The sequence below is a fragment of the Algibacter sp. genome (assembly GCF_029245835.1).
GTDB lineage: Bacteria > Bacteroidota > Bacteroidia > Flavobacteriales > Flavobacteriaceae > Algibacter_B.
On the sequence record NZ_JAQWOO010000080.1, the window covers coordinates 1 to 57671 of the forward strand.

The window sequence follows — 57671 nt, forward strand, 5'->3', positions numbered from 1 at the left end:
GAAATCATACAAATTTTATCAGCATCATTACTTGATAAAACACCTGTAAATGAATTACTTATGAAATCAGATTACAATAATGTCAAAGAACTAAATACTAATCAACTGGTTTTCAACTTGTTTTAAGTGGACACTAGTGACATATTTTATTTGTTCAACTAAATCGCCTTCTAAAGCATATTTTTTTAAAATAGTATTGATTCTATTAAGTGATGTTTTGGTTTCTAATTCTAAATTAAGAATAGCCAAAGACCCATTTGGAACAGGCACACGAATAGCATTAGAAGTTAATTTACCTTCCAAACTTGGTAGAGCTTTTGCAACAGCGCTTCCAGCCCCAGTTTCTGTTATTACCATATTGAGTGCAGCTGCTCTACCACGACGGTATTTTTTATGAAAATTATCAACTAAATTTTGGTCGTTTGTATATGCGTGAATCGTTTCTAAATGGCCGCTTTTAACACCAAAAGAATCTTCAATGGCTTTTAAAACTGGCGTAATAGCATTAGTTGTACAAGATGCCGCAGAAAATATGTTGACTTCATCTGGATTATGTTCTCTGTGGTTTACGCCATATACAATGTTTGGTACTTCAATTCCTGGTGCGGTTAATAAAACCTTTTCTACGCCTTTAGATTTTAAATGTTTACTCAACGTTTCTTTAGCTCTAAAAGCACCTGTATTATCTATCACTAATGCATTATTAATGCCGAATTTAGTATAATCAATATCCTCAGGTGTATTTGCCGTAATAATTTTTACCGTTGTACCATTAATGATCAGAGCGCTTTTTTTAGCATCAATTGAAACGGTTCCTGAAAAATCACCATGAACAGAATCGTTTCGTAACAATGAAGCTCTTTTTTCAAGTATCTGGGCGTCAATAACGCCTCTTGTAACAATAGCTCTTAAACGTAGTTGGCTACCTTTTCCAGTTCTAGTCATAAGCTCTCTAGCGACTAATCTACCAATTCTACCAAAACCATAAAGCACAACATCTTTTGGTTTAATACTTCCATTTTTACGAGCATCTTTTAACTTAGAGGCTACAAATGCTTTGGCATTGTTGTGTTTATTATCTTCTAAATGATATTCGTAAGTAAGTTTCCCAATATCTAATTTTGCTGGAGGAACATTCAGAGCTTTAATAGCTTGAGCAATTTCTACAGAATCAAAAATTGAAATTGGTTTTTGAACAAATTGGGCAGCATATTCATGTAAGCTTAAAATCTGACTTACATTTCTATCAATTAATTGGTTTCTAAAGAGTACCAATTCAATCGATTTGTCATACCATAAATCACTTACAGCTTTAATAAATTCTACCGTTGCTTTTCTACGATCTGCTTGAAAGGCTAGTTCTTTTTCATAAGTGTTGTTAGAACCCATGGCTTAATAGTTTAGTTTGAGGTGTGTTTGTACTAAATGATAATTAAATTTATTTAGTATTATTATAGTAAAAACACCATATTTCAAACGTTTTCGTAAGCTATTATAATAAAAAAATAACCCTTCGAAAATTTAAACATTCGAAGGGTTAATTAATTCGTTAAACGAACTATTTTATCTAAAATTATAACGCTCTTTTTCGCCGTTAGAATTTATAAGCTCTATTCTTAAAGCATCAGAATCAGTGTTTTTAATGGCATTTTGAACATCATCAACAGATTTTACTTTCACATCATTTACAGATGTAATAATGCAGCCTTCTTCAATGCCATTTCTTTTCCAATAATCAGCATACTGAGAATTTAAATCCGTTATTTTTACACCATATGGCGTTTTAAACTTCTTCAAATCAGCAGATTTAGCATTCTTAATTCTACCTACTAAAGGCATCATAAATGTATCATTTTTAGCAAGTTTTACAGGTATCGTTTTAATATCTCCATCTCTTGACACTTTTAAGCTTACCACATCATCAGGTCGTTTAGCACTTAAATACCCAGTTAAATCAGAAAATTTAGAAACTTTAATATTATCTATTTCTTTTATTATATCCCCTTTTTGTACACCTCCAATATCAGCCCCAGAATCTTCAACCACACTATCAATATAAACACCTTCAGTATCTGCAACACCAATTTTTTCAGCCATCATACTATTTAAAGCGCCCCCTTGAATGCCTAAAATACCATTTTGTACATTGCCATATTCCATAATATCTTCAATCACCTTTCTGGCAATATTACTAGGTACCGCAAAAGAATAGCCAACATAAGAGCCTGTTTGAGAGGAAATAGCTGTATTTATACCAACCAACTCACCATTAGTATTCACTAAAGCACCCCCAGAATTACCCGGATTTACCGCAGCATCTGTTTGAATAAAAGACTGTCTGCTTGTACCAGATAAATCCCTAGATTTTGCGCTAATTATTCCCGCAGTAACCGTAGATGTTAAATTAAAAGGATTCCCAACAGCTAAAACCCACTCGCCAATTTTGGCATTATCAGAGTCTGCAAAAGTTACAAACGGTAATTCCTCATCAGCTTCAATTTTTAGTAAGGCAATATCCGTTTTCGAATCTGCACCAATCAATTCCGCAGTGTATGTTTTATTATTATTTAAAGTAACCGATAATTCATGCGCATTTTTAATCACATGATTATTAGTAACTATATACCCATTAGCATTAATAATTACACCAGAACCCGTACCCATTTGTGCCCGTTGTGAAGGTCTTCCAGAAAACAAATCTTGTAGCGTAAATTGTCCCGAACTTAGCGTTACATTTTTTACGTGTACAACAGCATTAACCGTGTTTTCAGCAGCAACAGTAAAATCTATTTTATCCTCCGCACTAAATAAGGTATTCATATTAGTGGTAGGTAAAAATGTGGCGTTTGTATTTTCTGCCGAAACCAAAATAGGTTGCTCTTCTTCCAAATAAAGTTTGTAGGTGCCTAATGTAAAAATGCCACCTAACGCAGAAACCAATACTAGTGTTAAAATCTTCTTCATAATTTTCAGTTTAAGTTTTATTAACGATTAAAAATAATTATTTATTGAATCAAAAATTCAACTTTAACGACGATTTAACAACCCTACTCTCAATAATTATTTGGGCGTTACCACAAGTGTCGGGCTATCCGTTACAAGTCCTCGGTCGTACCTCCCTGTGGGCTTTTCACTGCTATCCCTAACGCGCTTCCTATTCAAATTTATTCAAAAACAACAAGCTTTTAGTGTACCAGCCAAAATTCTCACTAAGCATCAAAAAATTTAAATCACTTCTTTATCTTTGCAACATATTATGCAACAAACCTTTTATAAATACCAAGGCACAGGAAACGATTTTGTGATGATTGATAATCGTCAACAAATATTCGACAAAAATGATACCAAACGTATCGCGTTTTTATGCGACAGACGTTTTGGCATAGGAGCAGATGGACTCATATTATTAGAGAATCATCCAGAGTACGATTTTAAAATGGTATACTACAATGCAGATGGAAATGAAAGTTCTATGTGCGGAAACGGCGGGCGTTGTTTAGTGGCATTTGCAAAACAATTAGGCGTTATAAAAGATAAAGCCATTTTCGAGGCCATTGATGGTTTGCATCATGCAACCATAGCTAATGGTACCGTTAAGCTTCAAATGCAAGATGTTGATGTTGTCGAAGCCTATAAAAATCACATATTTTTAAATACAGGTTCTCCGCATCACGTACAATTTGAAAATGATATTGAAGATTTCGATATAAAAGCTAAAGGGGCCAATATTCGTTACGGTGCGCCTTATAATGAAGCAGGTACTAACGTCAACTTTGTTAAGAAACAAACCGACGAAGCGTTTAGAGTAAGAACCTACGAACGTGGCGTAGAAGACGAAACCTTATCTTGTGGAACAGGCGTTACCGCCGTTGCTATTGCCATGTATTATATGGGGGAAACCGAAAAAAATCATGTAACCCTTAATGTGGAAGGTGGAAAATTAGAGGTGTGTTTTAATGTTGAAAATAACATCTATAAAAATGTGTGGCTTATTGGTCCTGCAACATTTGTTTATAAAGGGTCTATATGATAACTTTAAAAGGCGAAAACATATATTTACGTGCTTTAGAGCCTGAAGATTTAGAGTTTATACATGCCATTGAAAACGATGAGTCCATCTGGGAAATTAGTAATACCAACACCCCATATTCTAAGTTTTTAATCAAACAGTATTTAGACCATGCGCATAAAGATATTTTTGAAGTCAAGCAATTGCGTTTGGTTATTTCAGATTATGATAATGTAGCTTTGGGTATGATTGATTTATTCGATTTTGATTTTAAACATAGAAGGGCAGGAGTTGGTGTTTTAGTTAAAGAACCTCATGATAGATTAAAAGGTTACGGTCGTGAAGCCTTAAAATTACTAATTGATTATAGTTTTACGCAATTAGATCTACATCAATTATATTGCAATATTTCTGAAGAAAATGATGCGAGTGTAAAATTGTTTTCTAATCAGGGATTTAAAAAAATTGGACTTAAAAAAGATTGGAACTATGTAAACGGTTCTTTCAAAAACGAATATTTATTTCAGCTTATTAAAAATTAAATGTATATAAAAAAGATTCTTTTAGCAATTTTAGTCATTGGCCTTATTGTGGCTGCTTTTTTTGCAAATTTTGTTTATAAGGCGATGTTGAAACCCAATACAGCTTTTAATAATGAAATAGCTTATTTGTATATTCCATCAAATGCAAGTTATGAGGTGGTTCGTAATCAATTAGAACCTTTATTGGAAGATATTGAATCTTTTGATGATTTAGCGGAACAAAAAAAATACACAACCAACATAAAAGCAGGTCGTTTTGAAATTAAAAACGGAATGACTAACAATGATATTATAAATTCTATAAGAAGTAGAAACCTACCAATTATATTGTCTTTTAATAACCAAGAAACTTTAGAGAAGCTTGCAGGACGTGTTGCTAGCCAAATTGAAGCAGACAGTATTTCGCTTTTAAAAGCTATGAAAGACAACTCTTTTTTAGCTAAAAATAATTTTAAAGCAGAAACCGCTTTAGGGATGTATTTGCCTAATAGTTATGAGTTTTTCTGGAATACTTCAGCTGAAACCTTCCGTAAAAGAATGCTTAAAGAATATTCTCGTTTTTGGACAGAAACTAGAATAAAAAAAGCGCATGCTATTGGTTTATCTCAAGATCAGGTTATTACACTGGCTTCTATAGTTTATGAAGAATCAAAACAAGCTTCAGAGCAACCAAGAATTGCAGGTGTTTATTTAAATCGATTAAGAATAGGCATGCCACTGCAAGCTGATCCTACTTTAAAATTTGCAGCATACCAACTTCCAAAGTATAAGAATACGGTTATAAAACGTGTTTTAAATGTTCATAAAGAAATAGAATCACCTTATAATACATATAAAAATAGAGGTTTGCCACCAGGATTAATTGCTATGCCAGATATCTCAGCAATAAATGCAGTATTAAATCATGAAAACCACAAATACTTATATTTTGCTGCCGATGCTAAAAATTTTGGCTTCCATAAATTTGCAAAAAATTTAGCGCAGCATAATGTAAATGCTAGAGAATACCATAGGTATTTGTCATCTCAAGGGATAAATAAATAGTGCGTTTTTCGGTAATAAAACATATTATTCTTTTTATTTTATTACCAATAGTTTCTTTTTCACAATCTAAACTAGATACCTTTTTAACTCCTAGTGATACGCTAAATAAAACTAGGCGTAATGCTGTAATTCTTGCAGAGGCTTCTTTAGGAGCTTTAACCCTTATTGGACTTAATCAACTTTGGTATGCTGATTTTGAGCGCTCAAAATTCCAGACCATTAATGATAATAGTGAGTGGTTACAAATGGACAAGTTAGGTCATGTTTTTACATCTTATCAACTCGGGAAACATGGGGCTCAATTATTAAACTGGAGTGGGGTTAGTGAGCGCGACCAATTATTATATGGAGCAACATTAGGATTTACGTTTTTATCAGCTGTGGAAATGTTAGATGGGTATTCTTCAGAATGGGGGTTTTCATGGGGAGATATTTTAGCTAATGGCGCAGGAACAAGTCTCTATGTTGGTCAAGAATTACTTTGGAAAGAACAACGAATTGCCTTAAAATACTCTTTTCATCAAACAAAATATGCAAATCGACGTCCAGATAAGCTTGGAGAAACCTACTTAGAGCAAATCTTGAAAGACTACAATGGGCAAACCTATTGGCTTAGTGCTAATTTACATGCATTTTTTAAAGAGAGTAAAATTCCTAAATGGTTAAATGTGGCTGTAGGCTATGGAGGAGAAGGGATGCTCTCTGGAACAAAAGATGTTGACAATGAGCTGTTAACAACTAATCAGCGTTACAGGCAGTATTATTTAAGTTTTGATTTAAATTTGAATGCGATTAGGACAAATTCAAAATTGTTAAGGTCTATTTTTGATGTTTTTAATATGATAAAAATACCGCTTCCCACCATAGAATTCAATAAAAAAAGAGCTGTATTTTATCTATTCTACAATTAAAAATAGCACATAAACGATTAATTTTGAAGTTATTTAAAAAAAGTTTAATTTTGCGCCCTCAAATTTCAAGGTGTATTTATTAAAAATAATATACTGAAAAAATTTAAAATTATGATAAGGAATATTGCAAGTTACACGTCATTGACGCTTACAATATTAGTTCTATTGTATGTATCGTTTCAATCTAATGAAACTATTGGTTTAAGTAAGTATTCTACAGAAGGCTTAAACTTAAATTACACAGTAAGCATTGATGCTATTGTGAATGAAAATCAATCTCTATTAACTGATTCTGATTTTGAGTTTTCTCCTTATTTAGGGAAATCATTTGTTGGTTTTAAAGAAGCTTTGGCTTTTAAAGAGTCTGGTGGCGATTATGCATCAGTAAATACGTATGGGTATTTAGGTAAATATCAATTTGGTTCTGAAACTTTAAAACTTATTGGGATAAATAATCCTGAAAAGTTTTTAACGAATCCTAAATTACAAGAAAAAGCATTTATTGCAAATGCAGCTCGTAACAAATGGATTTTAAGACGCGATATAAAGAATTTTGTTGGAAAACGAATCAACGGAATCATAATAACAGAATCTGGAATACTAGCGGCTGCGCACCTTGCAGGTCCTGGAAGTGTGAAAAAATACTTAAGAAGTTACGGTCTAGATAATTTTGCTGATGGATACGGTACTACAGTACATTATTATATGAAGCGTTTTTCAGGGTACGATACATCTTTTGTTAAACCTAATCAGAGAGCAAAAGCTATTTAGGTTTTTAGTTAGCTTTTATGAATAATAAATATGGTAGGTCTCTTGTGGAGGTCTACCTTATTTTTTTTCCATTGATTTGCAGATTGTGTTTTTATAAACTCAGTACTTAAAGTTATATCACAAGCCACACAGACATTGGTATTGTTTTCTAAAACTGCAGATAAAACCTCTAGAATCTTATTATTTCTATAAGGTGTTTCAATAAATATTTGAGACTGATTATATTCAAATGATAATCGTTCTAGTCTTTTAATTTCATTCTTACGTGCATCTTTATCAATAGGCAGGTAGCCATTAAACGTAAAGCTTTGGCCATTCATACCAGAGCTCATCATAGCCATTAAAATAGAAGACGGGCCAACCAAAGGAACAACTTTTATGTTTTTTTGATGTGCTAATTTTACTATATCAGCACCAGGATCAGCAACACCAGGGCAGCCAGCTTCAGATAATAAGCCAACATTAGTGCCGTTTAAACAAGGGTTTAAAAACGACGGTAAATCAGATTCCTCTGTAAACTTGTTTAAATGAAACATTTTTAGCGAAGGCTGTGATTTGTCTGGGCTAATTTTTTTTATAAACCGTCTTGCTGTTTTGTCATTTTCAACAATAAAGGTGTCAATATTATCAATGGCATCTTTAACTGTAATCGGTAAAACCTCTAAGGGTTCGTTGTCACCTAGAGTTGTTGGTATAAGATATAATTTGCCAATTTGATTATTCATTTAGTCTACAATACGTTTTTAGCAATATTATCACAAGCTTCATCTAGCATTTGATATACATTTTCAAAACCATTATCCCCTCCATAATACGGGTCTGGAACTTCATAGTTTTTTCCTGGGTGGACTTCATTCAAAATTAATTTTACTTTAGCAATATCTTCGGCATTTCTTGCTAGCTTAACCACATTTTGAAAATTAGATTCGTCCATAACATATATGAAATCAAAAAGGTCGAAATCTGAAATATCAAATTGACGTCCTCTTAAGTTTGAAATATCCAATCCGTATTTTCTTGCCACTGCAATAGAGCGTTTATCAGGCGTACTATTTACATGATAGTTAGCGGTTCCTGCAGAATCTACTATGAAATCTTTTGAAAGTTTTGATTGCAATATACCCTCAGCTAGAGGAGAACGACAAATGTTTCCTAGGCAAACCATCAAAATTTTAGTCATGATGCGGTTATTTAAACAGAAAGTTTTTTCGTGATGTCTTCAACATATTTTCTGAATTGTTTGTCAGTTGAAGATAAGTTATCTACTGTTTTGCAGGCATGTAAAACAGTGGCATGGTCGCGTTTTCCAATTTGAGACCCAATACTTGCTAAAGACGCTTTAGTTAATTTTTTAGCAAAAAACATGGCTAATTGACGTGCTTGAACAATATGGCGCTTTCTAGTTTTTGATTGTAAAGTATCAACATCCATTTGAAAGTAATCAGATACTATTTTTTGGATATAATCTATAGAAACTTCGCGTTTGGTGTTTTTTACAAATTTTTCAACTATAATACGTGCTAAATCAAGAGTGATTTCTTTTTTATTGAATGATGATTGTGCAATTAATGAAATGTTTTCACCTTCAAGTTCTCTAACATTAGATTTAATGTTTTTAGCAACATATTCAATAATATCTTCAGGCATTTCAACACCATCACGATATAATTTGTTTTTTAATATAGAAACACGAGTTTCGAAATCAGGATTTTGTAATTCTGCAGATAACCCCCATTTAAAGCGTGATAATAAACGTTGCTCGATATCTTGCATATCAACAGGTGCCTTGTCGCTAGTTAAAATAACTTGCTTCCCATTTTGATGTAAATGATTGAATATATGGAAAAATACATCTTGTGTTCCCGTTTTTCCTGATAAGAACTGTACATCATCAATAATCAGAACATCGATGATTTGATAAAAATGAATAAAATCATTTCTATTATTCTTTTTTACAGCATCAATATATTGTTGTGTGAACTTTTCAGCAGAAATATATAAAACTGTTTTTTCTGGATATTTATCTTTAATATCAACACCAATAGCATGTGCCAAGTGTGTTTTTCCTAAACCAACACCCCCAAATATTAGTAATGGATTGAAGGATGTGCCACCTGGTTTATTCGCCACTGCTAATCCAGCACTACGCGCCAATCTATTAGAATCGCCTTCTAAGAAATTTTCAAAACTATAATTTGGATTAAGCTGAGATTCAATTTTTACATTTCTAATACCAGGAATTACAAACGGATTACGTAATTCTGGGCTTTTATTATTTAAAGGAGCATCAACATCTTGAGATTTTAATGCACCTCTATTGGAGCTAGGAATTTTTTCAGTAAAAGGCTGCTTGTTGCCATAGGTGTTTTCCATTTTAATAATGTAAACAAGTTTGGCAGTTTCTCCTAGTTCTTTAGTAAGTGAAACTTTAAGGATTTTGACATAATGCTCTTCAAGCCATTCGTAAAAGAATTTACTAGGTACTTGAATGCTTAAAGCTTTATCAGTAAGTTTAACTGCTTTTATTGGTTCAAACCAAGTTTTGTATGCTTGCGGTTGAATGTTATCCTTTATGAATTCCAAACAATTTCCCCATACCGATTCCACAGTTACACTCATGTTTATATTTTGTAGTATTTGTTGATTATATTATATATGAAAAATGACTTTTCATATCCCCCTTTTAATACGCGGCAAATATGTGAATAAAATTCTTAAAAAAAAAATGATTTACTATTGAATTTTAAGAAATATTTCCTCATGTTTAACACTTTTCGAAACTACAAAAAAATATTCAATAAAACTTATGAAAATCGATGAAATACAAATTAGAGTGAGATATGGTGAAACAGACCAAATGGGTGTAGTATATCACGGTAACTATGCATTATATCTTGAAATGGGCCGTATTGAGTGGTTGAGGAAATTAGGGGTTTCTTATAAATCTATGGAAGAAAATGGTATCATGTTACCAGTTGTTTCATTAGCTATAAACTATAAAAAATCAGCTGGTTATGATGATGTAATTAATGTAAAAACTGAACTAAAAAATAGACCCACAGCTAAGATTGAATTTGAATATGAAATAACTAATGAAACGGGTGAGATTTTGACTACTGCAAGTACGGTTTTGGTGTTTGTTGATACGAAAACAAACAAACCAATTAAAGCGCCTCAGTATATTTTGGACTTAATTGATAATTAATTTATAGTTTTTTTATTTCAACTTCATAAATATGGTTAAACATATTAAAAACTAGTTCAGCGTTATTTTTTCTTACAGCAATAGTTATCCTACAATCCATCTCTAGTTTTTGATGAATGATAGTAAGCTGGTTTTCTTTTATAACACGCATTACGGTATTCATGTTTTTGTAATCAAAAGAAATTAAATAGTCAATATTAATGGTTTTTTCAATAATATCAGATCCTTCAAGAACCATTTGTGCAGTTGTTCTATAGGCGTTTATTAAACCTCCAACACCTAATTTAACACCGCCAAAATAACGCACAATAACAATCAAAATATTGGTAACTTCAAAAGATTGAATTTGACCATAAATTGGCATTCCTGAACTATTGTTTGGTTCGCCATCATCATTAGCTCGATACGTTATAGTTTCAGTTCCTAATTGGTACGCATAGCACCAATGTCTGGCTTGGTGATGTTGCTTTTTTAGAAGTTCTAAATGAAATTTAGTGTCTTCCTCTGTTTTTACTGGAAATGCATAACCAAAAAACTTAGAATTTTTATCTTTAAATAAAACTTCTTCCGAAGGTTTTGTAATGGTTTTGTAAATATCGTTTTCCATTAAATTTAATCATTATAAAAACAATTCTTTTCTTGTAGTAAATAAGTTGATTACATCTTCTGTTTCAGGGTTAATATGCCATGTTTTAATGTTTAAAGCATTTGCAGCGTCAATATTATCTTTATTATCATCTATAAAAACACAGGCTTCAGCTTTGAGCTTATTTTCGTTTAAAACAAATTCAAAAATATCTTGATTCGGTTTTACCAACTGTATTTCGTGAGAAAGGTAGAAAGCATCAAAACAATTTTTAAACGCTTCATAAAACGGAACATGTTTTTTTATGTAATCAATATGGAGCACATTGGTATTGCTCAATAAAATCAATTTGTATTTTGAAGATTGTTGGAGTTCTTTTAAAAAATTCAATCGCCTTTGTGGAAAATCTTTTAACATGAAATTCCAAATATTGATAAGTTCTTCTTTTGATAATTTTGGGAAGTTATCAGAGTAGAACTCAAGAAATTCATCTGTAGAAATTAGCCCTTGTTCATAAAAGCTATTGAATCCTAACATTTCTTCTGAAAGCTCTTCAATTTGAAACATTTCTAAAGCATGCTTATGTGCTGCTTCAATATTTAGATTAATGAATACATTGCCAAAATCGAAAATGAGGGCTTTAATCATTCTTATATATTTTTAGAGTATCAGTAATTATGTTTATTTCAGACATTAGCCTGCCTTTAAGTTTGGGTGCTTTTACACCTTTTTCAAATTTAACTTGACCTTTAAAAACTCTAGCTTCATCCCAAAGATTTTCATCTATAAAGGTTTGAAGTGTTTTTGCGCCACCTTCAATAATCACCGAATTGATGCTTTTTTGGAATAGTAGATTGCATATCTGTTTCGCTATATGTTTTGAAAAATCGATATTGTTTTTCGAAATTAAAATACTTTCAGCTTCAGCATTAAAAACGGGATATTTTTTTGAGAGCTTTTCATTTTTATCTATAACTATTCTTATGGGATTATTACCAGCCCAATCTCTAGTTGTTAAACTTGGGTTGTCTTCAAGAACCGTGTTTGTTCCTACTAAAATAGCTTGCTCTTCTGTACGCCATTTATGAACGAATTGTCTGGAAAACGAGTTTGTAATCCAAACTGGTTTTTGTTCATTTTTATATTCTGGAGCAATAAAACCATCATTAGTTTCAGCCCATTTCAAAATAATATAAGGCCGTTTCTTATTATGAAATGTAAAAAAGCGTTTATGATGGTTTTTACATTCATTTTCTAAAACTCCAACAGTGACATGGCAGCCAGCATTTTTTAATTTTTCAATGCCTTTGCCGGCAACTTTTTCATGATCGTCAATGCAACCAATAACTACGTTTGGTATATTGTGTTTAATAATCAAATCACTGCAAGGTGGTGTTTTTCCGAAATGCGAACAGGGTTCTAAAGTAACATATAGCGTGGCCTCTTTTAATAAATTTTTATTTGAAACTGAGTTTATCGCATTTACTTCGGCATGATTTCCCCCGTAAGGATGAGTAAAACCTTCACCAATAATAGTATTATTGTGAATAATAACACTACCAACCATAGGATTTGGTCTCGTGTTGCCTAAACCATTTTTTGCAATTTCAAGGCAGCGTTTTATGTAAGTTTCATGAATATTCAATACTAAAATTTAATTTTTACGTCTTCGGTTTGGTCAATATTATAGTAATGAGAAAAGCCTAAAACTTTATATTTTATTTCACCTTTATATTGCACTTTTACTTTTTTACTAAATAAACTTCCTATTAAGCCACCAATACTTTTGTTGCTAAATATACTATCAGTTGGAATATTTGTTTTTAAAGGAATAGAAAATTCTTTTTTTGCCGGTACTTGGAAGCTTTCTGTGGAAACTGATGCCATTTCATTGTTATTTACAAAAACTTTTATCTCATCGGTTTGTAATTCACCACTAATGTCGTTGGGGTTTATAAAATGAGCATCAGCAGAAAAAGTGATATATTTAGAAGTCGATTCTAAAACCTTAATGTTTTCTATAGCAATAAATTGTGGTTTTTCATTTATAGAACAGCTCATGAATAAGCTGCAAATTGTTGATAAGATTATAAGTTTTTTCATTCTAGTTTTTTTCTATTTAACGTATCTTCACTACCTCAAAAGTACCAATTAAAGTGGTTAAAGATACTATAGTTATACGAGAAATTGAACCTCAGGATAATGTACAATTAGAACAAGTTATTCGAGCGTGCTTTTATGAGTTTAAAATACCTTTAGAAGGTACAGCATATTCAGATTCTGAAACTCCAAAAATGTATGAGTCTTATCAAAATACTAACGATATATATTATGTTATTGATTTAAATGGTGAAATTTTAGGCGGCGGCGGTGTAAAACCGTTAACAGATTTTGAAAATGAGATATGCGAAATTCAAAAAATGTATTTCTCTCCAAAAGTAAGAGGGAAAGGTTATGGTAAAGCATTGTTTGAAAAATGTATACAAACAGCCCAGAAATTGGGTTACAAACAGTGTTATGTAGAGTCTGCGCCACAACTTAAAGCTGCTATTCATATTTATGAAAGTTATGGTTTTAAGCATTTAAAAGGAGCGCTAGGGAATACAGGTCACTATTCTTGTGGTGTTTGGATGTTAAAGGATTTAAAAGATTGAATTTGTAAAATGAAACTAAAAGAAATTAAAAGCACATTTCATCAAGAATTGGATGTTATATACCCTTCGGAAGAGGTAAATAGTTTCTTTTACATGCTAATTGATCATTATTATAACATCCCAAGAATCACTTTAGTTATTGAGCCTGATTATACGATAGATGATACTGAATCTATTTTAAAAGCTTTAGAGCTATTACAACAACAAAAACCAATTCAATATATAATTGGAGAAACGGAATTTTTCGGTTTACCTTTTAAAGTCAACAAAAATGTTTTAATACCAAGACCAGAAACGGAAGAGTTGGTTGAACGCGTTATAAAACAGGCAGACCATAGTAAGCATATTAAAATTCTAGATATTGGTACTGGAAGTGGATGCATTGCTATTGCGTTAGCTAAAAATTTACCCAATGCTGAAGTTTATGCTTTGGATGTTTCTACAAAAGCGTTAAAAATAGCAAAATATAATGCCGAGTTTAATGCTGTTCATATTGAGTTTGTTGAAGCTGATATTTTAAAAATTAGGCATGTACAGGATTTAAAATTTGATATTATTGTATCCAATCCGCCCTACATACGCGAGCAAGAGAAAACGTTTATGAAACCTAATGTTTTAAATAACGAACCACATTTAGCGTTATTTGTACAAGATGAAAATCCTTTAATTTTTTATGAAGCCATAACCCACTTTGCAGTATCAAATTTGATAGAACAGGGCATGTTGTATTTTGAAATCAATGAATATTTAGGGAAGAATATGATTGAATTGCTAAATGATAATAATTTTAGAGATATAGAATTAAAACAAGATATCTTCAAAAAAGATAGAATGATAAAAGGGATAAAACGCTAATGCATATTATAGAAAAAAAAATACAAAACCTTCGAGACGAATTAAGAGCGCACAATTATAATTATTATGTACTTGATAATGCGACCATTTCAGATTATGATTTTGATGTTAAATTGAAAACACTTCAAGAATTAGAAGCTAAACATCCTGAGTTTTTTGATGCTAATTCGCCAACGCAACGCGTAGGAGGGACTATAACCAAGAATTTTGAAACTACTGTGCATGAGCATCGTATGTATTCTTTAGATAATTCCTATTCGAAAGACGATTTAGAAGATTGGGAAATGCGTATTAAAAAATTAGTCGATGGCGATATTCAATATACCTGTGAGTTAAAATACGATGGCGCATCAATAAGTTTAACCTACGAATATGGTAACTTAATAAAAGCAGTTACCCGAGGAGATGGGTTTCAAGGCGATAATGTAACCGCAAATATAAAAACCATTAAATCGGTACCCTTGCAATTAAAAGGCGATTATCCACCTAAATTTGATATCCGAGGTGAAATTGTTTTGCCGTTTGAAGGATTTAATAAAATGAATGAAGAACGCATTGAAATTGGAGAAGAACCTTATAGAAACCCAAGAAATACAGCGTCAGGAAGTTTAAAATTACAAGATAGTGCAGAGGTGGCTAAACGTCCTTTGGAGTGTTTACTTTATAACTTAACAGGTACTAATTTAGGTGTTAAAACACAATTTGAAAGTCTAGACAAAGCAAGACAATGGGGTTTTAAAGTGCCTGAGGCAGCTAAATTAGCACATTCTATAGATGAAGTTTTAGGATTTATTGAATATTGGGATGTGCATCGTCATAATTTACCATACGAGACTGACGGTGTCGTTGTTAAAGTAAATAATTTACAACAACAAGAAGAGTTAGGGTATACTGCTAAAGCGCCCCGATGGGCTATGGCTTATAAATTTAAAGCGGAGCAAGTTTCAACAAAACTAAATAGTATTACATACCAAGTAGGGCGCACTGGAGCTATAACACCTGTGGCGAATTTAGAACCTGTAGAATTAGCAGGAACTACTGTAAAAAGAGCTTCTTTACACAATGCCGACCAAATAAAGAAACTAGATATACGCGTAGGAGACGAAGTGTATGTTGAAAAAGGAGGTGAAATTATTCCAAAAATTCTTGGAGTAGATTTAAGTAAGCGTCCAGCAAATTCTGAACCTACAATTTATCTAACTCAATGTCCTGAATGTGAAACAGAACTAGTTAGACAAGAAGGTGAAGCACAACACTATTGCCCTAATTATAATGGTTGTAAACCTCAAATTATTGGTAGAATTCAGCATTTTATTTCTAGAAAAGCTATGGATATTGATGGATTAGGAGGAGAAACTGTAGCGCTGTTAGTAAATGAAGGCTTAATTACAAATTATTCAGATTTATATGAATTAACTAAAGCGCAAATCATTCCATTGGAACGTATGGCTGAAAAAAGTGCGGATAACTTGATTCAAGGTATTGAGCAGTCCAAAAATATTCCTTTTGAGCGTGTTATGTTTGCATTAGGAATTCGATATGTAGGAGAAACTGTTGCAAAAAAACTAGTTAAACATTACAAAAATATTGATGCGATAATTGCTGCATCACAAGAAGAATTGATTAATGTAGATGAAATCGGAATTAAAATAGCAGAAAGTGTGACTGCTTTTTTTGCTTCAGAAGAAAATATAGATACAATTAATAGATTGAAAGGTTTTGGTGTTCAGTTAGAAATGTCTGCCGAAGCACTCAGTGGGCAAACAGAATTGCTTAAAGGCGATATTGTTGTTGTTTCTGGAGTTTTTCATTCAGTTTCGAGAACTGAGCTTAAAAAAATTATTGAAGATAACGGAGGAAAGGTGAGTAGTTCTATTTCTTCAAAAACAAGCTATATAGTTGCAGGTGATAATATGGGGCCAAGTAAAAAAGAAAAGGCTGACAAACTTAGTATACCACTGATTTCAGAGAATGAATTCTTACAAAAAGTAGATTAATTTCAGTTTTTTATCGATTAAATGTAAGTTTTTAACGTTTAATTGTAAAATTTGTATATATTTGTACTTCAATAATAAATTACTAATATGTACAAGTCGAAAGTCTTGGTCGGATTTGTTTTAGTATGCTACGTTTTATTTGCTATTTTTGAATTTAGCGGTAATGAAACGTTGGCATATTATTTTCATTCTTTTATTGTGCCACTAATAACAGTTATTTATATATTTTTTGTTAAAAGGAAAAGCAAATTATTTTTATTGTTTTTGATATTCTATTCTTTATCTGATGTTTTGGGAGTAGTGCTTGATAATTTGTCTTATAATGACCCACAACAGCTTTACGATTTTCAATATTATTTTGGTAATGCATTATATATATTTGCGTATATATTTTTAATAATCAAAATTGGAAAATCACTTGATTTTAAATATGTTATTAAAAATTTCAAATTGCATTTTTTAGTTTTAACAATTTTAAATGCTTATTTATTATATGTTTTGCATGCTATAATTAACCCGAATCTGGTATTTGAAAGTGATTATTATTTAGAACTGGTTTATAATATAGTATTGCTTATATTATTATCTATGGCTTTGTTAAATTATTTTTATAATGATAATATCAAGTCGCTTTACTTGTTCTTAGGGGCTTTATGTATTGTGTTTTCTGAGGTATTAGATGTAGCATATATTTATATAACTCAAAGATGTATTTTAAACTTTTTAGCTACAACTTTAGCTCTTGGTGCCTTTTATTTCTTTTATCAACAATCAAAATTATTAAATGTTGTTAATAAAGAAAAAGAGTATTTTATTACAGAATAATGGTTATGTTTTATTTAAAAATGGAATGTCTTTTTTATGTAAAATAAGAATCACTACAGTTAGTGTAAATGTTAACAAAGCTGTAATAAAAAGTAAACCTCCATCATTTTTCACTTCAATTCCTAATTGTGTTAAGTGCATCATGATTGCTCCACCTATAACACCTAAAGTTAAAATAGCTCCCATCCAAACCGTTTTTGGGATAAGTAAAAGTATTCCAGCAATACCCTCTAAAATGCCAATAGCTATTCTTCCTATGGGTTCTAAGCCAATGGTTTCAAATATGTAAACACTATCGGGGTGTGCAGAAAATTTGAATCGTAAGGTCTGAATTAAAATAATGGCTACAATGAGCCGTAAAGTTAGAGGGGTATATTTTTTCATGTTAGGATTGTTTAGTTAAAAACTTAGACGTTATAACCTGAATTTCTTAACAATTCTTTTAAGTGTCTAAACAAAAATAGATGTTCCGTTTGCAGATTTGTTCTTGTTTGAATCAAAATAAAAATCGATTCTACCTAAATTAATACCATAGCATCCAACTTGATTAACTAGCATATTTTTGTCATCAATATTCTTAACTACGGTTGGTTTTGGAAGAAACGTATGGGTATGTCCTCCAATTATTAAATCGATGTCTTTAGTTGCTTTAGCCAAAGATAAATCGCTAATTTTATTTAATTCATTTTTGTAATGATAGCCTAAATGAGATAAACAAATTACTAAATCACAAGCTTCTTCTGTTTTTAAAACACGAACCATGTCTTGACTGATTTCAATAGGGTCTAAATATTTGGTTTCTTTAAACATGGCGGAGTCAACCAGTCCATCAAGCTCAATTCCTAAGCCAAAAACACCTATTTTAACACCAGCTATTCTAAACACTTTATAGGGTTTTGTGTGCGTATCTAAAACGGTATTTGAAAAATCATAATTAGCAGTTATAAATTGAAATTCTGCATGCGGAAGTTGTGCGTACAGACCATCAATGCCATTATCAAAATCATGGTTACCAATAGTTGCCGCATCATACTTTAATTTACTCATTAATTTAAACTCTAACTCACCACCATAGTAATTAAAATAGGGGGTTCCTTGGAAAATATCACCAGCATCTAATAATAGTGTATTTGGGGTTTCTTTTCTAATAGATTCAATTAAACTGGCGCGTCTTGAAACACCTCCTTGGTTGGGGTGTTTTTCGTTTTCTGGACCAAAAGCATCAATATGGCTATGTACATCATTTGTATGGAGAATGGTGATTTTAGTGAATTTTGAAGCGCTTTCAAAAGATTGTAACCCTAAACCTCCTAAGCTAACTAGAGCAGCTCCTGCAGTTGTTTGTTGAATAAAATCTCTACGCTTCATAATTTATTTTATTTGAATAAATCTGTTATCAATAACAGGTTTTATGGTGTCCATTTTATTGAATTTATCTATTAAAATAGTTCTGATTTTATAATTTAAATAATAAGCACTATCGTTTGGTTTAAAAAAACGCATATTGTCGCCACCGTTATAAAGATAATCGTTAGTGGCCACGAAATAAGTTTTACTATTTTTAATGTCTTCTCCTTTTATTTTTGCCTCAACAACCTCAAAATCTTTGTTTAAAATTAAATTTAATTTAGAGATTGGATGTGCTGTTTTCATTTTGCGTAAATAATCAATTAAGCTATTCATTTGAGTGCCTTTTAGCGCTATAATAACAACACTATTTTCAAATGGGATTAATTCAAAGGCTGTTTTTTTTGATATATTTCCTTTGTTTAAAGTCGATCTTATACCACCATGGTTTAGCAGTACCATATCAATGTCTTTTCCTGTTCTACTTTTAAATATTGGATTTGCTTCACTATAGACAGCATCTGCAATAAAATTGCCAATTGCGGTATTAAACTTGCCATCATTTTTTGAATAGGTTGCATATGAAAAGGCTAAAACACTGTCTAAATCTTTTTTAATATGATTCCTGTAGGGTTTAATAAAGGCTTCAATTTCAGAATTAACAGTAAGAGCATCAGTAATTTCAATTTGTACGCCTTCAATTTTTGAGAGTTGGAGTTTTTCTTCTTTACAATTTAGAAAAACAAAAAAATATAACAAAAAAAAGAAATGTGTAAACCTCATCTATAAAGCTAATTTTTGAATGTACTTTTGCTACCTTTGCGCAAAGTATAAAGATAAATGATTTTGCAGGGTTTAAGAGAAAAATCTAATAAAAAGTACTTAAACAAATTGTTAGCAGAACGCACAGTAAATGTTAATAATAACAGAGTTATAAGTTTAGGTGTTATCTTGAATATTGATGAAATTGATGATTTTGAAGCGTTTAGGAAACTTGCTGAATATATTAAGGTAAGGCCAAATAAATTAAAAATTATAGCGTATTCTCCAAGTAAAAAAAACGATTTAAATTCATGGGATGAATGTTATAATCCAAAAGATTTCGGTTGGAAAGGCATTATTAAAAACATTGAATTACAATCTTTTATAGATACTGAATTTGACGTATTAATCAGCTATTATGAAAAAGAAATTTTGGAGTTAAAATTGATTACAGCCCAATCTAAATCTAAATTTAAAATTGGAATTTTACAATCTGATGAGCGTTTAAATGATTTAATTATCAAAACTAATTTGAAACAATTTAACCTTTTTAAGGAGGAAGTTTTTAAATATCTAAACATTTTTAAAAAAATTAAGTAATAATGAATAGTAAGTTTGTAGGAACTGGAGTAGCTTTGGTTACACCATTTAATTCTGATTTGAGTATAGACCATAATGCATTAACTAACATTGTAAATTATAATGTTGAAAATGGTACAGATTACCTCGTTATTTGTGGAACAACAGGGGAGAGCGTAACACTTACTAAGCAAGAAAAAAAGGAAGTAATTGATACTATTTCTAGGGCTAATAATGGCAGATTACCATTAGTTCTAGGTATTGGTGGAAACAATACTATGGCTGTTATAGAAGAAATAAAAACTACCGATTTAAGTGGTATTGATGCCATTTTATCAGTTTCGCCATATTACAGTAAGCCAACTCAAGAAGGTATTTATCAGCATTTTAAGGCTATATCTGAAGCTTCGCCGATAGATATCATACTATATAATGTCCCTGGGCGTACTTCAAAAAATGTTGAGGCTGATACAACTTTAAGGTTAGCTAAAGATTTTGACAACATAGTAGCTATTAAAGAAGCTGGAAATAATATGGCTCAATATTTAGAGCTAATAAAAAATAAACCAGAAGATTTTTTAATACTATCTGGTGATGATGATTTAGCTCTAGCGGTTACCCTAGCTGGGGGATCGGGTGTTATTTCTGTGATTGGGCAAGCGTTTCCAAAAGAATTTTCTAATATGATTCGATTAGGGTTAAAGGGCGACGATAAGGCAGCTTACAAACTCCATAATAGACTTATAGATATTATAGGTTATATTTTTGAAGAAAATAATCCAGCAGGAATTAAAGCTGTTTTTGAAGCTTTAAATTTATGTCAAGATACGGTTAGATTACCTTTAGTTACAGCATCAATTAACTTAAAAGCAAAAATTACAGATTTTGTAAATGCCTTTTAGTTTGTTAAATATTACTTAAACCTTTTAATTGCTAGCATTATGCTACTATTTTAGCCTTAAAATAATATTTTTAAAATCCATATTAATAGCGTATTTTTGCGTGCTGTATTAAAAAATCTATGACTAAATTTTTTTACATACTAATTGCTTTTACTTTTTTAAGTAGTTGTAACGAATATCAAAAGGCTTTAAAGGCTGAAGGAGAAGATGCTATAGCTAAAAAATTTAAAATTGGAGAAGCCTTATACAACGAGGGTAAATTTGCTAAGGCTAATAAGCTTTTTGCTCAAATTGTTCCTAATTACAGAGGTAAACCACAAGCTGAAAAATTAATGTATTTATATTCAAATACATTTTACCAAATGCATGATTATTATGTAGCTGGTTATCAATTTGAGCGTTTTGCATCAAGCTATCCAAAGAGTGAGAAGTTAGAAGAAGCCTCATTTATTAGTGCAAAAAGTTATTACCAACTCTCTCCCGTATTTAGTAAAGACCAAACAGAAACAAAAGATGCTATTGAAAAACTTCAAGAATTTATTAATTTGTTTCCAGAATCAGAATATGTTTCGGAAGCAAATACATTAATTCAAGAACTAGATTTTAAGCTTGAAAAAAAGGCTTATGGAATAGCTAAACAATATAACCTAATATCAGATTATCCTGCCTCAGTAAGATCTTTTGATAATTTTATATTTGATTTCCCTGGCTCTAAATTGCGTGAAGACGCCTTGTTTTATAGATTAGATTCTGCATATAAATTAGCAATTAGAAGTGTAGAATATAAGAATACACTTCAAAACGGAATGGTATACTTAAAAAAAGAACGGTTAGAGACTGCAAAAGAATATTCTGAGGCATTCAAAAAGAGTTATGCCAATTCAAAATATATGGAAGATGTTAATGAAATGGCATCAGCTATAAACAATCAACTAAAAAGTTACAGCACAAAAAGTTAAATTATAATAAGAATGGATTTAAAAAAAACTAATGCTCCTGTTAATACGGTAACGTATGATAGAAATCAAATAGATGAGCCAACAGAGAATATCTATGAGTCAATTTCAATCATTTCAAGACGTGCAGATCAAATTAACACAGAGATTAAAAAAGAACTTATTGATAAGTTAGAAGAATTTGCTACTTACAATGATAGTCTAGAAGAAATTTTTGAAAATAAAGAGCAAATTGAGGTCTCAAAATTTTATGAAAAATTACCAAAACCTCATGCTTTAGCTGTTCAAGAATGGTTAACAGATAAAATTTATTTTAGAAATACAGACGAGGATTCTCAAGAATAATTTCTAAATTTAAACACCATTAAATAAACTCCAATGCCTTTTTTTAAATGGTATTGGAGTTTGTTTGGTTATTAAACAAAGGTTTTTATGAGTATACTAAACGGAAAAAATATTCTATTAGGCGTAACAGGTGGCATTGCTGCTTATAAAACAGCTTCGTTAGTTAGGTTATTTATAAAATCTGGAGCTCAAGTAAAAGTTGTTATGACGCCTTCTGCTAAAGATTTTGTAACTCCTTTAACATTATCAACGCTATCTAAGCATCCTGTGTATTCTTCTTTTACAAATGAAGAAGATGATAATGCCGTTTGGAATAATCATGTAGATTTAGGATTATGGGCAGATTTATTTGTAGTAGCACCAGCAACAGCTAATACCTTATCTAAAATGGCAAATGGTGTTTGCGATAACTTATTATTAGCTACTTATTTATCTGCTAAATGTCCTATTTATTTTGCGCCGACAATGGATTTGGATATGTATAAGCATCCTTCTACACTGCGTTCTTTTGAGAGACTGAATAACTTTGGTAATATTATGATTCCGGCTACTAGTGGAGAATTAGCAAGCGGTTTAGTAGGTGAGGGTAGAATGGCTGAACCTGAGGCTATATTAGCTTTTATACAACAAGATGTTTTAGGTAAACTTCCGCTGCGTGGAAAAAAAGTATTAATTACTGCGGGTCCCACTTACGAAGCTATTGATCCTGTTCGTTTTATTGGTAACCACTCTAGTGGTAAAATGGGATTTGAAATTGCTAAAGTAGCTGCTAATTTAGGGGCTCAGGTTATTTTAGTTACTGGTCCAACACATCAAAAAGTATCTCATGCTCTAATAAATGTTAAACCTGTTGTAAATGCTCAAAGCATGTATGATGAAGTATATAAACATTTTGAAACATCAAACATTGCTATTTTATCTGCGGCAGTGTCAGATTATAAACCAAAAGAAGTCGCGTCTCAGAAAATAAAAAAGAAGTCAGATACGTTAACTTTGGAGTTAGAGAAAACAAAAGATATTTTAGCGTCGTTAGGAGCTATTAAAAAGCAACAATATCTTGTTGGGTTTGCATTAGAAACTAATAATGAATTAGAAAATGCAAAAGGAAAATTAAAAAGAAAGAATTTAAATTTAATTGTCTTAAATTCGTTAAATGATAAAGGAGCAGGCTTTAAAACCGATACGAATAAAGTAACTTTTATTGATAATAAAGAACATATTACGGAATTTCAATTAAAATCGAAAACAGAAGTAGCTAAAGATTTATTAAACAAAATTATAAAAGAAATTGATGCGTAATCTTATAGTTGTATTAATAATTTGCCTAGGATTAAAGGGGTATTCACAAGAGCTGAATTGCAATGTTGTTGTAAATGCAGAACAAACGGGTAATGAAAATTTTCCTATATTCAAAACCCTTGAAAAACAGCTTACAGAGTTTATTAATAATACAAAATGGACTAAAAAAACGTTTAAAGATCAAGAGCGTATTAATTGTAATATGTTTATAAATATTATTAATTATAGTGGTGAAAATTTTCAAGCTACTTTACAAGTTCAGTCTTCTCGACCAATTTACGGTTCTTCTTTAAGTTCACCTATTTACAATTTCAACGATAAAGATTTCAATTTTAAATATCTTGAATTTCAGAATTTAATTTACAATGCCACACAATTTGAATCTAATTTAATTTCTGTTTTAGCATTTCATATAAATATGATTTTGGGCATTGATGCGGATTCTTTTGAAGCCAAAGGTGGCGATGAATATTATAAGCAAGCTCAAATAATTACTAATTATTCGCAGCAAGGAAATTTTAAAGGCTGGAAGTTAGAAGACGGATTGCAAAGTAAATTCACACTTATCGACAATGTGTTGTCGCCTACCTTTAAGGAATACAGAACTGTGCTATACAGCTACCACAGAAGTGGTTTGGATATTATGAGTAAAGATGTTAAAGCTGGTAAGGAAGAAATTGCAACTTCATTAATTACATTACAAGCCATGAATAGCCGTAGACCAAACTCTTTTTTACTTCGAACGTTTTTTGATGCTAAGGCTGAAGAAATTGAACAAATTTTTACAGATGGTCCAAATGTAAACATAGCTAGTTTAAAAGAAACATTACGAAGAATTGCACCCATGCATAATAGCAAATGGCAAAATATTAAGTTTTAAGTGGGTTGTTTTGCGGTTGCAGAAAATACATGTAGCATATTTTATTATGAAAATTATTTAAAGACATGTTAACTTCACTATCTATAAAAAACTACGCCTTAATTGATAATCTTCACGTCAATTTTAATAACGGACTTTCCATAATAACAGGAGAGACCGGTGCTGGTAAATCTATTTTATTAGGTGGTTTATCCTTAATTTTAGGGAAGCGTGCTGATTTGAGTAGCCTAAAAGACAACTCGAAAAAATGCATTATTGAAGCAATTTTTGATATTTCAAATTATAATTTAAAATCACTTTTTGATGCTGAAGATTTTGATTTTGAAACGCAAACTATTATAAGAAGAGAAATCTTGCCTTCTGGAAAGTCTAGAGCTTTTGTAAACGATTCGCCTGTTAATTTAACAAGTTTGCAATTACTTGGAGAGCGTTTAATAGATATCCATTCGCAACACCAAACCTTGCAACTTACTAGTAACGCTTTTCAATTTCAGGTCATTGATGCTTTGGCGAAAAATGAAGATTTACTTCAAAATTATAAAGTAGAATTAAAGGCTTATAAAACGCTTCAAAAAGACTATAAAGAACTTATAACTTTTCAAGCAGAAGCCATTAAGGAGCATGATTATAACGCTTTTTTATTAAACGAATTAGTAGAAGCTAATTTAGTAGAAGGTGAGGTTGAAACTTTAGAAGAAGAATACGAAACCCTTAATAATATTGAAGGTATTCAAGAAAAACTTGCTGAAGCTTATCAGCTTTTAAGTGATGAACAAATGGGTGTTATAACGTCGCTTACCTTATTAAAAAATACGTTACAAAAGCTATCTGGTATGTCTTCAAAGTACCAAGAATTATTCAATAGAGCTCATAGTAGCTTGATAGATATGGATGATTTATTTAGTGAAGTTGATCAATTACAAGATGGCTTAGATGCCGATCCAAAGAGGTTAGAAGTTGTAGATGCTAAGTTAAAAACGATTCATAGTTTGATGCAAAAACATGTAGCAGCTAATGTTTCAGAATTAATTACAATTAAAAATCAACTTGAAGACAAAGTTTTAGTTACCGAAAATTTAGACGAAACGATTAAAAAGAAACTAATAGAAATTGATTCAAAAAAAAGTGAATTAAATGTTATTTCTAAGACCATTCATAAAAATCGTTCTGAAGTTATTCCAGAGTTAAAAAAACAATTAGAAACTATTTTAGTAGATTTAGGAATGCCAAATGCGCAGTTTGAAATAAGCGTTTTAGAAAGTGATATGTTTTATGCTAACGGAAAAGATGATTTATCATTCCTGTTTTCAGCAAATAAAGGTGGAAGTTTTAATGAGTTGAAAAAAGCTGCATCAGGAGGTGAGCTTTCTCGAATTATGTTAGCTATAAAATCTGTTTTAACAAAATATATTCAATTACCAACTATTATGTTTGATGAGATTGATACTGGTGTTTCTGGAGAAATTTCGAATAAAATGGGCGATATTATGTTGCAAATGAGTAAAACCATGCAAGTATTTTCTATTACACACCTACCACAAATTGCAGCTAAAGGGCATTCACATTTTAAAGTTTTTAAAGAAGATGTTAATGAGATAACTCAAACCAATTTGATTAAATTAAATCATGATGATCGTATTGTAGAGATTGCTCAAATGCTTGGAGGTTCAGAAATGTCTTCATCAGCTATTGCGCATGCTAAAGAATTATTAAATTAACTTAATGTCCTATCCAAGACTTTAGGCGAATAAAATCAGAATTTTAATTATTATATTTGCACCCTAATCAACAAATAAGAATAAATAACTAACTAATATGTATAACTTACTAAAAGGAAAAAAAGGAATCATTTTCGGAGCATTAGATTCAAATTCAATTGCTTGGAAAACTGCTGAACGTGTGCATGAAGAAGGCGGACAATTTGTACTTACTAACGCGCCAGTAGCGATGAGAATGGGGCAAATTAATGAGTTAGCAGAAAAAACAGGTTCTCAAATTATTCCTGCTGATGCCACTTCTCTTGAAGATTTACAGAATTTAATTGATAAATCTCAAGAAATTCTTGGAGGAAAAATTGATTTTGTATTGCATTCCATTGGTATGTCTATAAATGTTAGAAAAGGAAAACATTATACAGATCAAAATTATGAATGGACTCAAAAAGGAACTGATGTTTCTGCTATGTCTTTTCATAAATTAATGCAGACTTTGTATAAATCTGATGCTATGAATGAGTGGGGAAGTATCGTCGCTTTAACCTATATGGCCGCACAACGTGTTTTTCCAGATTATAATGATATGGCTGATAATAAAGCCTATTTAGAAAGTATTGCACGTAGTTTTGGGTATTTCTTTGGTAGAGATAAAAAAGTTCGTGTAAATACCATTTCACAATCACCAACACCAACAACAGCAGGTAGTGGCGTTAAAGGTTTTGATGGTTTTATTGCTTACGCAGAAAAAATGTCGCCACTTGGTAATGCTACTGCTCTAGATTGTGCAAATTACACAGTGTCTTTATTTAGTGATTTAACAAAACGCGTAACATTACAAAACTTATTTCATGATGGCGGTTTTAGCAACATGGGTGTAAGTGATGCAGTAATGAGTACGTTTGTAGGAGAAGAATAGAACAACAATTTATATAATGTAAAGCGCCATCTTGAAAAGGGTGGCTTTTTTTATGGCGAGTTTTAAAAAAACCGCGCTATCCGTTACTAGTTTTGGCTCGATGCGCGCCTCGCCAAAAGCTAACCACTACTATCACTCTCGCAGGTGTCCGCAAATTACCTGTCCAATCGAAAAGCACTTGCTAGTTTGCTAATAAATGTAACAAGATTAATTACATTTGTAGTATGCAATTACAGTATTCATTTATAATTCCAGTCTATAATCGACCAAATGAAATTCAAGAACTTTTACAAAGTTTTGAAGCATTAGATGGTAATATCGACTATGAAATTGTAATAATTGAAGATGGTTCAACCAAAACATCAAAAGATGTAGTTGATGCGTTTAATAGCAAATTGAATATCTCTTATTTCTTCAAAGAAAATTCTGGACCAGGCGATTCAAGAAATTTTGGAATGCAACAGGCCAAAGGAAACTATTTTATCATTTTAGATTCTGATTGTATCCTTCCTGCATCCTATTTAATTGAAGTAGATAAAAGTTTAAAAACAGATTATGTAGATTGTTTTGGAGGTCCAGATGCGGCTCACCAGTCGTTTTCAAACCTTCAAAAAGCGATTAATTTCTCGATGACTTCTTTTATAACTACAGGAGGTATTAGAGGAAATAAAAAAAGTGTTGGTAAATTTCAGCCTAGAAGTTTCAATATGGGGCTTTCAAAAAAAGCATTTGAAGATTCAAAGGGATTTGGCTGTATCCATCCTGGTGAAGACCCAGACTTGTCAATCAGGTTATGGAAATTAGGCTATAAAACAAAACTAATTCCAGAAGCTTTTGTATATCATAAACGACGTATTTCTTGGGCTAATTTCTATAAACAAGTTAATAAGTTCGGAATGGTTCGTCCAATTTTAAATAAGTGGCACCCATCAACAAAAAAAATAACGTATTGGTTTCCAACCTTATTTTGTTTAGGTTTAATAATAGCTATTTTTCTATTTGTTTTTGGATTTAAATGGCTATTGATTTGTTATGGACTTTATTTTATAATTGCACTTTTTTTAGCATTATTTAGCACTAAAAATATTATGGCATCAATATTAGTAATACCCGCTATTTTGATTCAGTTTTTAGGTTATGGTTTCGGGTTTTTAAATTCTACTTTTGCGGTTTCTATATTGAATAAAAATCCAGAAACGCACTTCCCTAAATTATTCTTTAATCTGAAGTAATGAGAAAATTAAAAGCAGATATTATAGCATCATTTAAGAATAAAAGAATTAATGTATTCATTTTGTTTTTACTCTCTGCTTTTGTTATTTTAATATTTACTAAGCTTTCAAAATACTACACAAATACTTTGCCTTTTGAGATTGAAAAACTAAATGTGCCTCAAGAAAATGTTATATTAAATGATTCTGTAAAATTAAATATAACATTAAAAACCCATGGTTTTAATTGGTTGAAGTACTACATGTCTAAGCCAAAAATTAAAATAGATTTTAGTAAAGATGTTTATAAAAAAGAGGGCGTTTTTGTTTGGAATAAATCAAAATCCTATTTAAATAACACGCAATTTGAAAAACAGGTTGAGCTTTTAAGTATATCACCAGATCCAGTAACGTTTAGATATGGTGTAAATATGGTAAAAAAAGTACCGGTTGTATTGAATACAAAACTTAGTTTTAGTCCTGGTTTTGATATGTCTAATGATGTGTTTTCAGAACCAGATTCTATTATTGTTGTAGGTCCAAATATACTAGTTTCTCAAATTACTGCTCTTGAAGCTGAACCCATTATTTTAAATGATATAAGAGCAAATATATCAGAAACAGTAAAATTAAAATTACCAAAAAATGCTTCAGATTTAAAATTTTCTTCAAAACAAATTATATTAAAAGGACAAGTAGAAAAGTTTACTGAGGGCACTCTTAAAGTTCCTGTTTTTATAATAAACGCTCCAAAAAACACAAAACTAAAATACTTTCCAAAAGTTGTAAGTGTTTCGTATTATGTAAGTTTAACAAACTTCAATACGATTTCAGTCAAAGATTTTAAGGTGGTTTGTGATTTTAACAAAATTAATGAGAGTCAGTCATTTTTTGTGCCAGAGCTTATTAAATCCCCAGAAGCTGTAAAAAACGCAAAAATAAAGCAGCAACGCATTGAATTTATATTAACAAAATGATTATTGTAGGACTTACAGGAGGTATAGGAAGTGGTAAGACAACTGTAGCAAAGCAGTTTTCTGAATTAGGTATTCCTGTTTATATAGCTGATGAGGAAGCAAAAAAATTGATGCGAAGATCAAAAATCATTAAAAGAAAACTCATCAAATTATTTGGAAAAGAAGCTTATGTTAATGGTGAGTTAAACAAACCATTCTTAGCTAATCTTATCTTTAATGATAAAAGTTATTTGCAAAAAATGAATGCCATAGTACACCCTAAAGTAGCTAGGCATTTTGAAAAATGGGTGCTTAAACAACAAGCCCCTTACGTTATTAAAGAAGTTGCTATACTATTTGAAAATGGAGGGCAAAAAGCATGCGATTTTGTAATTACAGTAACAGCTCCAATAGAAACAAAAATAAAACGTTTACTTAAACGTGATCATACTTCAAAAGAAAAAATTGAAGCCATTATGAAAAATCAATGGACAGATGAAGAAAAAGTCAAGCATTCTCATTTCGTAATTGAAAATATACAACTTGAAAATACGAAACAACAAGTCTTAAAAATTCATGAGAAACTTCTTAATAAAACGTAGTATCTTAAATTTTAACATTTGTGTTAATGTAAGGTTAAAACATAAGATTGCTAAATGTTAAAATGTTAATTTTGAATAATGGGCAAAAAGTTATTTATTCTGTTAATAATACTCATGAGCTTGTCTCTAGTTGGTATTATTGCAATTCAAGCTTATTATATTAATGATTCGGTAAATAACGAAAAGGAACGTTTTAAATTTAATGTTGTAAAAGCATTAAATTATGTGTCTAATACCATTGAAGAAAACGAATCTGAAAAATATTTTTCTAAGTTTATTAATTTAGATAGTGATAAAAAATCAGATGAAGATGCTGTTTCTCAATTACTGATTTACCAAAAAAATAACAGCACAAAAGAAACGCTCATATATAGAAGTAATGTTTTAGAAGAAAACTATAAACTATCTTCTTCGCTCTTTGACATTGGTTTAGACAGCCTTGATATTAAAAATATTACAGCACAATCAACAGCTGAAATATATAATAACTCAGGAACAGACAATAAGGATATTAAAAGTCCTATTTCTAAGATTATTAGAAGCGGTACCATTGATGAAGCACAACGTTTAAGTTTTGATAAGAGTTTTAAAGAAATCTCTAAAAGAACACCAATTCATAAACGTGTCTCTGAAGCAGAGATTAAAAAATTATTAGTACAAAAACTCAGAAAAGATGGTATTGATATTGATTTCGATTTTGCAATTTACAGTAACGATTTAGCAACTAAAGTAAGTAGTGATAACTTTGAATATGATCCAAAATCCAACTTTAAAGTTCCTATATTTTATGATGAAAACAATCAAACACCATATAGGCTCTTAGTAAACTTTCCAGACGATAGAAAGTTTATTTTATCTGGAATTATAGGTATGATATTATTATCAATAATTTTTACATCTATTATCATATTAGCGTATTCAAGTGCTTTGTTTCAGTTGGTAAAGCAGCGTAAAATTTCAGAAATAAAAACAGATTTCATCAATAATATGACGCATGAGTTTAAAACACCAATTGCAACTATAAATCTAGCTTTAGATGCTATTCGGAATCCAAAAGTGATTGATGATAAAGAGAAGGTGTTGCGATACCTTAGAATGATAAAGGAAGAAAATAAACGTATGCATTCGCAAGTTGAAAATGTATTGAGAATATCTAAACTAGAAAAGAATGAGTTAAATATTAGTAAGGATAGAGTCGATTTACACGACTTACTAGAAGATGCATTAACGCATGTTGAGTTAATAGTTGAAGACAGACAAGGCTCTATGAAAACGTTTTTTAAAGCAGATAAAACCTCGGTTTTAGCAAACGAAACGCACTTTACCAATGTAGTAGTAAATATTCTGGATAATGCTATTAAATATTCTCCAGAAGCACCAAAAATTGAAGTATATACTGAAAATGTAGGTACTAATATTATATTAAAAATTAAAGATTATGGTAGCGGTATGAGTAAAGCAGCTGCCAAAAGAGTGTTCGAAAAGTTTTATAGAGAACACACAGGAAATATTCATAACGTAAAAGGCCATGGTTTAGGTTTGGCTTACGTTAAGAGAATTGTAGAAGACCATCAAGGTCATGTATCAGTAGAATCAGAAAAAGACAAAGGAAGCACTTTTATAATAAAGCTTCCACTAATATCATAAACTATGGAAGAACATAAAAAAAGAATATTATTAGTAGAAGACGATCCAAATTTCGGAACCGTTCTTAAAGATTATTTAATGATGAATGATTACGAAGTTACACATGCCAAAAATGGGATGGAAGGCTTTGAGAAATTCAAGAAAGACGATTTCGATTTATGTATTCTAGATGTTATGATGCCTTATAAAGATGGCTTTACTTTGGCAAAAGAAATCAGAGAAAAAAACACCGATGTTCCCATTATATTTCTAACTGCTAAAACGATGAAAGAAGACGTTTTAAGAGGGTATAAAGTAGGGGCAGACGATTACCTAAATAAACCTTTTGATAGCGAGGTGCTTTTAATGAAAATCAAAGCCATTATCCAAAGAAAGGCGACTGAAACCATTTCAGATAGTAAGCAATTCGAGTTTAAAATCGGTCGTTTCGATTTAAACTCAAAACTACGTTTTCTAAAGTTCGATGGACAAGATCCAGTAAAATTATCGCCAAAAGAAAATGAGTTATTGCGTTTATTAGCATTGCATGAAAACGATTTAATGCCACGAGAATTGGCATTAACCAAAATATGGCGCGACGATAACTATTTTACATCACGAAGTATGGATGTATACATCGCGAAACTACGTAAGTATATGAAATTAGACGATAAAGTAGAAATACTTAACATCCACGGTGAAGGTTTCAGATTGGTAGTAAACAGTTAGAAAATCTAATTTTATGATATTTAAAATCCAGCTTCGTGCTGGATTTTTTTATGTCACCAATATCAAAGACGTTTCATCAACCAATCCTTAAACTCATAGAAATTTTGAGGCGCAACACCATGTCCCACAGGAAACTCTGAATACTTGAACTTAATGTTTAGTCCGTCCAAAAAAGGTGGTGTAAGTCTCGCCCAATTAATAGGAATCACTTGGTCTGCGCTTCCGTGAGAGCAGTAAAAATCTAAACTAGAATAATCTCTAGTTTCAAAACCTTCAGGGTAAATATCTTTATTAATATAACCACTAAGCGCAACAATGTTTTTTACTTTTTCAGGATAGGTAAGTGCCACGGCATAACTTAAAATAGACCCTTGACTAAAACCTAAAAGCGACACATTGTTTTTGTTAACAGGGTAGGCGGCAACGGCTTCGTCAATAAATTTGGCAATTAAATCCCGAGATGCTTTTGCTTGTTCATTATCGCTCCACTTGCCTTTATCAGCATCAAAATTTATAGCGTACCAAGCATTTCCATAAGGTTGCATAGGGTATGGTGCTTTTAATGAAATGATAAAAAGTTCTTCTGGTAATTCAGAAGCAAAAGAAAATAAATCGTTTTCATCGCTACCATAACCATGCAACATAATGAGTAGCGGTGCATTTTCGGTTAAACTAGATTTACGAATAATATGTTGCAAAGAGAGGTTAGTATTTACCATTTATGAACCAAGGTTTGAAAATATTTTTTGGTAGAAGCTACCCACTAATGGAACTGCTTGTGTTTTTCTTCCAATAGCATTTGTAAAACCATAAATGAAAAGAACAGCAAAAAACAGATAAAATGCCGAAGTAATTAACCAGCTATTAAAGCTCCCAATGATATAGCCTAAAGCAAAAAAAGTAAGCCATAAACCTAGAGATTGTCTAATATGAAAACTAGCAAACGGACTCATTTTACCGTCTTCATTATTTAAGTAATAGGCTATAATAACCCCAAATATGGTTATATAACTTATAATGGCGTTTTGGCGGCCCTTATCTATATCTTGTTCTGTCATGATTAAGAATTTAAAACGGCTTGGTTGTTTGCAATAATACCATAAGCCTTTCCTTTTAAAGATGCATTTAAAAAAATAGCGTTTTTAGATTTTGATACGATATCGTTTTTAGAAAATGTGTATTTAGTAACTGGATTAAAGAGTGCGATATTTGCAGTATTACCAACAGCTATTGGTACCGCTTCAATACCAAATCTAGTTTTTCCTTTTGTTAAAAGATCAATTGTTTTTTTAGTAGTGAATATACTTTGTAAAGCTCCAAAAGCACTTTCTAGACCAATCGTCCCGTAACTAGCATGATCAAACTCTATTTTTTTATCTTCAATATCAATAGGGTTATGGTCTGTAGTTACCATATCTATGGTGCCATCTTTTAAGCCATAAATTAAAGCATCTATATCTGTTTGTGTTCTAAGTGGCGGTAATACTTTATAGTTGGTGTCAAAATCCGTTAAAACAGCATCAGAGAAGTATAAGTTATGGATGGCCACACTACAAGTAATATCTAATTTCTTCTTTTTAGCTTCTCTAATCAAAGCTACTGATGTGGCTGTTGAAATGGTTGGGATGTGTAATTTTCCGCCAGTATATTCTAGCAAAAACAAATCTCTAGCTACTTGTAACTCTTCTGCTAAAGCAGGAATCCCTTTTAAGCCTAATTTGGTACTCGTGAGGTTCTCATTCATAACGCCGTTTCCAGAAATTTTATGTTCTTGAGGAAAGGAGCATACTAAACCATCAAAATTACTAGCATATTGCAAAGCAATTTTCATTAAGTTAGGATTTGAAATGGGGCTTTTGTAATCATAAAATGCTACTGCGCCAGCAGTACTCATATCATAAAGTTCTGCTAAGTGTTCGCCTTTACTAGCAACTGTTAACGCGCCCATTGGTAATAAGCTAACCGCATTGTTATTCGCTTTAGAATTTAAAAACGTAATGTCTGAATTGGAATCTATTACAGGATTTGTATTAGCATTTACAGCAACGGCAGTAAAACCTGAATGTGCTGCTGTTTTGAGTCCGTTTTGTATGGTTTCGCGTTCTTCAAATCCAGGTTCTCCAAAACTCACACTACTATCAAACCAGCCTTGAGAAATATGGAGGTTGTCAAGATTAATTTCTTTGTAGTTTTTAGGGTTTTTAATGCTGCTGGAAATCTTAGTAATCTTGCCATTTTCAATTAACAAATCTTGAGTTGTATTATGAAACTCGCTTTTTGAGTCTATAATTGTGGCAGATTTTATAAGTATGTTCATTTAAAGAATTTTAAGATGAGCATTTCAATAATCAATAACGCTAATGCAAAAATAACAAACCATTTCCATAAGGCGTTAACTTTTGTGTCACTTTTTATGGTATCGAAAATTTCTGTAATGGAATCACTAACGGTTGCATGCTCTAATGAAGAAAGGTCTTTGTAAGCTAACTCACTTTCGGTTCTACTAAAATTATAACTCACATTTTTTACAACTTCATTTTTATTAATTACGGCGTAAGTACCTGCTTCTGTTGGTGCTTCAGCAGTATTTACGACAACCTTATTATTAAAATATTGCTGTTTTGGGATGATACTAATGTTATCCTTTTCTAATGATAAAACTGCGTCTTGTTGCATTTCTGTATCCACATCAAAGGAGTTTTCTTTACCTATAGTGTAATATAACTCTGGAATTTTAAAACTTTGTTTTGCAATGTTGTATAGCGTAGGAACGATTAAAGGCGAATTTTTAAAACTTGAATTTTTTTGGTTTAAAGGGGATGTAAAAATAAAGGCATTTTTATGCTGACCTAGAAAGGGTTTATCATCTTCAAATTTTAAAACGGAGGTTAAATTATTTGAAACGATGCCGTAAAAACTATTCACTTTTGGGTATTGAAAGTTTTTTACTTGCTTTTCAAAAACGCCATTGCTATATAATGGATGTGAGTATTTTATAGTGGTGATGCGTTTTTCAGAGCTTACTAAATCATTAAAAGCGCTATTGTAATTAACTAATAATTGATTGTATGATTCGGTATTACTATTTTTTGAAGGGATTACGATTATAGAACCTCCTTGATTGGTAAACTGTTTTAAGGCCGAAGTTAAAGCCACTGGAATACTATTTAGTTCATTTAAAATGATAAGGTTTTGCTTATCAATCAAATTGTAATTTAGTTGACGTTCCGGAGTTGATGTGTAATTAAATTCAGTATTTGTATAAATCCGTTTTAGGAAGGCATCATCATCACCATTAATAACCAAAACATTAATTTTTGAAGGTTTATTTATGTTGAAAAATAACGTATTGTCAAACTGCAAATTAGAATCATTAATTGTTATTTTTCCATTTATTATTTGATTAGTAGGAAGTGAAAATACGGTTTCAGCTTCACGCTCAATAGCTACTGAAGTTTTAGCAATTAGCTTATCATCATGATATAACGAAACGGGTAAATTATCAATAGCTGTACCGCTATTTTTCAGTGTTACTTTTAATTCAATTGCAGTGGGATTGGTCTCAGAAATATAAAGGCTATCAATGGCAATATTGTTTTTATTAACAGGGTTTAATTTTACAAAATTTAAGTTGTTTAACGAGTCTGATTTAATTTCAATATTGGATTCATCTTCTTGAAAATCAGTTATTAATATAATATTATTTAAAGTATTTGTTTTTTCATTTAAAAAGGTCTTGCTTTTTAATAAAGCAGCTTCAGATGTTAATGCGTTTGATGAATAATTAAGTTTTAATAAGTCATTTTTAATAGCCTTTAAAGAGGTGTTTTTAAAAATAGCATCATTAGTAAAAATCGATATATTTTCATTTTCTGGGACGTTAGAAATAATGTCTTGTACAGCACGTTTTAATAACTCACCTTGATTCCCTTTAGCTTGCATACTAAACGAATTATCTAAATAAATAACCGTTTCTTTTTCGGTTTTAAAGGCATCAGATTTTGAAGTAAAAGGTTGGGCAAAAGCAAAAACTAAAGCCGCAAGTAAAAGCATTCGAGTTAAAAGAATTAACCACTTTTTTATTTGCGAACTTTTACGAGTTTGAAGTGTTGCTTCTTTAAGAAAAGCCACATTTGTGAATGCCACTTTTTGGAACTTACGAAGCTGAAATAAATGAATAATAATAGGAATGAGCAGTAAAAATAATGCGTAAAGAAGTTCTGGGTGTTTAAACTGCATGTCTTTTTTAGATTGCCCAAATATAGAAAATGCAATTGAATTTATAAAGGTGCTTTTTGGTAATTAAATTATTAATAATTGCAAAAACACCTCTAAAGTCCGCTCAAGGGGACAATCCAAACCAAGAAGTTTAAAATGAAAGCATTATAGTTTATAACTATTAAGTTCTATTCAGTAGAAAAAAATAAAAAAAAGCTTTAACAAAAACAACCAAATCACAAACCTATACGAATAGCCTAACCATAACAGTTTTTCCCTTGACGGGACTTAAGGGGCGTATCACAAAGACACTAAAACATTTCTGTGTGCCAAACCTGAAATGTATAATAAGGCGTTATTTATCTTAAAATCAAAAAGTTATAAGAACGAAATTAACAAAAGAAAACATAATCATCCAAAGACTTCATTTTCAATTTACTCAAATATGCTCTAATTTCAAATTGCGCTTCTTTATTAGCAACAGTAATAATACTCTGCGTATTTTCAATAGCATCTAAATCACAAAAAGGTCTTAATATTTTACCATAAATATCTTTTCCAATTTTTTTTGGGTTATCGCAAATCCATTCAAACTCCATATTTTTTTCAACAAGCGATTTAGCAATAAACTTTCCTTTGTTTCCTGCGCCCCAAACCACAAGTGTTTTTTTTGAATTATAATCTAATTCTAAAAAATAATCTAGTTTTAAAGGTATAAAATGATTCTCAGCATAATGCGCATCGGTTCTTGAGGTACGATGGCCATAATCTCTCCAATCATGTAAGACAACATCACAGGGAATGCACTTAAAATCATGTTTATAAAACCGAAAGGCTAAATCGTAGTCCTCAGGATATTTATTAGGGTTAAATGCATCGCAAGCTATTAAATCGGTTCTGTGAATCATCCAACACGGAGAGGGGATAACACATTCTTTATAGATTTCAGAAAAGTTAGTGCCTTTTTTAGTTAAGGTATTCAGCCAAATCTCATAACTTTTATAACCTGCTTTAATACCTTCTGCAGAAAAATAATTAACCAAACCCACTGAAAGATATCCTTTTCCATGATTCAATAAATTACCAGCCAATACTTCTAGTTTGTTGGGTTGCATTAAATCATCACTATCCATACGCGTTATTAATGCCCCAGAACTTGTTTTAAAAGCCAATTGTAAAGCATCAATAATACCACTTCCAGAGTTTTTTAAAAGCGTAATTCTTTCGTCATTTTTGGCAAAATCATCTACTACAGAAAAACTGTTGTCTGTAGAGTTATCATCAATAATGATTAACTCCCAATGGGTGTAGGTTTGATCTATAATAGATTTTAAACAACCCCCTATAAATGCTTCAGTATTCTTAAACGGAATTAATATGCTAATTAACAGATTTTGCATACTGCGAATTTAACAAAACCTTAAGAAAGGAGACGGTAACAATATGGTAATTTGCACGTCAATTAAAAAAATATAAAAAACAATTTAATGAATACAAAAACACTATTCGCTTTTTTCGCTGGTGCTTTGTTAGTTGCCTGTGGAACAACTAAAAATACAGCTAATGATTTAGCAACAAGTTTGCCTATTGAAACTTCAATAAATTTATCTGATATTACAGATGATAAAGCACCTGTTACAATTAATCCAGGTCGTTTTACGGTTGAAACGGTCACTTATAGACTTCCTAGAGTGGTGCAAGGGACATACTCTGTAAGTGATTTTGGTAGATATATAGACGATTTTAAGGCCTTTGATTATCAAGGAAACGAAATGGTTGTAAATAAAATAGATACTAATTCTTGGACCATTGCTAATGCCAAACAATTAGACAAAATTTCGTATTTAGTTAATGATACTTATGATATTGAAGTTAGTGGAGGTATAGGCAAAGACACACCCTTTTCGCCGTCAGGAACAAATTTAGAACCTAATAATTACGTTTTAAACCTACATGGATTTATTGGTTATTTTGATTCATTAAAAAACAATCAATATAAACTAGATGTTACCGCCTCATCAGATTTTGTTCGTACTTCAGCTTTACAAAATGTTAGTTCAAAACCGAGTGAAGATGGAACATCTACAACAACAAGTTATGTAGCACCAAGATATTTCGACATAACAGATAACCCTATGATGTATGGTAATTTGGATGTTGAAGAATTTCTGGTTGGCGATATCAAAATTGTATTAAGTGTTTATTCTCCAAACAAAGTGCACTCAGCAAAATCACTTAAAGACGTTGTTTTTAAAATGATGAAAGCTCAAAAAGCTTACTTAGGCGATATTAATTCTACGCCACGTTATGATATTTACTTGTATTTATCTGAAGGTGAAGAAGATTCTCCTAAAGGATTTGGTGCTCTAGAACACCACACATCAACCGTAGTAGTATTACCAGAATCAATGGATGAAGTTGCTTTAGCAGAAAGCATGACAGATGTTGTGTCTCATGAGTTTTTTCATATTGTAACACCGTTAAGTGTGCATTCAGAAGATGTGCATTATTTCGATTATAACAATCCAACATTTTCAAAGCATTTATGGATGTACGAAGGTGTAACCGAATATTTTGCAACCTTATTTCAAGTTGACCAAGGTTTAGTTGAAGAATCAGAATTCTACGCCAAAATATTGAGTAAAATTCAGCGCTCAAAGAGTTTAAACGACGCTATGAGTTTTACGATTATGAGCGAAAATATTTTAAAAGCCCCTTACAAAGACCAGTATTTAAACGTGTACCAAAAAGGCGCATTAATAGGTATGTGTATAGACATTTTGATGCGCGAAGCAAGTAACGGAAACAGAGGCATCCTGTCGTTAATGAAAGAGTTATCCAATAAATACGGAAAAAACAAACCGTTTGAAGACGATAAGCTTATTGAAGAAATTACAGCAATGACGTATCCATCTGTAGGCGAATTTTTAACCACACATGTGGTTGGAGACCTTCCAATTAATTACAATAACTTTTTCGAAAAAGTAGGTTTAGAAATAGCAGATGGTAAAGTTGAAACAAATTATATACTGTTAAACGGAGCACCAATAGTTAGTGGAGACCCAAATAGAGGCATCTTTTTTGTAGAGAGCGTTTTAGAAAATAGTTTTTGGAAAGAGCAAGGCGCCCAACCCAACGATATTATAAAATCTATTGATGGAAAAGAAGTAACACTTCAAAATGCTAACGCTATTTTAGGTGAAGTTTTCGGTTGGAAACTAGGAAGAGATATAGAGGTAAAATTAGAAAGAGATGGTAAAGAAGTTATTATTAAAACAACCACCACTCAAGGTTACACAACTGGAAAAGCATTAAAGGTAAAAGAAAACGCTACAGATGCCCAAAATGCATTACGCGAAGCTTGGTTAAAAGGATAAACCAATTTATAATCTACAATTTGAAAATAACGATTGATAAATTTTATATTTGTCGGTCGTTTTTTTTTTTATGGCGTTACCCAAAAGGGTCGGGCTTTCCGCTGTATCTTTTTAAAGCGTATTGCGAAGACGAACAACATGGCAATCTTTTAAATTTTAGCCCTATAAAAGGCATCTTTTTTTAAGCTTTAAAAAGGATGCCGCTTCAATCCCTAACGCGGTTTGGCCCGCAGTTTTTTCTCATAAATCCGAAAATATTTAGTGTACTTGAAAAAATCACTCTTTGTCATTTCGGAGGTAGGAAATCTTATAATCAAAATCTAATATGATTAATTCTACGAGATGTCTCAATCCTGCTTCATTTCGAATTGATAAACTGTATTTAAATAATATTAAAATCCTTCAAAAACACCCAAACCAAATAAAGCAAAATCATATTTAACAGGGTCTTTAGCGTCTAGATTTCTTAAAGCAGTATCTAATTCTAATAAGGCTTTGGCATCGTTTTGTTTTCTTTTTAATAAGCCTAATTTTCTAGCTACATTTCCAGAATGCACATCTAGTGGACAGGATAATAGGCTAGGAGAGATGCTTTTCCATATACCAAAATCTACGCCAGCGTGGTCGTTTCTAACCATCCAACGTAAAAACATATTGATACGTTTGGCAGCAGAGTTTTTTAAAGGATCGCTAACATGTTTTTCGGTACGCTTTAAATGTTCTATTTCAAAAAAAGTGGATTTAAAACTTGAAATGGATTTTTGAAGTGAGTTGTTTTCAATATGTTTTGAAAACACCGATTCTAAGCCATTATATTTGGTGTAAATATGCTGAAGTGATTTTATAAACTGAATAAAATCGTCGCCGTTAAAAGTTCTGTGTACAAAGGTTAAAAGCTTTTCTAAATCTGTCTCTTGATGATTCATTATAAAATCATGCGGCGCATTATCCAATAATTGCGTAATTCGCTTACTGTTATTTATAATACTTTTTCGGTTTCCCCATGCTATAGTTGCGGTTAAAAACCCTGAAATCTCAATATCTTCTTTTTTAGTGAATTGATGCGGGATTTGAATGGGATCACTCTTAATAAATTTCGGGTTGTTATATTGCTGGACTTTTGCGTCAAGAAATTCTTTGAGTTCGGCTTTATTCAAAATTTTTGCTTATTGATTAACAATTAAACCATCAACCATAGTCAGTTTTCTATCAGCCATATTTGCTAACTCTTCATTGTGGGTTACAATTACAAAGGTTTGACCAAACTCATCACGGAGTTTAAAAAATAAGTTGTGTAAATTTTCAGCAGATTCGCTATCCAAATTTCCAGAAGGTTCATCGGCAAAAATTAAATCAGGATTGTTAATTAATGCTCTAGCCACGGCAACACGTTGTTGTTCTCCTCCAGAAAGTTCATTTGGTTTATGATCATAACGCTGCGATAATCCTAAAAAATCTAGAAGCTCTTTAGCTCTTTTTTCCGCATCCGTCTTTTTTGTACCTTTTATAAATGCGGGTAAACAAACATTTTCAATAGCCGTAAATTCAGGAAGCAATTGATGAAACTGAAATATAAAACCAATATGTTCGTTCCTAAATTTAGCTAAAGTTTTGTCTTTAAGAGAATTTATATTGGTGTTATTTATTATTAATTCATAACCATTTATTGAAGTCGCTTTATCTAATGTACCTAAGATATGAAGTAATGTTGTTTTTCCAGCACCAGAAGCACCAACAATCGATACAATATCGCCTTTTTTAATGTGGATATCCACACCTTTTAAAACTTGTAAATCACCGTAATATTTATGAATGTTTTTTGCTTGAATCATCTGTAAAAAAATAACAGCTGTGAAATTACTACTTTATACTGTTAAGAACAATTAAGATTACTTTTTATTGTAAAAACCATATTATGCTTATATTTAAATAAAAATTAGTTTTTACACTACAAATAATTAGATATGCCATACAGGAGTTTCGAGGAATACAATAATGAAGTAACGGAGGATGTTAAGAAAAGATATGAAGACATTATTAAGGATTTAGGCGAAGATACTGCGCGTGATGGTCTTTTAAAAACACCTGAACGTGCCGCAAAAGCGATGCAGTTTTTAACACAAGGCTACGAACAAGATCCGGTTGAAATTCTTAAAAGCGCCATGTTTAAAGAGTCATATAACGAAATGGTTATTGTAAAAGATATTGAACTCTATTCGCTTTGTGAACATCATATTTTACCGTTTTTTGGAAAAGCACATATTGCCTACATTCCAAACGGACAAATTGTTGGTTTAAGTAAATTACCGAGAATAGTTGATGTTTTTGCAAGACGCTTACAAGTACAAGAACGGTTAACAGAACAAGTTTTAGACTGTATAAATGACACATTAAAACCTTTAGGTGTTGCCGTCGTTATTGAAGCATCTCACATGTGTATGATGATGCGTGGTGTGCAAAAGCAAAACTCTATTACTACAACTTCTGGGTTTAGAGGGCAGTTTGAAAAAATTGAAACTAGAAATGAATTTTTAAAGCTTATTGGAAAATAAACTTGGTATGTTTCTTGTTATATTTTTAGTAAAATAAACTATAATGAATTTAGAGAAATTAAGTAAATATAAAAAGTTAGGATTAAGTCTTGTATTTGATGCTATAGGTATGCTCACCATCTTCGATATTATTTGGGCTCCTTTATCTGGCTATTTAATGAGTAAAATGTATAAAGGCACTAAAGGTAAAATAGCTGGTGTTGTATCTTTTATTGAAGAAATTATACCAGGATTTGATATTATTCCAACTTTTACAATTATGTGGCTTTTAACCTATGTGTTTCAGAAGGAGGCGGAAGTGATTGAGGTTTAGTGTGTTTAAAATAGAAAACATCAAATTTAATTGTTAATAATTACCTTTTAAATAACTAAAAAACAATTCCCTAATAACTATTTAAATTTTGTAAATTTGCCTGCGTTTATAAGCGCATCATGACAACTACAGCAAAATACATATTTGTAACCGGCGGTGTTACATCTTCCTTAGGAAAAGGCATCATAGCAGCTTCTCTTGCTAAACTACTTCAAGCACAAGGCTATAGAGTAACCATTCAGAAATTAGACCCCTATATAAACGTAGATCCGGGAACTTTAAATCCATATGAGCACGGAGAATGTTATGTAACTGAAGATGGCGCTGAAACAGATTTAGATTTAGGACACTATGAGCGTTTTTTAAACCGACCAACAAGTCAGGCTAATAACGTAACCACTGGTAGAATTTACCAAAGTGTGATTGAAAAAGAGCGTCGTGGTGAGTTTTTAGGAAAAACAGTTCAGGTAGTTCCACATATTACCAACGAGATTAAAGAACGTATTCAGATTTTAGGTAAATCTGGTGATTATGATATTGTTATAACAGAGATTGGTGGAACTGTAGGTGATATTGAGTCCTTGCCATATATAGAAGCCGTACGTCAATTACGTTGGGATTTAGGAGAAAATAACGGTATAGTTATTCATTTAACCTTAGTGCCCTATTTATCTGCTGCCGGCGAATTAAAAACAAAACCTACGCAACATAGCGTAAAAACACTCATGGAAAGTGGTGTGCAAGCCGATATTTTAGTCTGTAGAACAGAATACGATTTGCCAAAAGAATTACGTCGTAAACTAGCCTTATTTTGTAACGTTAAGGAAGAAGCTGTGATTCAGTCTATAGATGCATCTACAATTTATGATGTACCTAATTTAATGCTGGAAGAAGGTTTAGATAAGGTGGTTCTTGAAAAGTTAAAACTTAAAAGCTCAAAACCAGATATAGATTTATGGAATAAGTTTGTACATCGTCATAAAAATCCAAAAACCGAAATTACTATTGGTCTAATTGGTAAGTATGTAGAATTACAAGATTCTTATAAATCAATATTAGAAGCATTCATTCACGCTGGCGCAGAAAATGAAGTAAAAGTTAATGTGGAATCTATTCATTCAGAATATATAAACAGTGATAATGCAAAACTAAAGTTAGGACATTTAGATGGTGTATTGGTGGCACCAGGTTTTGGAGAGCGTGGTATTGATGGTAAAATAGATGCCGTTAAGTTTGTACGTGAAAACAATGTGCCTTTTTTAGGAATTTGTTTAGGTATGCAAATGGCGGTTATTGAGTTCTCTCGAAATGTTTTAGGAATTAGTGATGCAGATTCTACTGAAATGAACTCTGACACCAAAAACGCAGTAATTGGTTTAATGGAAGACCAAAAAACAATTACAGATAAAGGCGGTACTATGCGATTAGGAGCTTGGGCTTGTGACTTGAAAACAGGAAGTAAAGTTCGCGATATTTATAAAGCAGAAAGTATTACTGAACGTCACAGACATCGTTACGAATTTAATAGCAAATTTAAAGCACAGATTGAGGCTGCAGGTATGAAAGCTACAGGTTTAAATCCAGATACAGGCTTAGTAGAGATTGTTGAAATTCCAGAACACCCTTGGTTTGTTGGAGTACAATATCATCCAGAATATAAAAGTACAGTTGCAAATCCACACCCATTATTTGTGGCATTTGTAAAAGCAGCTTTTACACATAAGAAAAAAAAGAAAAGTGCCACTATGGCATAATATAAATAGTGGATAGTTTTTTGATAAGCTATTGTCATTCCTGCGCAAGCAAGAATCTTTTTAACCGATACGGAATAAATACATGGAAGAGAAAAAATTAGATATTAATTCGATTATAGGGTTTGTACTTATATTCGGAATTTTAGCATATATGCTTTGGCAAAATCAACCTACGCCAGAAGAATTAGAAGCTCAAGAAAAAGCTAAGCAAGAACAAGTTGAAGCAGAACAGAAAGTTAAAAATCAAGAGCAAACCTTTGTAACTAATGCTAAGGATTATGTTGTTGGTTCTGGAGCAGATTCTCTTCAAATGGTTCAGTTAAATAATAAATTAGGTGCGTTCGCATACTCAGCAATGCAATCAACAGATAAAGAAACGGTTGTTGAAAGTGATTTGTTAGCGCTTACGTTTAATAACAAAGGTGGATATCTTTCTGAAGTAAGATTAAAACAATTTGTAGATTACGACTCCATTCCAATCTATATGATTAAGGATAATAATGCCTCTTTCAATATTAATTTTGGAACTACTGATAGTCGAATCCTTAATACCAAAGATTTACCATTTGTTCCTTCCGTAACTAAAAGAGGCGATATCACTGTGGTTTCTATGAAACTTAAGGTTTCTGAAAGTCAGTTTTTAGAGTATCGTTATGAGTTGAAAGCGGGCGATTATATGATAGATTTTACAATCCGTTCTCAAGGTTTAAGTAGTATTATTAATAGTTCTCAAGCTATTAATTTAGATTGGAAATTGAAAGGTTATCGTCATGCTAAGAGTATTTCTTATGAAAATAGATATACAGATGTCCACTATGATTATGAAGATGGAAAAGCAGATTATACTAGAGATGGTGAGGATGATATAGAAGATGTAGCATGGGTTGGCTATAAACAACACTTTTTCTCTTCAGTGTTATTAACAGATACACGTTTTAAAAATGTAAAAGTTAAAACTGAAAATTTAGTAAAAGAAGAAACTATAGATACCGTTTATACTAAAAGCTTTGCAACTACAATTCCTTTAGAATTGCAAGGTGGCGAAATTAATCAATCCATGGATTGGTATTATGGTCCTAGTGATTTTAAAGTTCTAGATACTTACAATAGAAATTTAGATGAATTAGTCCCATTTGGTTGGGGATTATTTGGTTGGATAAACCGATATATTTTTATGCCTCTTTTTGGCTTTTTAGGTGGATTTATGCCTTATGGTATTGCGATTGTAGTAATGACCATTTTAGTGAAGATATTATTATCCTTTGTGCAGTACAAACAGTTTTTATCTCAGGCAAAAATGAAAATTTTAAAGCCTGAACTTGACGAAATTAGAGAAAAGCATAAGGATAACAAAATGAAAGCGCAACAAGAAACTATGGCGTTGCAAACCAAAGCGGGAGCAAGCCCTATGGCTGGATGTTTACCAGCCTTAGTTCAGTTGCCTGTATTTTATGCATTATTTCAATTCTTCCCTTCTGCGTTTGATTTGAGACAAAAATCGTTCCTTTGGGTAAAAGATTTATCATCATACGACGTGATAGCTAACTTGCCATTCAATATTCCTTTTTATGGTAACCACGTTAGTTTATTCCCGATTTTAGCATCTATTGCTATTTTCTTTTACATGCGTTTAACTACAGGGCAAAATATGCAATCGGCACCACAGCAAGAAGGGATGCCAGATATGGGGAAAATGATGAAATACATGATGTATTTCTCACCAATCATGATGTTGTTTTTCTTTAATAATTATGCGTCTGGTTTAAGTTTATATTACTTTATTTCAAACTTAATTAGTATTGGAATCATCTTGGTTATTAAAAACTTTATTCTTGATGAAGATAAAATTCACGCACAGATTCAAGAGAAGAAAAAGCAACCTAAAAAGCAAAATCGTTTTCAGAAAAAAATGGCTGATATGATGGAGCAGGCAGAAAAGCAAAAACAAGCACAACAAAAACGTAAATAAATTATATAAGTAATTTTATCCTGCGAGGTTTTCAATACCTTGTAGGTATTATGAAATTAAAAAAGCTGTCAAGAAAATCATTTTGGCAGCTTTTTTGTTATAACAAATCAAAAGTTTATTCGTTACTTAAGTATCATTTCCAGGAAATTTATAAAAGCAAAATTAAAAATGAAAAGAGTTTATATTGTATTATTTCTTTTAATGTCTTGCGGTTTCATTTTTGCCCAAAACATTAATCAATTCGATGCTAACGGAGAACGCCATGGAATTTGGAAAAAAAACTTTGAGGATACTAATATTATAAGGTATGAAGGACAGTTTTTTCATGGAAAAGAAATTGGGCTGTTTAAATTTTATAAGCATTATAAAATAAAGCCATTTTATCTGCTACGAAATTGTTTAATAAAAATAATAAAATAGCTGAGGTGATTTTTTTAGCATCTAACGGAAAAGTGATTAGTGAAGGGAATATGGATGGTAAAAAATACATTGGTACATGGAAGTATTACCAAAAAAACTCTGATAAGTTGCTAACCTTAGAACATTATAATGATAAAGGTGAATTAATAGGAGAGCGCTTGGTGTATTACCCAAACGGACAGATAGCTGAAAAGCAAAACTATATAAATGGAAAGCTAAATGGCGAATCGTTTTGGTTATCACAAAAAAATGTGACTCTTAAAACATATAGCTATGAAAATGGTGAGTTACATGGTGCCGCAAAATTCTATAATCCTAAAGGTGAGTTGTTATCTGAAGGCCAATATAAAAGAGGAAAGAAAGATGGAATTTGGAAGTACTATGCAAACAGTAAATTAGTTGAAGAAAAAGACTTTACGTATAAACCTAAATACATAAAAAAAACGCCTTAATTTCTTAAGGCGCTCTTTTTCATAGACAATATTTAGTGGGAATTACTAATGTTTGTCTACAATCAACAAACCAAACTAAATTTGTAAAATTATATTTATCTTTTTCATTAGTTAAATTTTATTGTTATTCTTATGGTAACAATACCTTGTCAATAACATGAATAACGCCATTAGTTGCATGAACATTAAGTAAATCAGTTATTAAATTAGCTGCTGGTGTATTTCCACCTCCATCTAATATAGTTAAACCACTTATAGTTACGCTTGTTCCATTCAACATGGGTACAGCACCATCAGCTACATCACTTGAGAATACAGCTACACTTGGTTCTACTGCATGGTGTAATAAAATAGGTTGTAACTGAGCAGGAGTCGCGGCATCAATAAATGCTTGATCTACTCCAGCGGCTAGAAAAGCTGCATCTGTAGGGGCAAATACTGTAATTGGACCATCAGCTTGTAAAGCGCTAATTAAATTTGCTTTTGTTAGTGCCGCTGCAAGTAGAGTAAACTGTGGGTTACTAGCCTGTGTAAAGTCAACAACAATATCAACTATATCCTGAGTTGGTGGAACTAAGGTTTTATCAATAACGTGAACGACACCGTTTGACGCCGTGATGTTAGCTGCTTCTAAAACAACTTGGGTTGTTCCATTTATACTAACACTACCCGCTCCTTCTTTATTCGTTAAATAAAAGCTTGAACCTTCTAATAAAGTTGGAATTGGGGCTGATGCTATAGTGGTAAAAGGTAAATCAGTAGAAAGAACAGTACCATTAACTACGTGATAAGCTAGAACTTCATTCACAACAGCTGCAACGTCTGCCAAATCTGTTATACCAGCAGCAGTAAAAGCATCGTTAGTTGGAGCAAACAAAGTTAATCCTTCGTCAGTTGGTCCGTTACCTAGTAAAAGTTCTAAAATGCTTGGGTCAGCAGCTTGAACAGCAGCTATTAAAGTTGAAAAATTCTTATTAAAATATGCAGGAGCAACAATGGTTCCTACAATAGGTAATATGGAAGGTGGAACCATAACACTATCAATGATGTGTACCACACCATTAGTCCCTATACCATCTATGGCCACTACTGTAGCATTTGCTATAGTCACACCATTAGTATCTGCTACAACATCTGCATCTTCTCCGCTTGCCATAGTGATTGTACCAGTCATTACTTGACTAGCCTCTAACGCCGCACCGGTAAATACATGATACTGTAAAACATTTTTTAAGACGTCTTCAGGGATATCATCTATTGAAGTTTGACCTAAAGCAACAAGTAAGTCATCGAATGCATCATTGTTAGGTGCAAAAACAGTAAAATTTCCACTGTTGCTTAACAAATCTACTAAATCAGGATATTTTGTTAAAGCAGAATACAAATCTGATAAGTCTTGCGTAGCAAAAGCAATATCTACAATACTTTCTGTTGGCACAAACTCAACGATGTCATTGTCATCATCACTGCATGATGTGAAAGCAACCGTTAGAAGTAGGATTGCCGTTAATTTTTTTAAATAATTTAATGTCTTCATAATATGTAAGGTTTTATTTTGTTTGACAAATACAGAAAAACATTAAACATAAAAGCAAATAATGTTTAATAATTTTAACAAAAATTTAAACAAAAATGTTTTTCATCGATTTTATTAGAAAATTTATGACTCTATAAATCTTAGTATATTATGTATCTTTGTAAACTAATTTTTTAGAAATGAAACGTGTAATTATTGGTCTTTCTGGTGGGGTAGATTCTAGCGTTGCTGCTTATTTATTAAAGAAGCAAGGTTATGAAGTTATTGGTTTGTTTATGAAAAACTGGCATGATGATTCGGTTACTATATCTAATGAATGCCCTTGGTTAGATGATAGTAATGATGCGATGCTAGTTGCTGAAAAATTAGGTATTCCATTTCAAACGGTTGATTTAAGTGAACAATATAAAGAACGTATAGTAGATTATATGTTCCATGAATATGAAAAAGGACGAACACCAAACCCTGATGTGCTTTGTAATAGAGAGATTAAGTTTGATGTTTTTATGAAAATAGCTTTAGAACTTGGAGCTGATTACGTGGCTACTGGTCATTATTGCAGAAAAGGAATTATTGAAAAGGATGGTAAGGAAATATATCAACTTTTAGCTGGAGTTGACAATAATAAAGATCAATCGTATTTTTTATGCCAGTTATCTCAAGAGCAATTATCCAAAGCATTGTTTCCAATTGGTGAATTAACAAAACCTGAAGTAAGAGAAATTGCTACAAAACTGGATTTAGTAACTGCAGAGAAGAAAGACTCACAAGGCTTATGTTTTATAGGTAAAGTGAAATTGCCAGATTTTCTTCAGCAACAGCTAAAACCTAAAGAAGGCCTTATTGTTGAAATTCCTAAAGAACAAGAGATATTCAATACAGTTAAAACTGAATTTAATACTGAAGAAGACAAACTAGCTTATTTATCTCGAAAAATTGAGTATCAAGTCGATTATGGTAAAATAGTAGGTAAGCATCAAGGTGCGCATTACTTTACTAAAGGTCAACGAAAAGGACTTGCTGTAGGCGGCACCGTAGAACCTTTATTTGTTATTGATACTGATGTTAAGGAGAATGTAATTTATACCGGACAAGGCAAAGAGCACCCAGGATTATACAAAAAAGTATTATTTGTGCGTCATGAAGAATTGCATTGGGTTCGAGAAGATTTAGCTTTAAAAGTTGATGAGACGATGCAAGTAAAAGCTAGAATTCGTTACCGTCAAACATTAGAAAGTGCTGTATTGCATAAAGTAGATTCTGGAATGTATGTTGAGTTTAAAAACCTACAATCTGCAATTACTGAAGGACAGTTTGTAGCTTGGTATATAAAAGATGAGCTTATAGGTTCCGGAGTAATTTCATAACTTAGCATTACCAAATCGTAATGTTATGAAAAAAACAATACTATTATTTTCCGTTTTTACATGCTTCTATTTTAGTTTATTTGCTCAAGTTGAAGATGCTTGGATTTATCTAGCAGATAAACAAAATGTAACGGCCTCTATAAATAACCCCATTAGTATACTTACTCAAAAAGCTATTGATAGAAAAAATGCACATGGTGTAGCCATTGATGCTCGTGATGTTCCTGTTAATGAAACCTATATCTCACAAATTAAAAATGCTACAGGCGTTACTGTTTTAGCAAAATCGAAATGGTTTAATACAGTGCATGTAAGAGGCCTTCAAGCAGATATTCAGGCATTAACAAGTTTAGGTTTTGTAAATACTATTGATTTTGCTGATAAAAGTTTAAACACCAAGAGCATTATTAAAAGCGGTAAACAAAAAAAACAATCCAAATTAGAAAGCACATTTACAACATTTAATTACGGAGATGCTTCTAATCAAATAGAGATGTTTAATGGTGATAAGTTACATCTTGCTGATTATACAGGAACTGGAATGACTATAGCTGTTTTAGATTCAGGGTTCCCTAATGTGGATATCATGACGTCGTTTGCAAGATTGCGAGATGCAGGAAATTTATTAGGAAGCTATGATTTTGTAAATCGAGATGTTGATGTTTATAACAATACAACAAGTAGTCATGGTACTTTGGTTTTAAGTGATATGGCTGGTTTTATTGATGATGAATTTGTTGGTAGCGCACCAGATGCGTCTTATTATTTATTTATTACTGAAGATGCACCTAATGAGAATCCTGTTGAAGAAAGTTATTGGGTTGAAGCCGCAGAACGTGCCGATAGTTTAGGTGTAGATGTGATTAATACATCTTTAGGGTATACCACATACGATAATCCAAAATACAGTTATACACAAGCTGATATGGATGGAAATACCACCTTTATTACTAAAGGTGCAAATATTGCTTTTGAAAAAGGCCTTTTATTAATAACCTCTGCTGGGAATTCTGGAAATAATTCTTGGGGAATTGTTGGTGCTCCCGCTGATGCATCAGGTGTATTAACTATTGGTGCAGTGGATTTGAATGGGACTTATGCCGCTTTTAGTTCTAGAGGAAATACCACTCAGCCTAATCAAAAACCAGATGTTGTGGCTCAAGGACAAGCGAGTTACGTTATTGGTACTAATGATGTTGTTAGAACATTAAATGGTACATCGTTTAGTTCTCCAATCTTAGCTGGTGGTATTACATGCTTATGGCAAGCTTTTCCTAATAAAACAAATGCAGAAATAATGCAATTAGTTAGAGAATCTGCTTCACAATTCAATACACCAGATTACTTTTTAGGGTATGGTATACCTAATCTTGAATTGGCTTTAAATGAAACTTTGTTTGTTAAATCTCGAACTAATAGTAACATTCATATATACCCTAATCCCGTAAAAGATAATTTATATTTAGAATTACCTCAAGTAGAAACTATAGGAACATTGGAACTTTACGATATGCTTGGGAAAGAAATTAAAAGCTATAACGTTTCGCGTAATATGAATAGATTAGATTTTAGCTCCATACAAAAAGGGATTTATATTGTTAAATTAGATTTTGATACTATATCAAGAACATTTAAACTTATTAAACAATAATGTCTAATAGAATTACTGAGCTTTTCAAAATTAAATATCCTATTGTTCAAGCAGGAATGATTTGGAATAGTGGTTGGCGATTAGCTTCAGCTTCAAGTAACTCTGGTATATTAGGGCTAATTGGAGCAGGCTCTATGTATCCTGAAGTTTTACGTGAGCATATTCAAAAATGTACAAAAGCTACAGATAAACCATTTGGAGTTAATGTACCTATGCTATATCCAAACATTCAGGAGATTATGGATATTATAGAAGAAGAAGGTGTTAAAATCGTTTTCACTTCTGCTGGAAACCCTAAAACATGGACCTCTTGGTTAAAAGAACGCGGTATTACAGTTGTACATGTTGTGAGTAGTGTAAAGTTTGCTTTAAAAGCCCAAGAAGCAGGTGTTGATGCTATTGTTGCTGAAGGTTTTGAAGCTGGTGGCCATAATGGACGTGATGAAACAACCACACTTACGCTTATTCCTATGGTGAAGGAGCACATACAAATTCCTTTAATCGCCGCAGGGGGTATTGCCACAGGTAAAGCGATGTTAGCAACTATGATTTTAGGAGCTGATGGTGTTCAAATTGGAAGCAGGTTTGTTGCAAGCGAAGAAAGTTCTGCTCATGAAGCATTTAAAAAGGTTGTTGTTGATGCTAAAGAAGGGGATACCCAATTAACATTGAAAGAATTAGCTCCGGTAAGATTAATTAAGAATAAATTTTATAACGATATTCAAGCACTTTATAAAATAGCGCCAACACCAGAACAATTAAAAAGCCTATTAGGTAGGGCGCGTTCAAAAAAAGGCATGTTTGAAGGCGATTTAGATGAAGGCGAATTAGAAATTGGTCAAATTTCAGGATTAATACACGATATTAAATCTGTGAGACAAATTGTTGAAGACATCATATTAGAATTTGAAGAAGCTAAAAAGCATATTAATAATTTATAAGTAAAAATTATGAAGAATTTATGGGGGTATATTTTGTTAGCAGCCTTTCTTTGCGGATGTGCAAATCAAAATCAAAATATAAAAAAAACAAATGTATTATTTATAATGATGGATGATTTGGGTTATGGGCAATTTGGTATTTATAATGATACCATTTCTACATCAGATTTTGACCCCTATTTTGTGAGTTTGGTAGATAGCTTACAAGGTTATTCTCTAGAAAAATCACTTGAATTTTCTAAAATTGCTATTCCAAATTTAACAACACTGGCTAAAGAGGGTATTATTTTTAATAAGGCTTTTACTTCTAGCAATATTTGTGCGCCTTCCAGAATGGGTATAGCAACAGGGATGATTCAAAATAAATTTGGAGTTTACACCAATACTGATTGTGAAAAGCAAGGTTTAGAGACTGGAACTCATCTAGCAGAGATCTTGAAGAAGCAGAACTATAAAACAGCTCATATTGGAAAATGGCATATAGGTAAACGCGATAAACAAATTATTAATAATATTTTAAGTGAAGCGAATATTGATGAACAAACCAGTTATAATAATTTAAAAAAATCACACCCCGAAGTCTTTAAAAAAATTACTAAGACTGGTTATATTGGTTCGGTAGTAAATGAACAGCACCCATTGAATAATGGTTTTGATTACTATTATGGGTACAATCATTGGTCATCAGATTTTTACAATGCAAAAAACGTTTGGGAAGATTTTAAATATACAGGTAATCAACCCAATTATAATACAGATGTCTTTACAACAAAAGCCATAAACGCCATGAAGGGGGCCATAAAAAACAAGGATCCTTTTTATGTACAATTACATTATCATGCGGTTCATGATTCTTTAGAGCCTAAGGCTCCAGAAAAGTATTTTAAAAAATTTAATGCGGATTCTTATGATTTGAATAATTTCTACGCACATATAAATGCCGTTGATGAAAATGTGCAACGTATTATGGATTATTTAAAATCAGAGGGGCAATATGAAAATACGATTGTCATTTTTACTTCAGATAACGGAGCTATGGCTGGTGGTTCTTATGATGGGCATAAAACAGGGTCGCCATTACCAGGAAATACACCCTTTTCAGGGCATAAAGGTAACTTTTACCAAGGCGGTTTTAGAGTTCCCATGTTTGTTAGTTGGCCAGGTCATATAAACCAACCGAGAGTTTCAGATTTATTGGTTTCTACAATGGATATATTGCCAACCGCTATTGATGCATCTGGTTGCCAGCTCCCAAAGCAAATTGATGGCAAAAGTTTATTGCCTATTCTTGAAAATAAACCGAAACAAAAGGGGCACGATTATTTAATTTGGTCGGGAATACAATCTTATAAATGGGGCTATTTAATCAATAAATCAACTAAAACACATTCAAATGAATCCGGATTTGCTCCACCTGCTTGGGTAGTGATAAAGGATGATTATTTATTGCGCTTTACAGGAACTTTAGAAAAGGGAATTTATAAAGACCATATGGAAGGTCGAACCCCTATTATTGAGTTGTTCAATATAAAAAATGACCCTGCAGAGAACAATAATTTAGTCAAAAAATATCCCGAAAAAGTTAAAGAACTGTCTCAATTATATTTTAATGAATCTGAGAATTTTCCACCACCTGCAGATTGGAAAAAATCTAAATGGGAAGAATTGAGAAGTAAGGATTTGTTTCAATAATACTATCAAATAATCATTCAGAGTAGTAATCCTTTTTAAAATAGTATATTTTTTAATTTCGGTTATTTAAAAATGCTTAAATAAAAGGTGTAAGAGTTACTTTTGCCAAATGCAATTACAAAACTACACTAAAGAGTTTAATTACAATTGGCAACTGGCAGCACCAGTCATGTTAGGCATGTTGGGGCATACCTTTGTGAGTTTTGTTGATAATATTATGGTTGGGCAGTTAGGTACTGCAGAACTTGCTGCTGTATCTTTAGGTAATAGTTTTATGTTTATTGCTATGTCTTTAGGGATAGGCTTTTCTACTGCCATTACGCCATTAATTGCTGAAGCAGATGCTGAGCAAGATTTTGTTAAGGGTAAATCATCATTTAAAAATGGTTTGTTTTTATGTACTGTTTTGGGTGTTTTGCTTTTTTTACTAGTCTTTTTTGCAAAACCATTGATGTATTTGATGAAACAACCTATTGAGGTTGTAGAGCTGGCTATTCCTTATTTAGATTTAGTAGCTTTTTCACTTATTCCATTAATTATTTTTCAAGGATTTAAGCAGTTTAGTGATGGTTTATCCATGACACGTTACCCAATGTATGCCACACTTTTAGGTAATATAATAAATATCATTTTAAACTATTTACTCATATTTGGCAAGTTTGGTTTTCCAGAATTAGGTATAGTTGGTGCAGCTTATGGCACACTGGCCTCAAGAATTATTATGGTTTGGTATTTATGGTTTTTGTTAAAAGGAAAAGAAAAATCAAAAGCGTTTGTTACACATATCAAGTTTTTTGTATTGGATACGTTGATGATAAAAAAAATCATCAATTTGGGAGCGCCTAGTGCTATGCAAATGTTTTTTGAAGTTGCTATTTTTACAGCAGCTATTTGGCTTAGTGGTTTGTTGGGTAAAAATCCGCAAGCTGCAAACCAAATTGCTCTAAATTTAAGCTCAATGACTTTTATGGTGGCTATGGGTTTAAGTGTTGCCGCTATGGTTCGTGTTGGGAATCAAAAGGGACTGAAAGCGTATTTTGAATTACGCAGAATAGCATTCTCTTTATTTTTAATGAGTACTTTATTAGCTGTTTGTTTCGCCTTACTGTTCTTTATTTTTCATGATTATTTGCCAAGAATATATGTGGATTATAATGATGCCGAAAACTTAGTTGATAATATGGAAGTGGTTAGTATCGCCTCAAAATTATTAATAGCTGCAGCTATTTTTCAAATAAGTGATAGTATTCAAGTTCTTGTTTTAGGCGCTTTACGTGGTTTACAAGATGTTAAAATACCAACCATTATTACTTTTATATCCTATTGGTTGGTTGGTTTTCCTATAAGTTGGTTCCTTGGTAAGGAAGATACGTATGGTAGTTTTGGTATTTGGCTTGGGTTACTAGCAGGTTTAACTACAGCTGCAATTTTATTGTATATAAGGTTTAACTATTTAACTAAAAGGTTAATTTTGTCGAATAAATAAAACTTAAAAAATGAGTCTCCCAAAATTTATACTCGGTGATAACACCGAATTCCCGAATGCTATTTATGTTGTTCATACCGAATTCCCTAGGTTTATAATAAATCTGGAAAATGATGAGGTAGAGTGGTTCGAAGATTTTGATGCTGAAGACCAAAAAGAACTTGAAGCTGAAACTGAAAATGCTATAGCAGAAGCTACGGCTTTTTATGATAGTGAAGTTGATAAATACGATGAATAGAGTCTAAATATAATTCGAATAAATGATTGAGCAACTTTTAGAATATGATACCCAACTATTCTTGTATTTAAATGGATTAGGTTCTACAACTTGGGATGATTTATGGTTGGGAATTACCAATAAATTTATTTTTGGTTCTATTTTGGGGATATTATTGCTTTATTTATTTTATAAGAAGTTTGGACTAAAAGGAATGCTCCTTTTAATTTTAGTTATGGCTTTGATGATTACGTTTACGGATCAAATTACAAATGTGTTTAAAAGAGGTTTTGCTAGACCAAGACCATGCGGAGCAGATGATATTGCTGATAGAGTACGTTTTATTGCCGTACGATGCGGCAAATATGGTTTCTTTTCTGGACATTCATCAAACTCTATGGCTGTGGCCATTTTTGGAGGTTTATTATTGAAACCTTATTTTAAGAGGTTAATATATGTTTTGATTTTAGTAAGTATAATAGTTGCTTACAGCAGAATATATTTAGGCGTTCATTATCCATTAGATATAGTCTGTGGAATGACTTTTGGAGTTTTTTCTGGATTTATGTTTTATAAACTGGCTCAGTATGTATTAAAACGATTTCTGAAGGTTTAATTGTTTAGTTTTAATAAATAATCGGCAGCCGCAAAGGGGGTAGTTTTATTGTTTTCAATAAGTTGAAGTTGATTTACTAGTGCTTTTTTAATTTTTGGAGTGTTGAAAAAATCAGATTTTAACTGGTCTTCAATGGTTTGAATGAGCCAAAACTTGTTTTGTTCGTTTCGCTTTTTATTGAAAAAATCATTTTTTGATGTGGTTTCAATATATTCTAAAATAATATCCCAAATGGCATCAATACCTTCATTTTTCAAAGCACTGCACGTGGTGACTTTAGGTTGCCAATTTGATGATTTTTCTGGGTAGAGGTGAAGCGCTCTATTGAATTCTACTTTGGCAAGTTTTGCTTTTTTTAAATTGTCGCCATCAGCTTTATTAATAGCAATAGTATCAGCCATTTCAATAATGCCTCGTTTGATGCCTTGTAATTCGTCCCCAGCACCAGCTAACTTCAGAAGTAAAAAGAAATCGACCATACTGTGGACGGTAGTTTCACTTTGTCCAACGCCAACGGTCTCGATAATAATAACATCAAAACCTGCAGCTTCGCATAAAATAATAGTTTCTCTGGTTTTTCTAGCAACACCACCAAGAGATGCTCCAGAGGCAGAAGGACGAATAAATGCATTTTCATTTTTCACCAAGTCTTCCATTCGGGTTTTATCCCCTAAAATACTCCCTTTAGTTATTGTGCTACTAGGATCTATAGCTAAAACTGCTATACGTTTTCCAATTGTGGTAAGGTGTTTTCCGAAAGCTTCTATAAATGTGCTTTTACCAACCCCAGGAACTCCAGTGATTCCAATCCGTATAGAATTATTGGCATGCGGTAAACAATGGTTTAATATGGATTTGGCTTGTGCTTTATGTTTTGGGTTTTTA

General features: G+C 31.8%; 57 protein-coding genes (1 of these 57 running past the window's edge). 36 read left to right on the plus strand and 21 right to left on the minus strand.

Features of this window, described 5'->3' with window-relative positions:
• Positions 1 to 90 precede the first annotated feature (90 nt).
• Together P8K68_RS12745 and P8K68_RS12750 are read right to left on the minus strand one after the other, a co-directional pair.
• Positions 91 to 1389: a glyceraldehyde-3-phosphate dehydrogenase gene (locus P8K68_RS12745; RefSeq protein ID WP_300251614.1), complete on the minus strand. Its 1299-nt coding sequence runs from the start codon at positions 1387 to 1389 to the stop codon at positions 91 to 93.
• 174 nt (positions 1390 to 1563) lie between these two features.
• Entirely contained in the window at positions 1564 to 2964 is a 1401-nt protein-coding gene (locus tag P8K68_RS12750; RefSeq protein ID WP_300251616.1) for a trypsin-like peptidase domain-containing protein, read from the minus strand.
• A gap of 292 nt (positions 2965 to 3256) precedes the next feature.
• On the opposite strand from P8K68_RS12750, the gene dapF reads away from it, so the two are divergent.
• The 5 genes from dapF to P8K68_RS12775 all read left to right on the plus strand — a co-directional run bounded on the left by dapF (position 3257) and on the right by P8K68_RS12775 (position 7277).
• On the plus strand, positions 3257 to 4030 hold the full coding sequence (gene dapF, locus P8K68_RS12755; RefSeq protein WP_300251796.1) for a diaminopimelate epimerase: 774 nt from the start codon (positions 3257 to 3259) through the stop codon (positions 4028 to 4030).
• Entirely contained in the window at positions 4027 to 4551 is a 525-nt protein-coding gene (locus tag P8K68_RS12760; protein ID WP_300251618.1) for a GNAT family N-acetyltransferase, read from the plus strand. Before dapF ends, P8K68_RS12760 begins: the two co-directional genes overlap by 4 nt.
• Entirely contained in the window at positions 4552 to 5595 is a 1044-nt protein-coding gene (mltG, locus tag P8K68_RS12765) for an endolytic transglycosylase MltG (RefSeq protein ID WP_300251620.1), read from the plus strand.
• On the plus strand, positions 5595 to 6506 hold the full coding sequence (locus P8K68_RS12770) for a DUF2279 domain-containing protein (protein WP_300251622.1): 912 nt from the start codon (positions 5595 to 5597) through the stop codon (positions 6504 to 6506). Before mltG ends, P8K68_RS12770 begins: the two co-directional genes overlap by 1 nt.
• A gap of 111 nt (positions 6507 to 6617) precedes the next feature.
• Complete coding sequence (locus tag P8K68_RS12775) at positions 6618 to 7277, plus strand: peptidoglycan-binding protein LysM (protein WP_300251624.1); 660 nt, start codon at positions 6618 to 6620, stop codon at positions 7275 to 7277.
• A gap of 8 nt (positions 7278 to 7285) precedes the next feature.
• Here the strand turns inward: P8K68_RS12775 and P8K68_RS12780 are convergent, their stop codons facing one another.
• From P8K68_RS12780 to dnaA, 3 genes are read right to left on the minus strand one after another with little or no spacing between them, the layout of a single operon-like run.
• On the minus strand, positions 7286 to 8002 hold the full coding sequence (locus P8K68_RS12780) for an SAM-dependent methyltransferase (RefSeq protein ID WP_300251627.1): 717 nt from the start codon (positions 8000 to 8002) through the stop codon (positions 7286 to 7288).
• 5 nt (positions 8003 to 8007) lie between these two features.
• Positions 8008 to 8457 (minus strand): low molecular weight protein-tyrosine-phosphatase, encoded by a 450-nt coding sequence (locus P8K68_RS12785; RefSeq protein ID WP_300251629.1) that lies wholly within the window; start codon positions 8455 to 8457, stop codon positions 8008 to 8010.
• Between the two features lie 11 nt (positions 8458 to 8468).
• Entirely contained in the window at positions 8469 to 9896 is a 1428-nt protein-coding gene (dnaA, locus tag P8K68_RS12790) for a chromosomal replication initiator protein DnaA (RefSeq protein ID WP_300251631.1), read from the minus strand.
• Positions 9897 to 10083: 187 nt separating this feature from the next.
• On the opposite strand from dnaA, the gene P8K68_RS12795 reads away from it, so the two are divergent.
• Positions 10084 to 10482 carry a thioesterase family protein gene (locus tag P8K68_RS12795; protein ID WP_300251634.1) on the plus strand — a complete coding sequence of 133 codons (399 nt, stop codon included), beginning with the start codon at positions 10084 to 10086 and terminating at the stop codon, positions 10480 to 10482.
• 1 nt (position 10483) lies between these two features.
• On the opposite strand, the gene P8K68_RS12800 is transcribed toward P8K68_RS12795, so the two are convergent.
• The 4 genes from P8K68_RS12800 to P8K68_RS12815 are packed head-to-tail and all read right to left on the minus strand — an operon-like array spanning position 10484 to position 13171.
• On the minus strand, positions 10484 to 11089 hold the full coding sequence (locus P8K68_RS12800; RefSeq protein ID WP_300251636.1) for a YigZ family protein: 606 nt from the start codon (positions 11087 to 11089) through the stop codon (positions 10484 to 10486).
• Positions 11090 to 11101: 12 nt separating this feature from the next.
• Positions 11102 to 11716 (minus strand): HAD family phosphatase, encoded by a 615-nt coding sequence (locus tag P8K68_RS12805; RefSeq protein ID WP_300251638.1) that lies wholly within the window; start codon positions 11714 to 11716, stop codon positions 11102 to 11104.
• Entirely contained in the window at positions 11709 to 12713 is a 1005-nt protein-coding gene (ribD, locus tag P8K68_RS12810; RefSeq protein ID WP_300251639.1) for a bifunctional diaminohydroxyphosphoribosylaminopyrimidine deaminase/5-amino-6-(5-phosphoribosylamino)uracil reductase RibD, read from the minus strand. Before ribD ends, P8K68_RS12805 begins: the two co-directional genes overlap by 8 nt.
• Positions 12714 to 12715: 2 nt before the next feature.
• Positions 12716 to 13171, minus strand: coding sequence for a hypothetical protein (locus P8K68_RS12815; protein ID WP_300251641.1), 456 nt, complete (start codon positions 13169 to 13171; stop codon positions 12716 to 12718).
• Between the two features lie 53 nt (positions 13172 to 13224).
• Between P8K68_RS12815 and P8K68_RS12820 the strand changes: the two genes are divergently transcribed.
• The 4 genes from P8K68_RS12820 (at position 13225) to P8K68_RS12835 (ending at position 17399) form a co-directional block, all read left to right on the plus strand.
• Positions 13225 to 13722 (plus strand): GNAT family N-acetyltransferase, encoded by a 498-nt coding sequence (locus P8K68_RS12820; protein ID WP_300251643.1) that lies wholly within the window; start codon positions 13225 to 13227, stop codon positions 13720 to 13722.
• Between the two features lie 9 nt (positions 13723 to 13731).
• The gene (gene prmC, locus P8K68_RS12825) at positions 13732 to 14577 is read left to right on the plus strand and encodes a peptide chain release factor N(5)-glutamine methyltransferase (protein WP_300251645.1); all 846 of its coding nucleotides are present in this window, start codon (positions 13732 to 13734) and stop codon (positions 14575 to 14577) included.
• Positions 14577 to 16574, plus strand: coding sequence for an NAD-dependent DNA ligase LigA (ligA, locus tag P8K68_RS12830; protein WP_300251648.1), 1998 nt, complete (start codon positions 14577 to 14579; stop codon positions 16572 to 16574). The genes prmC and ligA overlap by 1 nt, the downstream gene beginning before the upstream one ends.
• Before the next feature lie 87 nt (positions 16575 to 16661).
• Positions 16662 to 17399 (plus strand): hypothetical protein, encoded by a 738-nt coding sequence (locus tag P8K68_RS12835; RefSeq protein WP_300251651.1) that lies wholly within the window; start codon positions 16662 to 16664, stop codon positions 17397 to 17399.
• Positions 17400 to 17402: 3 nt separating this feature from the next.
• Here the strand turns inward: P8K68_RS12835 and P8K68_RS12840 are convergent, their stop codons facing one another.
• From P8K68_RS12840 to P8K68_RS12850, 3 genes are all read right to left on the minus strand, one after another.
• Entirely contained in the window at positions 17403 to 17783 is a 381-nt protein-coding gene (locus P8K68_RS12840; RefSeq protein ID WP_300251656.1) for a DoxX family protein, read from the minus strand.
• Positions 17784 to 17849: 66 nt separating this feature from the next.
• Positions 17850 to 18767 (minus strand): metallophosphatase, encoded by a 918-nt coding sequence (locus tag P8K68_RS12845; RefSeq protein ID WP_300251659.1) that lies wholly within the window; start codon positions 18765 to 18767, stop codon positions 17850 to 17852.
• A gap of 3 nt (positions 18768 to 18770) precedes the next feature.
• Positions 18771 to 19529 carry a 5'-nucleotidase gene (locus tag P8K68_RS12850; RefSeq protein WP_300251662.1) on the minus strand — a complete coding sequence of 253 codons (759 nt, stop codon included), beginning with the start codon at positions 19527 to 19529 and terminating at the stop codon, positions 18771 to 18773.
• A gap of 57 nt (positions 19530 to 19586) precedes the next feature.
• On the opposite strand from P8K68_RS12850, the gene P8K68_RS12855 reads away from it, so the two are divergent.
• The 13 genes from P8K68_RS12855 to P8K68_RS12915 all read left to right on the plus strand — a co-directional run bounded on the left by P8K68_RS12855 (position 19587) and on the right by P8K68_RS12915 (position 32224).
• Complete coding sequence (locus P8K68_RS12855) at positions 19587 to 20108, plus strand: hypothetical protein (RefSeq protein WP_300251664.1); 522 nt, start codon at positions 19587 to 19589, stop codon at positions 20106 to 20108.
• A gap of 2 nt (positions 20109 to 20110) precedes the next feature.
• On the plus strand, positions 20111 to 20989 hold the full coding sequence (gene dapA, locus P8K68_RS12860) for a 4-hydroxy-tetrahydrodipicolinate synthase (RefSeq protein ID WP_300251667.1): 879 nt from the start codon (positions 20111 to 20113) through the stop codon (positions 20987 to 20989).
• A gap of 119 nt (positions 20990 to 21108) precedes the next feature.
• Positions 21109 to 21948, plus strand: a complete 840-nt coding sequence (gene bamD / locus P8K68_RS12865) for an outer membrane protein assembly factor BamD (RefSeq protein ID WP_300251669.1) — start codon at positions 21109 to 21111, stop codon at positions 21946 to 21948.
• A gap of 12 nt (positions 21949 to 21960) precedes the next feature.
• On the plus strand, positions 21961 to 22290 hold the full coding sequence (locus tag P8K68_RS12870; protein WP_300251672.1) for a DNA-directed RNA polymerase subunit omega: 330 nt from the start codon (positions 21961 to 21963) through the stop codon (positions 22288 to 22290).
• Positions 22291 to 22377: 87 nt separating this feature from the next.
• Complete coding sequence (coaBC, locus tag P8K68_RS12875; RefSeq protein WP_300251675.1) at positions 22378 to 23589, plus strand: bifunctional phosphopantothenoylcysteine decarboxylase/phosphopantothenate--cysteine ligase CoaBC; 1212 nt, start codon at positions 22378 to 22380, stop codon at positions 23587 to 23589.
• Entirely contained in the window at positions 23582 to 24469 is an 888-nt protein-coding gene (locus P8K68_RS12880) for a DUF4835 family protein (protein ID WP_300251679.1), read from the plus strand. The genes coaBC and P8K68_RS12880 overlap by 8 nt, the downstream gene beginning before the upstream one ends.
• 65 nt (positions 24470 to 24534) lie before the next feature.
• Positions 24535 to 26187: a DNA repair protein RecN gene (gene recN / locus P8K68_RS12885; protein WP_300251682.1), complete on the plus strand. Its 1653-nt coding sequence runs from the start codon at positions 24535 to 24537 to the stop codon at positions 26185 to 26187.
• Positions 26188 to 26284: 97 nt separating this feature from the next.
• Entirely contained in the window at positions 26285 to 27100 is an 816-nt protein-coding gene (locus P8K68_RS12890) for an SDR family oxidoreductase (RefSeq protein WP_300251686.1), read from the plus strand.
• Between the two features lie 224 nt (positions 27101 to 27324).
• On the plus strand, positions 27325 to 28332 hold the full coding sequence (locus tag P8K68_RS12895; RefSeq protein WP_300251689.1) for a glycosyltransferase: 1008 nt from the start codon (positions 27325 to 27327) through the stop codon (positions 28330 to 28332).
• Entirely contained in the window at positions 28332 to 29288 is a 957-nt protein-coding gene (locus P8K68_RS12900) for a YbbR-like domain-containing protein (RefSeq protein WP_300251692.1), read from the plus strand. Before P8K68_RS12895 ends, P8K68_RS12900 begins: the two co-directional genes overlap by 1 nt.
• On the plus strand, positions 29285 to 29869 hold the full coding sequence (gene coaE / locus P8K68_RS12905; RefSeq protein ID WP_300251697.1) for a dephospho-CoA kinase: 585 nt from the start codon (positions 29285 to 29287) through the stop codon (positions 29867 to 29869). The genes P8K68_RS12900 and coaE overlap by 4 nt, the downstream gene beginning before the upstream one ends.
• 114 nt (positions 29870 to 29983) lie before the next feature.
• Positions 29984 to 31516 (plus strand): HAMP domain-containing sensor histidine kinase, encoded by a 1533-nt coding sequence (locus tag P8K68_RS12910; RefSeq protein WP_300251700.1) that lies wholly within the window; start codon positions 29984 to 29986, stop codon positions 31514 to 31516.
• Positions 31517 to 31519: 3 nt separating this feature from the next.
• Positions 31520 to 32224 carry a response regulator transcription factor gene (locus P8K68_RS12915; RefSeq protein WP_300251704.1) on the plus strand — a complete coding sequence of 235 codons (705 nt, stop codon included), beginning with the start codon at positions 31520 to 31522 and terminating at the stop codon, positions 32222 to 32224.
• Between the two features lie 62 nt (positions 32225 to 32286).
• On the opposite strand, the gene P8K68_RS12920 is transcribed toward P8K68_RS12915, so the two are convergent.
• The 5 genes from P8K68_RS12920 to P8K68_RS12940 all read right to left on the minus strand — a co-directional run bounded on the left by P8K68_RS12920 (position 32287) and on the right by P8K68_RS12940 (position 37842).
• Positions 32287 to 32943: an alpha/beta fold hydrolase gene (locus tag P8K68_RS12920; RefSeq protein ID WP_300251707.1), complete on the minus strand. Its 657-nt coding sequence runs from the start codon at positions 32941 to 32943 to the stop codon at positions 32287 to 32289.
• Positions 32944 to 33282 (minus strand): hypothetical protein, encoded by a 339-nt coding sequence (locus tag P8K68_RS12925; protein ID WP_300251710.1) that lies wholly within the window; start codon positions 33280 to 33282, stop codon positions 32944 to 32946.
• Between the two features lie 2 nt (positions 33283 to 33284).
• Positions 33285 to 34541 (minus strand): dihydroorotase, encoded by a 1257-nt coding sequence (locus tag P8K68_RS12930; protein ID WP_300251713.1) that lies wholly within the window; start codon positions 34539 to 34541, stop codon positions 33285 to 33287.
• Complete coding sequence (locus tag P8K68_RS12935; RefSeq protein ID WP_300251715.1) at positions 34538 to 36463, minus strand: BatA domain-containing protein; 1926 nt, start codon at positions 36461 to 36463, stop codon at positions 34538 to 34540. The genes P8K68_RS12930 and P8K68_RS12935 overlap by 4 nt, the downstream gene beginning before the upstream one ends.
• Positions 36464 to 36834: 371 nt before the next feature.
• Positions 36835 to 37842 (minus strand): glycosyltransferase family 2 protein, encoded by a 1008-nt coding sequence (locus P8K68_RS12940; RefSeq protein WP_300251717.1) that lies wholly within the window; start codon positions 37840 to 37842, stop codon positions 36835 to 36837.
• 87 nt (positions 37843 to 37929) lie between these two features.
• Here P8K68_RS12940 and P8K68_RS12945 point away from each other — a divergent pair, with 87 nt between their 5' ends.
• Positions 37930 to 39819, plus strand: coding sequence for a peptidase M61 (locus tag P8K68_RS12945; RefSeq protein ID WP_300251719.1), 1890 nt, complete (start codon positions 37930 to 37932; stop codon positions 39817 to 39819).
• Between the two features lie 392 nt (positions 39820 to 40211).
• Here P8K68_RS12945 and P8K68_RS12950 read toward each other — a convergent pair whose 3' ends face one another.
• Together P8K68_RS12950 and P8K68_RS12955 are read right to left on the minus strand one after the other, a co-directional pair.
• The gene (locus P8K68_RS12950; RefSeq protein ID WP_300251721.1) at positions 40212 to 40976 is read right to left on the minus strand and encodes a TIGR02757 family protein; all 765 of its coding nucleotides are present in this window, start codon (positions 40974 to 40976) and stop codon (positions 40212 to 40214) included.
• Between the two features lie 9 nt (positions 40977 to 40985).
• Positions 40986 to 41651 carry an ABC transporter ATP-binding protein gene (locus P8K68_RS12955; protein WP_300251723.1) on the minus strand — a complete coding sequence of 222 codons (666 nt, stop codon included), beginning with the start codon at positions 41649 to 41651 and terminating at the stop codon, positions 40986 to 40988.
• A 132-nt stretch (positions 41652 to 41783) separates the two neighbouring features.
• Here P8K68_RS12955 and folE point away from each other — a divergent pair, with 132 nt between their 5' ends.
• From folE to P8K68_RS12980, 5 genes are all read left to right on the plus strand, one after another.
• The gene (gene folE / locus P8K68_RS12960; RefSeq protein ID WP_300251725.1) at positions 41784 to 42371 is read left to right on the plus strand and encodes a GTP cyclohydrolase I FolE; all 588 of its coding nucleotides are present in this window, start codon (positions 41784 to 41786) and stop codon (positions 42369 to 42371) included.
• A 43-nt stretch (positions 42372 to 42414) separates the two neighbouring features.
• The gene (locus P8K68_RS12965) at positions 42415 to 42684 is read left to right on the plus strand and encodes a hypothetical protein (protein WP_300251729.1); all 270 of its coding nucleotides are present in this window, start codon (positions 42415 to 42417) and stop codon (positions 42682 to 42684) included.
• A gap of 119 nt (positions 42685 to 42803) precedes the next feature.
• Entirely contained in the window at positions 42804 to 44438 is a 1635-nt protein-coding gene (locus P8K68_RS12970; RefSeq protein WP_300251731.1) for a CTP synthase, read from the plus strand.
• Between the two features lie 82 nt (positions 44439 to 44520).
• Entirely contained in the window at positions 44521 to 46407 is a 1887-nt protein-coding gene (yidC, locus tag P8K68_RS12975; RefSeq protein ID WP_300251734.1) for a membrane protein insertase YidC, read from the plus strand.
• A gap of 425 nt (positions 46408 to 46832) precedes the next feature.
• Positions 46833 to 47279, plus strand: a complete 447-nt coding sequence (locus P8K68_RS12980) for a hypothetical protein (RefSeq protein WP_300251737.1) — start codon at positions 46833 to 46835, stop codon at positions 47277 to 47279.
• Between the two features lie 130 nt (positions 47280 to 47409).
• On the opposite strand, the gene P8K68_RS12985 is transcribed toward P8K68_RS12980, so the two are convergent.
• Positions 47410 to 48816: a fasciclin domain-containing protein gene (locus P8K68_RS12985; RefSeq protein WP_300251739.1), complete on the minus strand. Its 1407-nt coding sequence runs from the start codon at positions 48814 to 48816 to the stop codon at positions 47410 to 47412.
• Between the two features lie 179 nt (positions 48817 to 48995).
• Between P8K68_RS12985 and mnmA the strand changes: the two genes are divergently transcribed.
• The 7 genes from mnmA to P8K68_RS13020 all read left to right on the plus strand — a co-directional run bounded on the left by mnmA (position 48996) and on the right by P8K68_RS13020 (position 56786).
• Positions 48996 to 50183: a tRNA 2-thiouridine(34) synthase MnmA gene (gene mnmA, locus P8K68_RS12990; RefSeq protein ID WP_300251742.1), complete on the plus strand. Its 1188-nt coding sequence runs from the start codon at positions 48996 to 48998 to the stop codon at positions 50181 to 50183.
• A 25-nt stretch (positions 50184 to 50208) separates the two neighbouring features.
• Entirely contained in the window at positions 50209 to 51834 is a 1626-nt protein-coding gene (locus P8K68_RS12995) for a S8 family serine peptidase (protein WP_300251745.1), read from the plus strand.
• Positions 51834 to 52775 carry a nitronate monooxygenase gene (locus P8K68_RS13000; protein ID WP_300251748.1) on the plus strand — a complete coding sequence of 314 codons (942 nt, stop codon included), beginning with the start codon at positions 51834 to 51836 and terminating at the stop codon, positions 52773 to 52775. Before P8K68_RS12995 ends, P8K68_RS13000 begins: the two co-directional genes overlap by 1 nt.
• A 9-nt stretch (positions 52776 to 52784) precedes the next feature.
• Entirely contained in the window at positions 52785 to 54467 is a 1683-nt protein-coding gene (locus P8K68_RS13005) for a sulfatase-like hydrolase/transferase (protein ID WP_300251751.1), read from the plus strand.
• Between the two features lie 109 nt (positions 54468 to 54576).
• The gene (locus tag P8K68_RS13010; RefSeq protein WP_300251754.1) at positions 54577 to 55953 is read left to right on the plus strand and encodes an MATE family efflux transporter; all 1377 of its coding nucleotides are present in this window, start codon (positions 54577 to 54579) and stop codon (positions 55951 to 55953) included.
• A 10-nt stretch (positions 55954 to 55963) separates the two neighbouring features.
• Positions 55964 to 56191, plus strand: coding sequence for a hypothetical protein (locus tag P8K68_RS13015; protein WP_300251757.1), 228 nt, complete (start codon positions 55964 to 55966; stop codon positions 56189 to 56191).
• A 22-nt stretch (positions 56192 to 56213) separates the two neighbouring features.
• A complete protein-coding gene (locus tag P8K68_RS13020) occupies positions 56214 to 56786 on the plus strand; it encodes a phosphatase PAP2 family protein (protein WP_300251760.1) in 573 nt (190 codons plus the stop codon).
• Here P8K68_RS13020 and meaB read toward each other — a convergent pair.
• On the minus strand, positions 56783 to 57671 hold the 3' portion of the coding sequence (gene meaB / locus P8K68_RS13025) for a methylmalonyl Co-A mutase-associated GTPase MeaB (protein WP_300251762.1). The gene runs 188 nt beyond the window's last position; only the last 889 of its 1077 coding nucleotides appear in the window; its start codon lies off the right edge, out of view; it ends in the stop codon at positions 56783 to 56785. The two genes, P8K68_RS13020 and meaB, sit on opposite strands and share 4 nt — an antisense overlap.

What these genes read in the sequence shown, in the direction of transcription:
- P8K68_RS12745 (WP_300251614.1), bottom strand. Translation starts at nt 1,389, where the DNA reads ATGGGTTCTAACAACACTTATGAAAAAGAACTAGCCTTTCAAGCAGAT.
- P8K68_RS12750 (WP_300251616.1), bottom strand. Translation starts at nt 2,964, where the DNA reads ATGAAGAAGATTTTAACACTAGTATTGGTTTCTGCGTTAGGTGGCATT.
- dapF (WP_300251796.1), top strand. Translation starts at nt 3,257, where the DNA reads ATGCAACAAACCTTTTATAAATACCAAGGCACAGGAAACGATTTTGTG.
- P8K68_RS12760 (WP_300251618.1), top strand. Translation starts at nt 4,027, where the DNA reads ATGATAACTTTAAAAGGCGAAAACATATATTTACGTGCTTTAGAGCCT.
- mltG (WP_300251620.1), top strand. Translation starts at nt 4,552, where the DNA reads ATGTATATAAAAAAGATTCTTTTAGCAATTTTAGTCATTGGCCTTATT.
- P8K68_RS12775 (WP_300251624.1), top strand. Translation starts at nt 6,618, where the DNA reads ATGATAAGGAATATTGCAAGTTACACGTCATTGACGCTTACAATATTA.
- P8K68_RS12780 (WP_300251627.1), bottom strand. Translation starts at nt 8,002, where the DNA reads ATGAATAATCAAATTGGCAAATTATATCTTATACCAACAACTCTAGGT.
- P8K68_RS12785 (WP_300251629.1), bottom strand. Translation starts at nt 8,457, where the DNA reads ATGACTAAAATTTTGATGGTTTGCCTAGGAAACATTTGTCGTTCTCCT.
- dnaA (WP_300251631.1), bottom strand. Translation starts at nt 9,896, where the DNA reads ATGAGTGTAACTGTGGAATCGGTATGGGGAAATTGTTTGGAATTCATA.
- P8K68_RS12795 (WP_300251634.1), top strand. Translation starts at nt 10,084, where the DNA reads ATGAAAATCGATGAAATACAAATTAGAGTGAGATATGGTGAAACAGAC.
- P8K68_RS12800 (WP_300251636.1), bottom strand. Translation starts at nt 11,089, where the DNA reads ATGGAAAACGATATTTACAAAACCATTACAAAACCTTCGGAAGAAGTT.
- P8K68_RS12805 (WP_300251638.1), bottom strand. Translation starts at nt 11,716, where the DNA reads ATGATTAAAGCCCTCATTTTCGATTTTGGCAATGTATTCATTAATCTA.
- P8K68_RS12815 (WP_300251641.1), bottom strand. Translation starts at nt 13,171, where the DNA reads ATGAAAAAACTTATAATCTTATCAACAATTTGCAGCTTATTCATGAGC.
- prmC (WP_300251645.1), top strand. Translation starts at nt 13,732, where the DNA reads ATGAAACTAAAAGAAATTAAAAGCACATTTCATCAAGAATTGGATGTT.
- ligA (WP_300251648.1), top strand. Translation starts at nt 14,577, where the DNA reads ATGCATATTATAGAAAAAAAAATACAAAACCTTCGAGACGAATTAAGA.
- P8K68_RS12835 (WP_300251651.1), top strand. Translation starts at nt 16,662, where the DNA reads ATGTACAAGTCGAAAGTCTTGGTCGGATTTGTTTTAGTATGCTACGTT.
- P8K68_RS12840 (WP_300251656.1), bottom strand. Translation starts at nt 17,783, where the DNA reads ATGAAAAAATATACCCCTCTAACTTTACGGCTCATTGTAGCCATTATT.
- P8K68_RS12845 (WP_300251659.1), bottom strand. Translation starts at nt 18,767, where the DNA reads ATGAAGCGTAGAGATTTTATTCAACAAACAACTGCAGGAGCTGCTCTA.
- P8K68_RS12850 (WP_300251662.1), bottom strand. Translation starts at nt 19,529, where the DNA reads ATGAGGTTTACACATTTCTTTTTTTTGTTATATTTTTTTGTTTTTCTA.
- P8K68_RS12855 (WP_300251664.1), top strand. Translation starts at nt 19,587, where the DNA reads ATGATTTTGCAGGGTTTAAGAGAAAAATCTAATAAAAAGTACTTAAAC.
- dapA (WP_300251667.1), top strand. Translation starts at nt 20,111, where the DNA reads ATGAATAGTAAGTTTGTAGGAACTGGAGTAGCTTTGGTTACACCATTT.
- bamD (WP_300251669.1), top strand. Translation starts at nt 21,109, where the DNA reads ATGACTAAATTTTTTTACATACTAATTGCTTTTACTTTTTTAAGTAGT.
- P8K68_RS12870 (WP_300251672.1), top strand. Translation starts at nt 21,961, where the DNA reads ATGGATTTAAAAAAAACTAATGCTCCTGTTAATACGGTAACGTATGAT.
- coaBC (WP_300251675.1), top strand. Translation starts at nt 22,378, where the DNA reads ATGAGTATACTAAACGGAAAAAATATTCTATTAGGCGTAACAGGTGGC.
- P8K68_RS12880 (WP_300251679.1), top strand. Translation starts at nt 23,582, where the DNA reads ATGCGTAATCTTATAGTTGTATTAATAATTTGCCTAGGATTAAAGGGG.
- recN (WP_300251682.1), top strand. Translation starts at nt 24,535, where the DNA reads ATGTTAACTTCACTATCTATAAAAAACTACGCCTTAATTGATAATCTT.
- P8K68_RS12890 (WP_300251686.1), top strand. Translation starts at nt 26,285, where the DNA reads ATGTATAACTTACTAAAAGGAAAAAAAGGAATCATTTTCGGAGCATTA.
- P8K68_RS12895 (WP_300251689.1), top strand. Translation starts at nt 27,325, where the DNA reads ATGCAATTACAGTATTCATTTATAATTCCAGTCTATAATCGACCAAAT.
- P8K68_RS12900 (WP_300251692.1), top strand. Translation starts at nt 28,332, where the DNA reads ATGAGAAAATTAAAAGCAGATATTATAGCATCATTTAAGAATAAAAGA.
- coaE (WP_300251697.1), top strand. Translation starts at nt 29,285, where the DNA reads ATGATTATTGTAGGACTTACAGGAGGTATAGGAAGTGGTAAGACAACT.
- P8K68_RS12910 (WP_300251700.1), top strand. Translation starts at nt 29,984, where the DNA reads ATGAGCTTGTCTCTAGTTGGTATTATTGCAATTCAAGCTTATTATATT.
- P8K68_RS12915 (WP_300251704.1), top strand. Translation starts at nt 31,520, where the DNA reads ATGGAAGAACATAAAAAAAGAATATTATTAGTAGAAGACGATCCAAAT.
- P8K68_RS12920 (WP_300251707.1), bottom strand. Translation starts at nt 32,943, where the DNA reads ATGGTAAATACTAACCTCTCTTTGCAACATATTATTCGTAAATCTAGT.
- P8K68_RS12925 (WP_300251710.1), bottom strand. Translation starts at nt 33,282, where the DNA reads ATGACAGAACAAGATATAGATAAGGGCCGCCAAAACGCCATTATAAGT.
- P8K68_RS12930 (WP_300251713.1), bottom strand. Translation starts at nt 34,541, where the DNA reads ATGAACATACTTATAAAATCTGCCACAATTATAGACTCAAAAAGCGAG.
- P8K68_RS12935 (WP_300251715.1), bottom strand. Translation starts at nt 36,463, where the DNA reads ATGCAGTTTAAACACCCAGAACTTCTTTACGCATTATTTTTACTGCTC.
- P8K68_RS12940 (WP_300251717.1), bottom strand. Translation starts at nt 37,842, where the DNA reads ATGCAAAATCTGTTAATTAGCATATTAATTCCGTTTAAGAATACTGAA.
- P8K68_RS12945 (WP_300251719.1), top strand. Translation starts at nt 37,930, where the DNA reads ATGAATACAAAAACACTATTCGCTTTTTTCGCTGGTGCTTTGTTAGTT.
- P8K68_RS12955 (WP_300251723.1), bottom strand. Translation starts at nt 41,651, where the DNA reads ATGATTCAAGCAAAAAACATTCATAAATATTACGGTGATTTACAAGTT.
- folE (WP_300251725.1), top strand. Translation starts at nt 41,784, where the DNA reads ATGCCATACAGGAGTTTCGAGGAATACAATAATGAAGTAACGGAGGAT.
- P8K68_RS12965 (WP_300251729.1), top strand. Translation starts at nt 42,415, where the DNA reads ATGAATTTAGAGAAATTAAGTAAATATAAAAAGTTAGGATTAAGTCTT.
- P8K68_RS12970 (WP_300251731.1), top strand. Translation starts at nt 42,804, where the DNA reads ATGACAACTACAGCAAAATACATATTTGTAACCGGCGGTGTTACATCT.
- yidC (WP_300251734.1), top strand. Translation starts at nt 44,521, where the DNA reads ATGGAAGAGAAAAAATTAGATATTAATTCGATTATAGGGTTTGTACTT.
- P8K68_RS12985 (WP_300251739.1), bottom strand. Translation starts at nt 48,816, where the DNA reads ATGAAGACATTAAATTATTTAAAAAAATTAACGGCAATCCTACTTCTA.
- mnmA (WP_300251742.1), top strand. Translation starts at nt 48,996, where the DNA reads ATGAAACGTGTAATTATTGGTCTTTCTGGTGGGGTAGATTCTAGCGTT.
- P8K68_RS12995 (WP_300251745.1), top strand. Translation starts at nt 50,209, where the DNA reads ATGAAAAAAACAATACTATTATTTTCCGTTTTTACATGCTTCTATTTT.
- P8K68_RS13000 (WP_300251748.1), top strand. Translation starts at nt 51,834, where the DNA reads ATGTCTAATAGAATTACTGAGCTTTTCAAAATTAAATATCCTATTGTT.
- P8K68_RS13005 (WP_300251751.1), top strand. Translation starts at nt 52,785, where the DNA reads ATGAAGAATTTATGGGGGTATATTTTGTTAGCAGCCTTTCTTTGCGGA.
- P8K68_RS13010 (WP_300251754.1), top strand. Translation starts at nt 54,577, where the DNA reads ATGCAATTACAAAACTACACTAAAGAGTTTAATTACAATTGGCAACTG.
- P8K68_RS13015 (WP_300251757.1), top strand. Translation starts at nt 55,964, where the DNA reads ATGAGTCTCCCAAAATTTATACTCGGTGATAACACCGAATTCCCGAAT.
- P8K68_RS13020 (WP_300251760.1), top strand. Translation starts at nt 56,214, where the DNA reads ATGATTGAGCAACTTTTAGAATATGATACCCAACTATTCTTGTATTTA.